Source organism: Vibrio sp. Vb0304 (genome assembly GCF_033338995.1).
In the GTDB taxonomy this organism is placed as follows: Bacteria; Pseudomonadota; Gammaproteobacteria; order Enterobacterales; family Vibrionaceae; genus Vibrio; species Vibrio alginolyticus.
The window spans coordinates 57,672-115,342 of record NZ_JAWOTT010000008.1 but is presented as its reverse complement, the minus strand read 5'-3'; the positions used below and the strand labels follow the sequence as shown (position 1 = coordinate 115,342).

55 protein-coding genes and 1 tRNA gene (2 of these 56 cut by a window edge) are annotated in these 57,671 nt (G+C 44.8%); 32 read left to right on the top strand and 24 right to left on the bottom strand.

Annotated elements, in window-relative coordinates:
* Positions 1 to 837 carry the 3' portion of a glutamine--tRNA ligase gene (gene glnS / locus R7P35_RS12545; RefSeq protein WP_005382124.1) on the top strand. The gene continues 834 nt to the left of window position 1, outside the view, so 837 of the gene's 1,671 nt are visible here — the last part of the coding sequence; its start codon lies beyond the left edge, outside the window; it ends in the stop codon at positions 835 to 837.
* Between the two features lie 222 nt (positions 838 to 1,059).
* Here glnS and fcrX read toward each other — a convergent pair whose 3' ends face one another.
* Positions 1,060 to 1,509 carry a ferric iron uptake transcriptional regulator FcrX gene (gene fcrX / locus R7P35_RS12540; RefSeq protein WP_005382141.1) on the bottom strand — a complete coding sequence of 150 codons (450 nt, stop codon included), beginning with the start codon at positions 1,507 to 1,509 and terminating at the stop codon, positions 1,060 to 1,062.
* Positions 1,510 to 1,709: 200 nt separating this feature from the next.
* On the opposite strand from fcrX, the gene R7P35_RS12535 reads away from it, so the two are divergent.
* Positions 1,710 to 2,213 (top strand): DUF4442 domain-containing protein, encoded by a 504-nt coding sequence (locus R7P35_RS12535; protein WP_005382144.1) that lies wholly within the window; start codon positions 1,710 to 1,712, stop codon positions 2,211 to 2,213.
* Positions 2,214 to 2,265: 52 nt separating this feature from the next.
* Here R7P35_RS12535 and fldA read toward each other — a convergent pair whose 3' ends face one another.
* From fldA to R7P35_RS12520, 3 genes are all read right to left on the bottom strand, one after another.
* Positions 2,266 to 2,799: a flavodoxin FldA gene (gene fldA, locus R7P35_RS12530; protein ID WP_005382146.1), complete on the bottom strand. Its 534-nt coding sequence runs from the start codon at positions 2,797 to 2,799 to the stop codon at positions 2,266 to 2,268.
* A 48-nt stretch (positions 2,800 to 2,847) separates the two neighbouring features.
* Entirely contained in the window at positions 2,848 to 3,069 is a 222-nt protein-coding gene (locus tag R7P35_RS12525; protein WP_005393038.1) for a DUF2788 domain-containing protein, read from the bottom strand.
* A 112-nt stretch (positions 3,070 to 3,181) separates the two neighbouring features.
* Entirely contained in the window at positions 3,182 to 3,949 is a 768-nt protein-coding gene (locus R7P35_RS12520) for an alpha/beta fold hydrolase (protein WP_017819953.1), read from the bottom strand.
* Positions 3,950 to 4,041: 92 nt separating this feature from the next.
* On the opposite strand from R7P35_RS12520, the gene seqA reads away from it, so the two are divergent.
* Positions 4,042 to 4,584, top strand: a complete 543-nt coding sequence (gene seqA / locus R7P35_RS12515; RefSeq protein WP_005382149.1) for a replication initiation negative regulator SeqA — start codon at positions 4,042 to 4,044, stop codon at positions 4,582 to 4,584.
* A gap of 92 nt (positions 4,585 to 4,676) precedes the next feature.
* Positions 4,677 to 6,323 (top strand): phosphoglucomutase (alpha-D-glucose-1,6-bisphosphate-dependent), encoded by a 1,647-nt coding sequence (gene pgm / locus R7P35_RS12510; RefSeq protein WP_025766986.1) that lies wholly within the window; start codon positions 4,677 to 4,679, stop codon positions 6,321 to 6,323.
* A gap of 61 nt (positions 6,324 to 6,384) precedes the next feature.
* On the opposite strand, the gene R7P35_RS12505 is transcribed toward pgm, so the two are convergent.
* A complete protein-coding gene (locus R7P35_RS12505) occupies positions 6,385 to 7,158 on the bottom strand; it encodes a DUF1853 family protein (RefSeq protein ID WP_025766985.1) in 774 nt (257 codons plus the stop codon).
* A 232-nt stretch (positions 7,159 to 7,390) separates the two neighbouring features.
* Between R7P35_RS12505 and R7P35_RS12500 the strand changes: the two genes are divergently transcribed.
* Positions 7,391 to 8,149, top strand: coding sequence for a Nif3-like dinuclear metal center hexameric protein (locus R7P35_RS12500; RefSeq protein WP_025766984.1), 759 nt, complete (start codon positions 7,391 to 7,393; stop codon positions 8,147 to 8,149).
* 92 nt (positions 8,150 to 8,241) lie between these two features.
* Here R7P35_RS12500 and R7P35_RS12495 read toward each other — a convergent pair whose 3' ends face one another.
* Positions 8,242 to 9,531 carry a citrate synthase gene (locus R7P35_RS12495; protein WP_005382163.1) on the bottom strand — a complete coding sequence of 430 codons (1,290 nt, stop codon included), beginning with the start codon at positions 9,529 to 9,531 and terminating at the stop codon, positions 8,242 to 8,244.
* 396 nt (positions 9,532 to 9,927) lie between these two features.
* Between R7P35_RS12495 and sdhC the strand changes: the two genes are divergently transcribed.
* From sdhC to sucD, 8 genes are all read left to right on the top strand, one after another.
* Positions 9,928 to 10,320, top strand: a complete 393-nt coding sequence (gene sdhC, locus R7P35_RS12490) for a succinate dehydrogenase cytochrome b556 subunit (protein WP_017634811.1) — start codon at positions 9,928 to 9,930, stop codon at positions 10,318 to 10,320.
* Entirely contained in the window at positions 10,314 to 10,658 is a 345-nt protein-coding gene (gene sdhD / locus R7P35_RS12485) for a succinate dehydrogenase, hydrophobic membrane anchor protein (protein WP_005382169.1), read from the top strand. The genes sdhC and sdhD overlap by 7 nt, the downstream gene beginning before the upstream one ends.
* Positions 10,659 to 12,425 carry a succinate dehydrogenase flavoprotein subunit gene (gene sdhA / locus R7P35_RS12480; protein WP_005382172.1) on the top strand — a complete coding sequence of 589 codons (1,767 nt, stop codon included), beginning with the start codon at positions 10,659 to 10,661 and terminating at the stop codon, positions 12,423 to 12,425.
* Positions 12,426 to 12,440: 15 nt separating this feature from the next.
* Positions 12,441 to 13,151, top strand: a complete 711-nt coding sequence (locus R7P35_RS12475) for a succinate dehydrogenase iron-sulfur subunit (RefSeq protein WP_005382174.1) — start codon at positions 12,441 to 12,443, stop codon at positions 13,149 to 13,151.
* Positions 13,152 to 13,322: 171 nt separating this feature from the next.
* Positions 13,323 to 16,148 carry a 2-oxoglutarate dehydrogenase E1 component gene (sucA, locus tag R7P35_RS12470; RefSeq protein ID WP_005382176.1) on the top strand — a complete coding sequence of 942 codons (2,826 nt, stop codon included), beginning with the start codon at positions 13,323 to 13,325 and terminating at the stop codon, positions 16,146 to 16,148.
* Positions 16,149 to 16,176: 28 nt separating this feature from the next.
* Positions 16,177 to 17,385 (top strand): 2-oxoglutarate dehydrogenase complex dihydrolipoyllysine-residue succinyltransferase, encoded by a 1,209-nt coding sequence (gene odhB / locus R7P35_RS12465; RefSeq protein ID WP_005382177.1) that lies wholly within the window; start codon positions 16,177 to 16,179, stop codon positions 17,383 to 17,385.
* Between the two features lie 213 nt (positions 17,386 to 17,598).
* A complete protein-coding gene (gene sucC / locus R7P35_RS12460) occupies positions 17,599 to 18,765 on the top strand; it encodes an ADP-forming succinate--CoA ligase subunit beta (RefSeq protein WP_005382179.1) in 1,167 nt (388 codons plus the stop codon).
* Complete coding sequence (gene sucD / locus R7P35_RS12455; protein WP_005382181.1) at positions 18,765 to 19,637, top strand: succinate--CoA ligase subunit alpha; 873 nt, start codon at positions 18,765 to 18,767, stop codon at positions 19,635 to 19,637. The genes sucC and sucD overlap by 1 nt, the downstream gene beginning before the upstream one ends.
* A gap of 119 nt (positions 19,638 to 19,756) precedes the next feature.
* Here the strand turns inward: sucD and znuB are convergent, their stop codons facing one another.
* Together znuB and znuC are read right to left on the bottom strand one after the other, a co-directional pair.
* Complete coding sequence (gene znuB, locus R7P35_RS12450) at positions 19,757 to 20,542, bottom strand: zinc ABC transporter permease subunit ZnuB (RefSeq protein WP_005382183.1); 786 nt, start codon at positions 20,540 to 20,542, stop codon at positions 19,757 to 19,759.
* Positions 20,535 to 21,323 (bottom strand): zinc ABC transporter ATP-binding protein ZnuC, encoded by a 789-nt coding sequence (gene znuC / locus R7P35_RS12445; RefSeq protein WP_005382185.1) that lies wholly within the window; start codon positions 21,321 to 21,323, stop codon positions 20,535 to 20,537. The genes znuB and znuC overlap by 8 nt, the downstream gene beginning before the upstream one ends.
* Positions 21,324 to 21,401: 78 nt before the next feature.
* Here znuC and znuA point away from each other — a divergent pair, with 78 nt between their 5' ends.
* From znuA to R7P35_RS12420, 5 genes are all read left to right on the top strand, one after another.
* Positions 21,402 to 22,289 (top strand): zinc ABC transporter substrate-binding protein ZnuA, encoded by an 888-nt coding sequence (gene znuA, locus R7P35_RS12440; RefSeq protein WP_025766983.1) that lies wholly within the window; start codon positions 21,402 to 21,404, stop codon positions 22,287 to 22,289.
* Between the two features lie 202 nt (positions 22,290 to 22,491).
* Positions 22,492 to 25,869, top strand: coding sequence for an AraC family transcriptional regulator (locus R7P35_RS12435; RefSeq protein WP_054575218.1), 3,378 nt, complete (start codon positions 22,492 to 22,494; stop codon positions 25,867 to 25,869).
* Positions 25,870 to 26,702: 833 nt separating this feature from the next.
* The gene (locus tag R7P35_RS12430; protein ID WP_005382190.1) at positions 26,703 to 26,930 is read left to right on the top strand and encodes a FeoA family protein; all 228 of its coding nucleotides are present in this window, start codon (positions 26,703 to 26,705) and stop codon (positions 26,928 to 26,930) included.
* Positions 26,930 to 29,206: a Fe(2+) transporter permease subunit FeoB gene (gene feoB, locus R7P35_RS12425; RefSeq protein WP_213871774.1), complete on the top strand. Its 2,277-nt coding sequence runs from the start codon at positions 26,930 to 26,932 to the stop codon at positions 29,204 to 29,206. Before R7P35_RS12430 ends, feoB begins: the two co-directional genes overlap by 1 nt.
* On the top strand, positions 29,203 to 29,433 hold the full coding sequence (locus R7P35_RS12420) for a FeoC-like transcriptional regulator (protein ID WP_005382192.1): 231 nt from the start codon (positions 29,203 to 29,205) through the stop codon (positions 29,431 to 29,433). The genes feoB and R7P35_RS12420 overlap by 4 nt, the downstream gene beginning before the upstream one ends.
* A gap of 108 nt (positions 29,434 to 29,541) precedes the next feature.
* On the opposite strand, the gene R7P35_RS12415 is transcribed toward R7P35_RS12420, so the two are convergent.
* The 3 genes from R7P35_RS12415 to argS form a co-directional block, all read right to left on the bottom strand.
* Positions 29,542 to 30,063: a YqhA family protein gene (locus R7P35_RS12415; protein ID WP_042523163.1), complete on the bottom strand. Its 522-nt coding sequence runs from the start codon at positions 30,061 to 30,063 to the stop codon at positions 29,542 to 29,544.
* Between the two features lie 150 nt (positions 30,064 to 30,213).
* Positions 30,214 to 30,642 carry an HIT family protein gene (locus R7P35_RS12410; protein WP_005446436.1) on the bottom strand — a complete coding sequence of 143 codons (429 nt, stop codon included), beginning with the start codon at positions 30,640 to 30,642 and terminating at the stop codon, positions 30,214 to 30,216.
* Positions 30,643 to 30,802: 160 nt separating this feature from the next.
* Entirely contained in the window at positions 30,803 to 32,536 is a 1,734-nt protein-coding gene (gene argS, locus R7P35_RS12405; RefSeq protein WP_054576704.1) for an arginine--tRNA ligase, read from the bottom strand.
* A gap of 220 nt (positions 32,537 to 32,756) precedes the next feature.
* Here argS and R7P35_RS12400 point away from each other — a divergent pair, with 220 nt between their 5' ends.
* The gene (locus tag R7P35_RS12400) at positions 32,757 to 33,353 is read left to right on the top strand and encodes a VOC family protein (RefSeq protein ID WP_065274265.1); all 597 of its coding nucleotides are present in this window, start codon (positions 32,757 to 32,759) and stop codon (positions 33,351 to 33,353) included.
* A 72-nt stretch (positions 33,354 to 33,425) separates the two neighbouring features.
* Here R7P35_RS12400 and R7P35_RS12395 read toward each other — a convergent pair whose 3' ends face one another.
* The 3 genes from R7P35_RS12395 to purU form a co-directional block, all read right to left on the bottom strand.
* A complete protein-coding gene (locus R7P35_RS12395; RefSeq protein ID WP_005382200.1) occupies positions 33,426 to 33,794 on the bottom strand; it encodes a hypothetical protein in 369 nt (122 codons plus the stop codon).
* A 4-nt stretch (positions 33,795 to 33,798) separates the two neighbouring features.
* Positions 33,799 to 35,418, bottom strand: coding sequence for a S1 family peptidase (locus R7P35_RS12390; RefSeq protein ID WP_005382202.1), 1,620 nt, complete (start codon positions 35,416 to 35,418; stop codon positions 33,799 to 33,801).
* Positions 35,419 to 35,624: 206 nt separating this feature from the next.
* Positions 35,625 to 36,458, bottom strand: coding sequence for a formyltetrahydrofolate deformylase (gene purU / locus R7P35_RS12385; RefSeq protein ID WP_042523168.1), 834 nt, complete (start codon positions 36,456 to 36,458; stop codon positions 35,625 to 35,627).
* Between the two features lie 218 nt (positions 36,459 to 36,676).
* On the opposite strand from purU, the gene R7P35_RS12380 reads away from it, so the two are divergent.
* The 7 genes from R7P35_RS12380 to rnd all read left to right on the top strand — a co-directional run bounded on the left by R7P35_RS12380 (position 36,677) and on the right by rnd (position 44,170).
* Positions 36,677 to 38,617 carry an ATP-dependent DNA helicase gene (locus tag R7P35_RS12380; protein WP_005382210.1) on the top strand — a complete coding sequence of 647 codons (1,941 nt, stop codon included), beginning with the start codon at positions 36,677 to 36,679 and terminating at the stop codon, positions 38,615 to 38,617.
* Between the two features lie 29 nt (positions 38,618 to 38,646).
* Positions 38,647 to 39,348 (top strand): tRNA (adenosine(37)-N6)-threonylcarbamoyltransferase complex dimerization subunit type 1 TsaB, encoded by a 702-nt coding sequence (gene tsaB, locus R7P35_RS12375; protein ID WP_042523171.1) that lies wholly within the window; start codon positions 38,647 to 38,649, stop codon positions 39,346 to 39,348.
* A gap of 60 nt (positions 39,349 to 39,408) precedes the next feature.
* Positions 39,409 to 39,714 carry a hypothetical protein gene (locus tag R7P35_RS12370; protein ID WP_005382213.1) on the top strand — a complete coding sequence of 102 codons (306 nt, stop codon included), beginning with the start codon at positions 39,409 to 39,411 and terminating at the stop codon, positions 39,712 to 39,714.
* 41 nt (positions 39,715 to 39,755) lie between these two features.
* Positions 39,756 to 40,313: a Slp family lipoprotein gene (locus tag R7P35_RS12365; protein WP_005382214.1), complete on the top strand. Its 558-nt coding sequence runs from the start codon at positions 39,756 to 39,758 to the stop codon at positions 40,311 to 40,313.
* Between the two features lie 6 nt (positions 40,314 to 40,319).
* A complete protein-coding gene (locus tag R7P35_RS12360) occupies positions 40,320 to 41,174 on the top strand; it encodes an alpha/beta fold hydrolase (RefSeq protein ID WP_005382215.1) in 855 nt (284 codons plus the stop codon).
* Positions 41,175 to 41,280: 106 nt separating this feature from the next.
* Positions 41,281 to 42,972: a long-chain-fatty-acid--CoA ligase FadD gene (gene fadD, locus R7P35_RS12355; protein ID WP_005382216.1), complete on the top strand. Its 1,692-nt coding sequence runs from the start codon at positions 41,281 to 41,283 to the stop codon at positions 42,970 to 42,972.
* Positions 42,973 to 43,051: 79 nt separating this feature from the next.
* Positions 43,052 to 44,170: a ribonuclease D gene (gene rnd, locus R7P35_RS12350; protein WP_031777213.1), complete on the top strand. Its 1,119-nt coding sequence runs from the start codon at positions 43,052 to 43,054 to the stop codon at positions 44,168 to 44,170.
* Between the two features lie 77 nt (positions 44,171 to 44,247).
* Here rnd and minE read toward each other — a convergent pair whose 3' ends face one another.
* Genes minE through minC form a run of 3 tightly spaced genes read right to left on the bottom strand, consistent with a single transcriptional unit; the run spans position 44,248 to position 46,006 of the window.
* Positions 44,248 to 44,511 (bottom strand): cell division topological specificity factor MinE, encoded by a 264-nt coding sequence (gene minE / locus R7P35_RS12345; protein ID WP_005388332.1) that lies wholly within the window; start codon positions 44,509 to 44,511, stop codon positions 44,248 to 44,250.
* 2 nt (positions 44,512 to 44,513) lie between these two features.
* Positions 44,514 to 45,326: a septum site-determining protein MinD gene (gene minD / locus R7P35_RS12340; protein WP_005388331.1), complete on the bottom strand. Its 813-nt coding sequence runs from the start codon at positions 45,324 to 45,326 to the stop codon at positions 44,514 to 44,516.
* Between the two features lie 17 nt (positions 45,327 to 45,343).
* Complete coding sequence (gene minC, locus R7P35_RS12335; protein WP_005382304.1) at positions 45,344 to 46,006, bottom strand: septum site-determining protein MinC; 663 nt, start codon at positions 46,004 to 46,006, stop codon at positions 45,344 to 45,346.
* Between the two features lie 197 nt (positions 46,007 to 46,203).
* On the opposite strand from minC, the gene R7P35_RS12330 reads away from it, so the two are divergent.
* From R7P35_RS12330 to R7P35_RS12315, 4 genes are all read left to right on the top strand, one after another.
* Positions 46,204 to 46,485 carry a YcgL domain-containing protein gene (locus R7P35_RS12330; RefSeq protein ID WP_005382303.1) on the top strand — a complete coding sequence of 94 codons (282 nt, stop codon included), beginning with the start codon at positions 46,204 to 46,206 and terminating at the stop codon, positions 46,483 to 46,485.
* Between the two features lie 48 nt (positions 46,486 to 46,533).
* Entirely contained in the window at positions 46,534 to 47,505 is a 972-nt protein-coding gene (locus R7P35_RS12325; protein WP_085569958.1) for a lytic transglycosylase domain-containing protein, read from the top strand.
* A gap of 88 nt (positions 47,506 to 47,593) precedes the next feature.
* On the top strand, positions 47,594 to 48,538 hold the full coding sequence (locus R7P35_RS12320; RefSeq protein WP_017634801.1) for a LysR family transcriptional regulator: 945 nt from the start codon (positions 47,594 to 47,596) through the stop codon (positions 48,536 to 48,538).
* A gap of 257 nt (positions 48,539 to 48,795) precedes the next feature.
* Positions 48,796 to 49,995: a NupC/NupG family nucleoside CNT transporter gene (locus R7P35_RS12315; protein ID WP_005382298.1), complete on the top strand. Its 1,200-nt coding sequence runs from the start codon at positions 48,796 to 48,798 to the stop codon at positions 49,993 to 49,995.
* Positions 49,996 to 50,063: 68 nt separating this feature from the next.
* Here the strand turns inward: R7P35_RS12315 and folD are convergent, their stop codons facing one another.
* Positions 50,064 to 50,924 carry a bifunctional methylenetetrahydrofolate dehydrogenase/methenyltetrahydrofolate cyclohydrolase FolD gene (gene folD, locus R7P35_RS12310; protein ID WP_005382297.1) on the bottom strand — a complete coding sequence of 287 codons (861 nt, stop codon included), beginning with the start codon at positions 50,922 to 50,924 and terminating at the stop codon, positions 50,064 to 50,066.
* A gap of 203 nt (positions 50,925 to 51,127) precedes the next feature.
* Here folD and R7P35_RS12305 point away from each other — a divergent pair.
* Positions 51,128 to 51,204: transfer RNA gene (locus tag R7P35_RS12305), tRNA-Arg, on the top strand.
* A 163-nt stretch (positions 51,205 to 51,367) separates the two neighbouring features.
* Complete coding sequence (locus R7P35_RS12300) at positions 51,368 to 53,059, top strand: class I SAM-dependent methyltransferase (RefSeq protein WP_054728953.1); 1,692 nt, start codon at positions 51,368 to 51,370, stop codon at positions 53,057 to 53,059.
* A gap of 94 nt (positions 53,060 to 53,153) precedes the next feature.
* Here the strand turns inward: R7P35_RS12300 and R7P35_RS12295 are convergent, their stop codons facing one another.
* The 6 genes in view from R7P35_RS12295 to R7P35_RS12270 are tightly spaced (at most 20 nt apart) and all read right to left on the bottom strand, a layout consistent with a single transcriptional unit that may run on beyond the window.
* Complete coding sequence (locus R7P35_RS12295) at positions 53,154 to 54,377, bottom strand: beta-ketoacyl-ACP synthase (RefSeq protein ID WP_024702821.1); 1,224 nt, start codon at positions 54,375 to 54,377, stop codon at positions 53,154 to 53,156.
* Complete coding sequence (gene fabG / locus R7P35_RS12290) at positions 54,374 to 55,099, bottom strand: 3-oxoacyl-ACP reductase FabG (RefSeq protein ID WP_005388326.1); 726 nt, start codon at positions 55,097 to 55,099, stop codon at positions 54,374 to 54,376. The genes R7P35_RS12295 and fabG overlap by 4 nt, the downstream gene beginning before the upstream one ends.
* Complete coding sequence (locus R7P35_RS12285) at positions 55,096 to 55,560, bottom strand: hotdog family protein (protein ID WP_005388322.1); 465 nt, start codon at positions 55,558 to 55,560, stop codon at positions 55,096 to 55,098. Before R7P35_RS12285 ends, fabG begins: the two co-directional genes overlap by 4 nt.
* Positions 55,553 to 56,740: a beta-ketoacyl-[acyl-carrier-protein] synthase family protein gene (locus R7P35_RS12280; protein WP_054730341.1), complete on the bottom strand. Its 1,188-nt coding sequence runs from the start codon at positions 56,738 to 56,740 to the stop codon at positions 55,553 to 55,555. The genes R7P35_RS12285 and R7P35_RS12280 overlap by 8 nt, the downstream gene beginning before the upstream one ends.
* Positions 56,741 to 56,760: 20 nt before the next feature.
* Positions 56,761 to 57,372: a DUF3261 domain-containing protein gene (locus R7P35_RS12275; protein WP_017634797.1), complete on the bottom strand. Its 612-nt coding sequence runs from the start codon at positions 57,370 to 57,372 to the stop codon at positions 56,761 to 56,763.
* A protein-coding gene (locus R7P35_RS12270; RefSeq protein ID WP_086046588.1) for an MMPL family transporter crosses the window boundary here: on the bottom strand, positions 57,369 to 57,671 show its 3' portion. Its footprint extends 2,040 nt past the window's final position; the window shows 303 of its 2,343 coding nt (coding positions 2,041-2,343); its start codon lies off the right edge, out of view — the gene reads right to left on this strand; the stop codon is at positions 57,369 to 57,371. The genes R7P35_RS12275 and R7P35_RS12270 overlap by 4 nt, the downstream gene beginning before the upstream one ends.

Below are 57,671 nucleotides of genomic sequence, written 5' to 3'. Positions count from 1 at the left end.
ACTGAAAAACTGGTTAATGGTTGGGATGATCCACGTATGCCGACTGTCTCAGGTCTGCGTCGTCGTGGCTTCACACCTGCATCTATTCGTGAGTTTTGTAAGCGTATTGGTGTAACGAAGCAAGAAAATATGATCGAGTTTAGTTCATTAGAATCTTGTATTCGTGATGACCTAAACGAGAACGCTCCGCGTGCAATGGCTGTACTGGATCCTGTTAAAGTTGTTATCGAAAACTTTGAAGCAGGCGCAGTAGAAAACTTGACAGTTGCCAACCACCCAAATAAACCTGAAATGGGCGTGCGTGAAGTGCCATTCACGCGTGAATTGTGGATTGAGCGTGAAGACTTCCGTGAAGAAGCGAACAAAAAGTACAAGCGTTTAGTGCTAGGTAAAGAAGTTCGTTTACGTGGTGCTTACGTGATCAAAGCTGAGCGCGTTGAAAAAGATGCCGAAGGCAACATCACAACGATCTTCTGTTCTTACGATGCAGATACGCTAGGTAAAAACCCAGCAGATGGTCGTAAAGTGAAAGGCGTTATTCATTGGGTGTCAGCTGATAAAGCTCTTCCAGCGGAAATTCGTCTGTACGATCGTTTATTTACGGTGCCAAACCCAGGCGCAGCGGAAGATTTTGCTTCTACTATCAACCCTGAATCATTAGTTGTGATCAATGGCTTCGTCGAGCCTAGCCTAGCTTCTGCAGAAGCAGAAAAAGGTTACCAGTTTGAACGTATGGGTTACTTCTGTGCAGACTCGAAAGACTCTTCAGCAGATAATCTAGTATTCAATCGCACGGTTGGTCTACGTGATACCTGGGCAAAAATTGAGAATCAATAATCTCAATTAATGCTGAGAACGATGAAAAAATGCCAGCAAACGCTGGCATTTTTTATACCTAATCCCACAGAGTGCTATATAGATGTGCAAAACTGTGGAGAAAAAAGATGGGTGTTTAGTAGCTTTTGTTCTGTAACCAAAGTACTGACGTCTAAGGTACTGACTTCTAGAAACAAAAAACGCCAGCATGTGCTGACGTTTACTTTTTAAATTAACAAACCCTTATTTTTTCGGTTTGTGTGCATCTGGATTGTCTTTACAACCACCATCGCTACACTTGCCGTACAAGTATAAGCTGTGGTTTGTTAGTGTGACATTGTACTTAGCTGCAATCTCTTTTTGACGTTCTTCAATAAGATCGTCAGAAAATTCAATTACCTCACCACAGTCTAGGCACACTAGGTGGTCGTGGTGATGTTGAGTCGATAATTCGAAGACTGACTTTCCACCTTCAAAGTGGTGACGAGTTACAATACCAGCATCGTCGAACTGGTTTAGAACTCGGTAAACAGTTGCTAGGCCAATTTCTTCACCTAGATCAATCAACTTTTTGTACAAATCTTCAGCACTGATGTGCTGGCAGTCTGGCTGCTGAAGTACTTCTAGAATTTTTAGCCTCGGAAGGGTTACTTTTAAACCCGCATCCTTCAGCGCCTGATTATTATCTGACATATACTTTCCCGTTGGATCATCTGCAGCGATTTAACAGAATTCAATCTTCCTACCATTATAGGATAAGCGTTCGGAACATTAAACCACGAACTTCAAAGGGTTAATAGAATCTTTTTGTAAATTAGAAACAGGTCCATTATATTACAGCTCTGACCAGTTACAATTGTGTAACATTAAGCTTGGAGAGGGCAGGGATAGCGATGAATAGGCGACTAGCGAAGATATACAAACCAGGAATTGTAAAGTTCGCACTCAATATTTGGCCTCCTTTTTGGGGGGCGGGTATTAAAATCTTACATATTTCTCAAGACTTCCGTACTGTAAAGGTACGTTTAAAGCTTCGCTGGTGGAATAAAAATGCCAATCGCACCCAATATGGCGGCAGTATTTTCTCTTTAACTGATCCTATTTACTCGTTGATGCTGATGGGGATTCTACGAGAGGAATATTATGTGTGGGATAAAGAGGCAAGCATTAACTTTATTAAGCCGGGGCAAAGTGATTTGTTTGCAGAATTTGAGGTCACTGAAGGGATGCTGGAAAACATTTATCAAATGACACGGAATGGAGAAAAGTGCTTTCCTGAGTTTATTACTCATGTAAAAGATAAACAGGGGAATGTGGTTTCAGAGGTTCAACGCAAGCTTTATGTAAGAAAGAAACCTCAGTATCGCGAAGAGGAAGTACTTACCGATGCTGTGTGACAATACATACAAAAAGACCTCCAAGTGGAGGTCTTTGCATCATTCAATTTGATTAGCCTTCTAGCTCAGCTAAACACATCTCTTCATAGATCTGTTTAACCCAGCTTTCAACACGCTCGTCAGTCAATTCTGGTTGGCGGTCTTCATCAATACATAGACCTACGAATTGGCTTTCGTCACCTTCAACAAGTGCTTTAGACGCTTCAAATTCGTAGCCTTCTGTCGAGGTATGGCCAAGAATTGTGCCGCCTTTAGATTCAACGATATCACGGACTGTGCCCATCGCGTCACAGAAGTATTCTGCGTAGTCTTCTTGGTCGCCACAGCCAAAGATAGCCACTAGCTTAGTAGAGAAGTCGATTTGCTCAAGTTCAGGGAAGAAGTCATCCCAATCACATTGTGCTTCGCCGTAGTACCAAGTTGGGATACCTAGAAGAAGAAGATCGAAGTTATCAATGTCTTCTTTGCTGCTTTTCGCGATGTCTTGAACGTGAACTAGATGTTTACCTAGTTGCTTTTGAATCATCTTTGCAACGGCTTCAGTATTACCTGTGTCGCTACCGAAGAAGATACCTACACTTGCCATAGAGTCTATACCTTTACATTGTTTGTTATTGGCGATGCTACTAAGGGTTTAACCTAACCCTGAGCCTTCCCAAGTTAGCTGAATTACACCTTTTGCAATAAAGCCAGCACAGCCTAGGAAAAGGACTAACCACACAATACGACGACCAAAAACAGGTACATTGCCTTGCTTTAGCACATCTTTTATCGCCATCCCGATGAAAAAAAAGATAGCAGCAAAAAGAAGATCGAGCCCAATAGACTCGAGCATATCCATATAGTCGTAAAGCATTTTAGCCCTTCATGCCGAAAAATCTTGGGCGCACTATACCACTGTTAAACGGTAAAGTTAATGCACTACAAGAAGGGTTATTTCAATAATCTAGTGTTGCTTTTCGAATTTGTTAACTCGAAATGTATTTTCGAATGACTCTCATTACTTCTGTCGGTTTCTCGGCGTGTAACCAGTGACCAGTGCCAGCGATAATGTGTGCTTTAGCATGGTTAAATTGTCGCTTCACTGCCGGCTGATGTTCTGGCATTAAGTAGTCAGAGTCGCCGCCTTTGATAAATAAAGTTGGGATATCTGTTGGTGTGATTTCTTGCCAGCCAATAATTTGGTCATAATTCTCAAAAAGGCTCGGTACGTTAAACCGCCAATCCATCTTATCGCCATTTTTGTACAGTGATTTAGAGAGAAATTGTCTTACACCATCGAGTTCAATATGTTGAGCTAGGATATCCATGGCTTGCTGTCGATTTGCTGGTTTTTCATTAATAACAGCATGTAAGCCGTTAAAAACATTATCGTGACGGTTCGTAGTGTAGGCTACAGGCGCCATGTCGAGAACGACTAACTGCTTGACTACATTTGGAGCAATGTCCACAAGAGCCATCGCGACTTTTCCGCCCATGGAGTGACCAATAACAATAGATGGCTCAACGTTTAAGTGCTGAAGGAGCTGAGCCACATCTTTTGCCATATCGGTATAGTTATGGACTTCGGAGTGGAAAGAGAGGCCGTGATTTCTCAGATCAATACTGATCACCGTGTGATCTTTAATAAGATCGCGGGCGAGTAGACCCAGATTACTTAAACTACCAAACAATCCGTGAATCAAAACAACTGTTTGGCCTTGGCCTTCCTGCTTATAGTTGAGTAATGCTGACATTTTATCTTATTCGTGATGGGTTTAACGTGGAGTATCCGCGTGGATCTCGTTATAATCCCCCAGAGTTTAAACATTGAGAATGTGAAAAGCGAATGAAAACAATTGAGGTTGATGAGGATCTATACCGTTATATAGCTAGTCAAACTAAGCATATCGGTGAAAGCGCCTCGGATATTTTGCGACGCCTTTTAAACCTTGATGGTCAGTTGCAGGAAGCTAAAGCCGCGCCTGTAGTAGAGAAGCCACAAGGGATTGTAGTAAGTAAAGATGCGGGTAAAACGGAATCTGTTGATGTAGTGAAAGAAATGCGTTCGCTGCTTATTTCTGATGAGTTTGCCGGTCTAAAAAAAGCGATTGATCGCTTTATGTTGGTATTATCGACCTTACATAAATTGAATCCAGAAGGTTTCGCCCAGGCTACGAATGTAAAAGGACGCAAACGCGTGTACTTTGCAGATAATGAAGAAACCTTGCTAGCAAACGGTAATACGACCAAGCCAAAAGCCATTCCTGGCACACCGTTTTGGGTTATCACGAATAACAATACAAGTCGTAAAAGACAGATGGTTGAACAAGTGATGGCACACATGGGGTTCCAACCTGACTTAATAGAAAAAGTAACAGGTTCAATCTAAGAAACCTGATAGAAGCCTCATAATGCGTCGCAGTGAGCGGATATTATGAGGCTTTTTTAATTTTATTTGTATTGAAAGAAAGGATGTCAAACATGGCTATGCACCCTCGTGCTGGGCAAAAAGCGCAGCAGGAAGATCTTCACAATATCCCAGCACTCGTTGCTAACTACTTCTTACTTCAACCAGACGCGGCAAACGCAGAACACAAAGTTCAATTTGGTACTTCTGGCCACCGCGGTACTGCAGACAAGCACACTTTTAACGAAAACCACATTTTAGCGATCGCTCAAGCGGTAGCAGAAGTTCGTGCTGAGCAAGGCACAACTGGCCCGTTGTTTGTGGGTAAAGACACGCATGCGCTATCTGAGCCTGCTTTTTCAAGTGTGATTGAAGTATTGATTGCAAATGGTGTGAAAGTGATTGTCCAGCAAGACAACGGTTACACGCCAACACCGGGTATTTCACACGCGATTCTGACTTACAACATCAAACACGATGAAAAAGCAGACGGTATCGTTATTACTCCATCACATAACCCACCACAAGACGGCGGTATCAAATACAATCCGACACATGGTGGTCCTGCAGAAGCTGAGTTGACTCAAGCTATCGAAGATCGTGCGAACGAATTGATTGCTGAAGGTTTACAAGGTGTTAAACGCCTACCACTAGCAGAAGCAAAAGCATCGGATCTGTTTGTAGAGATGGACTTGGTGAAGCCATACATTGATGATCTGGTGAACGTTATCGATATGGAAGCAATCCAAAAAGCGAACCTGAAGATTGGTGTAGATCCATTGGGTGGCAGCGGTATCGATTACTGGCGTCAAATTGGTCAGGCATACAACCTAGACCTAACGCTAGTAAGTGAATCGATCGATCCTTCTTTCCAATTCATGTCGCTAGATAAAGACGGCGTTGTGCGTATGGACTGTTCTTCTCCTTACGCAATGGCGGGTCTATTGGCACTGAAAGACGAATACGATTTAGCATTTGGTAACGATCCTGACTACGACCGTCACGGTATCGTTACGCCAAAAGGTTTGATGAACCCGAACCACTTCTTAGCCGTTTGTATTGACTACTTGTACCGTCATCGTGACGCGTGGGGTAAAGACGTCGCTGTTGGTAAAACACTAGTTTCAAGTGCGCTGATTGACCGTGTTGTTGCGGATCTAGGTCGTGAGCTATGTGAAGTGCCTGTTGGTTTCAAATGGTTTGTAGACGGTCTGTACACTGGTAAGTTTGGTTTCGGCGGCGAAGAAAGTGCTGGTGCGTCTTTCCTTCGTAAAGATGGCACGCCTTGGTCAACAGACAAAGATGGCATCTTGCTATGCCTTCTAGCAGCAGAGATCACTGCGGTAACGGGTAAGAACCCTCAAGATTACTATGAAGAGCTAGCGGCGAAGCACGGTGAGTCGAAGTACAACCGTATTCAAGCTGTAGCAAATGGCCCACAAAAAGACGTATTGAAGAAGTTGTCACCAGAAATGGTTGCGGCTGAAACTCTAGCAGGTGATGCTATCACTGCTCGTCTAACGCATGCACCAGGCAATGGTGCTGCGATTGGCGGCCTTAAAGTAACGACAGCTAACGGTTGGTTCGCTGCTCGTCCATCAGGCACAGAGGACATCTACAAGATTTACTGTGAAAGCTTCAAAGGTGAAGAACATCTGAAACAAATCGAAGCTGAAGCACAAGAGATCGTTAATCAAGTGTTTGCAGCCGCTGGTTTGTAAAACATCCAATGGTCAATGTATCTAGCAAAGGGTTGATGTGAAAACATCAACCCTTTCATGTTTAAGTGCCCCGAACCGCTTTATCTCCGGGCCATGAATCTGGTACCACAAACCAGAATTGACCGTCCTCCGTTTGTGCATGTACAAATCGGTCTGAAGGCTTTTCAATGGGTCGAGATAAATCGTCCATACCAATCGCCCAGCATGGTTTGTGTAAATGATAAAGTGGCTTACCGATTAACTCCCATTGGCTCTGGTAGCACCAGTAACCACTAATCTGACTTGGATTTAGTTCATAACCCAAGCACTCGCTAGGAGTTGGCTCTGGAGTAAACGGATTAATATAGAGTCGTCCTTGCATCAATAGATGCTCTTGTGGGGCGTCGTTTAACGGAATTATTTTTTGAAATTCCGGGCGATCGCTCATTTTCAATTGATGAGTAAGCATTCTATTCAGTTTTGTATGCAGCTGGTCGTGAGCATTCGGACCATACCAAACGCCGTTATAAAGAAGATAAAACTTAATCGCCACTTCCCAGTGTTCTATTTGATTTGATTCTGTATTCCGCAACACCAAATCTATAGCACCAATGGTCTTACCTTCGATGTCGTTTAACTGAACCTCTTCCGCGATAACCTGATATCGTTCTGAACTAGAGAGAACTGCAGTGCATAAGTGCTGATATAAAAAGCCCAATCTTGGATTACCATTGTATTGCTCAGTGTTCTTTAAAGGCGTTACCGTAAGATCCTCTAAGGTTGCAAACGGAGGGCGTAACTTGAAAAGAGGAGGTGAAGTGGCGATCCATTGGTAAAAGCGTTGCAGTTGGTTCATCCGTATCCCTAAATGTATGGTGAGGCGACAAGCTTTGTTATTGTAACTAAATTTGCTTTTGAGGGTAGGGTGGCTAGCATCGATATTAGGGTTCGAGATACACTTTAAATACCTAAATGATATCAAGGTGCCAGATGTCAAAACGTTGTTGTATCAACTAGGTTGCACACTCTCGGTCTGATTTCATCGAGAGGTTATTTAGGTTTACATGCGCTAGAAATTGGAAGTAATAATGAATAACTTAAAGCTAGAACAGATTCTTAATGACAAACTGTCACCGCAGTTAATTAAAGATTACGCACCAAACGGGTTACAGGTAGAAGGGACGCCAGCCGTAAAGCGTATTATCACTGGCGTAACCGCCTCTCAAGCCTTAATCGATAAAGCGATTGAGCTTAATGCAGACGCATTGCTTGTTCATCATGGCTATTTTTGGAAAGGTGAGCCTGAGCCAATTCGTGGCATGAAAGGTAAACGAATTCGTAGCCTGATCAAAAATGATATCAACTTATATGGTTATCACCTTCCTCTAGATATTCATCCAGAGCTAGGCAACAACGCTGAATTAGCTCGCTTACTTGAAATCGAAGTAGAAGGTGGGCTTGAAGGGCACCCTCAGTCAGTTGCTATGTTTGGGCGCTTGAAAAAGCCGATGTCTGGTGTTGAATTTGCGAGTAAGATCAACCAAGTTCTTGAAAGAGAGCCTCTGCATATCGCTCCAGAGAATACTGATAAGATGATTGAGACAGTCGGCTGGTGTACTGGTGGAGGGCAGGATTTCATTGAACTTGCTGTACAGCACGGGCTGGATGCATTTATCTCTGGAGAAATTTCAGAGCGCACCACTTATACTGCTCGTGAAATGGACATTCATTACTTTGCTGCAGGTCATCATGCTACTGAGCGTTATGGTGTTCAGGCCTTAGGCAAATGGCTAGCGGATGAATATGGCCTACATGTGGAGTTTATCGATATTGATAATCCGGTTTAGCGTTCTCCATTAATAACGTTAAACGCAAAAAAGAAAAAAGGGTTGAGACGAAAATCTCAACCCTTTTGTTTGTCTATCTTCGTACTAAAAGATCATTCACGTTCGTGAAGTGGAGAAAACTCACGTTGTGTTTCGCCAGTGTATAGCTGACGAGGACGACCGATGCGGTTCAGTGGATCGCTGTGCATTTCGTTCCAGTGAGCAATCCAGCCGATGGTACGAGAAATCGCGAAGATAACCGTAAACATAGAAACTGGAATACCAATCGCTTTAAGAATGATACCTGAGTAGAAGTCTACGTTCGGGTACAGCTTCTTAGACACGAAGTACTCATCAGAAAGTGCAATGCGCTCAAGTTCCATTGCAACGTCTAGCAGAGGGTCTTGAATGTTTAGCTCTTTGAGAACTTCATGACACGTTTCGCGCATTACTGTCGCACGTGGGTCGTAGTTCTTGTAAACGCGGTGACCAAAGCCCATTAAGCGGAATGGGTCATCTTTGTCTTTCGCGCGGTCTACATATTCAGGGATGTTATCGACGCTGCCAATCTCTTCTAGCATTCTCAAGCAGGCTTCGTTTGCGCCACCGTGAGCAGGCCCCCAAAGGGATGCAATACCAGCGGCAATACATGCAAATGGGTTCGCACCAGAAGAGCCAGCTAGGCGAACAGTTGATGTCGACGCATTCTGTTCGTGATCCGCGTGTAGAGTGAAAATCTTATCCATCGCACGGGCAACCACAGGATTTACTTCATACTCTTCGCAAGGGTTTGCGAACATCATATGCAAGAAGTTCTCTGCGTAGCTAAGGTCGTTACGAGGGTAAATAAATGGCTGACCGATAGAGTATTTGTAACACATCGCCGCCAGTGTTGGCATTTTTGACAGCAGACGGTACGCTGCAATTTCGCGGTGTTCGTCGTTGTTAATGTCAAGAGAGTCGTGATAGAAGGCTGCAAGTGCTCCAACTACACCACACATTACCGCCATTGGATGAGCATCGCGTCGGAAGCCATGGAAAAAGCTTGCGATTTGCTCGTGTACCATTGTGTGACGAGTAACGGTCGTTTTGAATTGCTCGTATTGTTCTCGGGTAGGGGCTTCACCATAAAGAAGGATGTAACATACTTCTAAGTAATCTGCGTTATTGGCTAATTGATCAATCGGGAAACCGCGGTGCAAAAGAATACCTTTGCCGCCATCGATGTACGTGATTGATGATTCACAAGATGCAGTGGCAAGAAAACCTGGGTCAAAAGTAAAGTAACCATTGGCTCCCAGCTTACGAACGTCAATTACAGGTGTACCTAGCGTACCGTCCATAATTGGCAGTTCGATTGGCGCTTGACCTTCAACATGAAGGGTCGCTTTCTTATCCGCCATAACAATCTCCTTTGTTTATTATTTAATCCGTCCAGGATGTTTATGTGCCATTTTTGTACTGTTGTTAAAGCTTAAAGTCAATTTTTCTCCATCTTTGTGTGCACTTGTTATGATTTTTCTCATGAAAATCGTTAAAAATCTGTTCTATGTAGCATAATTTGTTACACCAATTGTATTAGAATGTTGCTCGCCGTATATTGGCAAAGAAAATTTTAGTTAAATCCTTATAAATTCGGGGCTAGAAACAAAGAGTGAGGTTTGTTGCTGGATTCCGTTTGTTAACAACTTGTTTACAATTATCTGAGTGGTTACTCGCGATATTTGTTAAATAGATGTTAACTTTTGTACGTTTGGAAGCTGAAATTGGTTATAACAATAAATGCTCAATGGAGCTGAGTGAGCAAGCCCGTGAAAGAAAGAAAGTCAAGACCTGTTAATTTAGATTTACAGACCATCCACTTTCCTATCACAGCAATCGCATCCATCCTACACCGTGTGTCTGGGGTAATTACGTTTGTTGCGGTGGGTATATTACTGTGGTTACTATCCATTTCTCTGTCATCCCCAATGGGTTTTATGGAAGCCGCTGACATCGTCGATAGCTTCTTCGTAAAATTCATCCTGTGGGGAATTCTTACTGCACTTGCCTACCACATCGCAGGTGGTATCCGTCACTTATTGATGGATCTAGGTCACTTTGAAGAACTAGATTCAGGCACGATGAGCGCTAAAGTCGCGTTTGGTGCAACAGCAGTATTATCATTATTGGCGGGGATCTTGGTATGGTAAAACACGTATCTTCATTTGGTCGTAATGGTGTACACGATTTCCTACTAATTCGTGCAACTGCAATCATTATGACGCTATACACGATTTATCTGATTAGCTTCTGTGCATTTTCAGATATCTCTTACGCATCTTGGACCCAATTCTTTGGTGGTACCTTCACTAAAGTATTCACCATGTTGGCACTTGTCTCGATCCTGATTCACGCTTGGGTTGGTTTGTGGCAAGTATTAACTGATTACATTAAGTGCGCGAAACTACGTGGCGCACTACAACTTGGTGTTATTGCCGTGCTATTCGGCTATGTCTTCTCTGGTCTATTTATTCTGTGGGGTGCGTAAGTGTCTATTCCAGTTCGTGAGTTTGATGCCGTAGTAATCGGCGCTGGTGGTGCAGGTATGCGCGCTGCACTACAAATTTCAGAGCAAGGCCTATCATGTGCTTTGTTGTCAAAAGTATTTCCAACACGTTCTCATACTGTGTCTGCACAGGGCGGCATTACCGTTGCTCTGGGTAACTCGCACAAAGACGATTGGCAATGGCACATGTACGATACCGTTAAAGGTTCCGACTACATCGGTGACCAGAACGCGATTGAATACATGTGTAAAAATGGTCCTGAGTCAGTTATCGAGCTTGAAAAAATGGGTCTTCCATTCTCTCGTTTTGATAACGGTACCATATACCAACGTCCATTCGGTGGCCAATCTAAAGAGTTTGGTGGTGAGCAGGCTGCTCGTACAGCCGCTGCTGCAGACCGTACTGGTCACGCACTTCTTCACACGCTTTACCAGCAAAACGTAAAACACAAAACAACCATCTTCTCGGAGTGGTACGCTTTGGATCTTGTGAAAAACCAAGACGGCGCAATCATGGGTTGTACTGCGATTTGTATGGAAACGGGTGAAATCTGTTACTTCAAATCGAAAGCAACCATTCTAGCTACAGGTGGTGCAGGTCGTATTTACGCATCGACCACTAACGCGCACATCAACACGGGTGATGGCGTTGGTATGGCACTTCGCGCAGGCGTTCCAATGCAAGACATGGAAATGTGGCAGTTCCACCCAACAGGTATTGCTGGCGCGGGTGTTCTAGTGACGGAAGGTTGTCGTGGTGAAGGTGGTTACCTTCTAAATAAAGATGGTGAACGCTTCATGGAGCGCTACGCACCAAACGCGAAAGACCTTGCTGGTCGTGACGTGGTTGCTCGTTCAATGATGATTGAAATTCGTGAAGGCCGCGGCTGTGATGGTCCTTGGGGTCCACATATCAAGTTGAAACTTGATCACCTTGGTAAAGAAGTACTTGAATCACGTCTACCAGGTATCTGTGAACTGTCTCGTACATTTGCACACGTTGACCCAGTGAAAGAGCCAATTCCAGTAATTCCAACTTGTCACTACATGATGGGTGGTGTACCTACTCAAGTCTCTGGCCAAGCAATTAAGCAGAAGGCCGACGGTAGCGAGATGGAAGTACAAGGCCTTTACGCATGTGGTGAGATTGCTTCTGTATCGGTACACGGTGCTAACCGTCTGGGCGGCAACTCATTACTAGACTTGGTCGTATTTGGTCGTGCTACTGGCTTGCACCTTGGCGAAACGCTAGCAGCGCAAGCAGAAGCTCGTCCTGCAACAGAATCTGATATTGAAGCGTCTCTAGCGCGTACTATGCGTTGGGAAAACAGCACTGGTGGTGAAGATCCAGTTCAGATTCGTAAAGACCTACAAGCATGCATGCAAAACAGCTTCTCGGTATTCCGTGAAGGCGATGCGATGGCAACCGGTCTAGAAGAGTTGAAAGTGATTCGCGAACGTTTGAAAGATGCGCATCTAGCGGACAAGTCTTCAGAGTTCAACACGCAGCGTATTGAGTGTCTAGAACTTGATAACCTGATGGAAACCGCGTTTTCAACTGCCGTTGCAGCAAACTACCGTACAGAGAGTCGTGGCGCACATGCTCGTTTCGATTTCCCTGAGCGTGATGATGAGAACTGGCTATGCCACTCTATCTACAATCCGGAAACAGAAGCGATGACTAAGCGTGATGTGAACATGACGCCAACGCATCGTGAAGCTTTCCCGCCGAAAGTACGTACATACTAAAGGGAGGATACGACTATGAAATTAAACTTCTCTTTATACCGTTACAATCCGGATGTGGATACCAAGCCTTACATGAAAGAGTATACCCTTGAGGTAGACGAAGGCTCAGACATGATGGTGCTTGATGCATTGATTCTGCTAAAAGAGCAAGATCCAAGCATCGCGTTCCGTCGCTCATGCCGTGAAGGGGTATGTGGTTCTGATGGTTTGAATATGAATGGTAAAAACGGCCTAGCGTGTATCACACCGTTATCTGCTCTACAAGGCGATAAGATAGTTATTCGTCCACTACCAGGGTTACCTGTCGTGCGCGATCTTATCGTTGACATGACGCAGTTCTATGATAACTATGCGAAAGTTAAACCATTCTTGATTGATGATGGTGCATTACCACCATCACGTGAGAACCTACAATCGCCTGATGATCGTGCGCATTTAGATGGATTGTACGAATGTATCATGTGTGCATGTTGTACAACGTCTTGCCCATCATTCTGGTGGAACCCTGATAAATTCATCGGCCCAGCTGGTCTTCTCGCAGCGTACCGTTGGCTAATTGATAGCCGCGATACGGCAACAGATGAACGTTTGTCTGATCTTGATGATGCATTTAGTGTTTTTCGTTGCCATGGCATCATGAATTGTGTAAGTGTTTGTCCTAAGGGATTAAATCCGACGAAAGCCATCGGTCACATTAAGTCGATGTTGGTTAATCGTTCGGTTTAATTTACTCGCTCTTAGGAATGTCGCAGTGTTGCGGATCACCCGATATGACCGCTTCACTGCTTCAGTAATATTCGAGTAAAGAATACAAAAATTGCCGACCGTATTTTTAGTCGGCTCTTATAGCTCGGCAAAGACCGAAGCAAACGTGAAAACTACTGGTTAAGGGAAAATATGCACAACGGCGTGATGAAGGCATGGCTCGAGTCTTCACACTTGGCTGGCGCCAATGCAACGTATGTAGAGGACCTCTACGAACTGTATCTAAGTGATCCCGATCTGGTAAGTGAGGAGTGGAAACGTGTTTTTGAAGGCTTGCCTAAGCCATCAGAAGAAGTGGCAGAACAACCACATTCACGTGTCCGTGACTACTTCCGACGACTCGCTAGAGAAACAAAGCATTACAATGTCCAAGTTAGTGACCCAGATGTCGATGCAAAACAAGTAAAAGTTCTACAGCTAATCAACGCATACCGTTTCCGCGGGCATGAAGCTGCAGAATTAGACCCACTAGGTCTATGGCAACGCCCAACAGTGGCGGAGTTAGACCCTGCTTTTCATAATCTTACCGAAGATGACTTCGAAGAAACTTTCAACGTAGGTTCTTTTGCTGTTGGGCAAGAAACCATGAAGTTGAAAGATATCTATGAAGCCCTCAACAAAACTTATTGCGGTTCCATCGGTGCTGAATACATGCACATGACTGACACAGAGCAAAAGCGTTGGATTCAGCAACGCCTTGAGTCTGTCGTAGGCCAGCCATCATTCAACAAAGATGAGAAGCGCACATTCCTAGAAGAGCTAACAGCCGCTGAAGGTTTGGAGCGTTACCTCGGGGCGAAATTCCCAGGTGCAAAACGTTTCTCTTTAGAAGGTGGTGATGCGCTGATTCCGATGACGAAAGAGTTGATCCGTCATGCGGGTACAAGTGGAATGCGTGAAGTGGTTATCGGTATGGCTCACCGCGGTCGTTTGAACATGCTGGTGAACGTACTTGGTAAGAAACCTCAAGACCTGTTTGATGAGTTCGCCGGTAAACACGACGAAACTTGGGGTACGGGTGATGTGAAATATCACCAAGGTTTCTCTGCTGATTTTGCGACTCCTGGCGGTGATGTTCACTTAGCACTTGCATTTAACCCGTCGCACCTAGAAATCGTAAACCCAGTAGTCATGGGCTCAGTTCGAGCACGTCAAGATCGCTTGGGTGATAATCAAGGTAGCAAAGTGCTTCCTATCACCATCCACGGTGATTCTGCAATCGCTGGTCAGGGTGTGGTTGCCGAAACGTTCAACATGTCTCTTGCTCGTGGGTTCCAAGTTGGTGGTACGGTACGTATCGTCATCAACAACCAAGTAGGCTTTACGACGTCTAATCCTCGTGACACGCGTTCTACGATGTACTGTACCGATATCGCGAAGATGGTGCAGGCGCCAATTTTCCATGTAAATGCAGATGACCCAGAAGCAGTTGCTTTTGTTACTCGCATTGCATTGGATTACCGTAACGAGTTCAAGCGCGATGTCGTGATCGATCTTGTATGTTACCGTCGCCACGGCCACAATGAGGCGGATGAGCCAAATGCGACTCAGCCTTTGATGTACCAGAAAATCAAAAAGCATCCTACACCACGCAAATTGTATGCAGATGTTCTGATCGATAAAAATGAATCAGATATCGAGACAGCGACTCAGTTAGTCAATGAGTATCGCGATGCATTAGATCGCGGTGAAGTGGTTGTTAAAGAATGGCGTCCAATGGCGTTGCACTCTGTAGACTGGTCCCCTTACTTAGGGCACGAATGGGATATGGAGTGGGATTCAAAATACGACAAGACACGCCTTATTGAGCTAGGCAATCGTCTGTGTCAGTACCCAGAAAGCCATAAACTGCAAAGCCGTGTTAATAAGCTATACAACGATCGTCTAGCAATGATGACCGGTGAAAAAGCCATTGACTGGGGTATGGCTGAAACATTGGCGTATGCTACATTGGTTGACGATGGCAAGCGTATTCGTCTTTCTGGTCAGGACTCGGGTCGTGGTACTTTCTTCCACCGTCACTCGGTTCTTCATAACCAAACCGATGCAAGCACTTACATTCCATTAGCGAATATTCATGACAACCAAGGGCCATTCCAAGTCTTTGACTCAGTATTGTCAGAAGAAGCTGTGTTGGCGTTTGAATACGGTTACGCAACAGCCGAACCAGGTGGTTTAACTATCTGGGAAGCACAGTTTGGTGATTTTGCCAACGGTGCACAAGTTGTTATCGACCAGTTTATCTCGTCAGGCGAGCAAAAGTGGGCGCGTTTGTGCGGTCTTACTATGCTTCTACCTCATGGTTATGAAGGTCAAGGCCCTGAGCACTCATCTGCACGTTTAGAGCGTTACCTTCAGCTTTGTGCTGAGCAAAATATGCAGGTTGTGGTTCCTTCAACACCGGCTCAGGTGTACCACATGATTCGTCGTCAGGTTGTACGCCCAATGCGTCGACCTCTCATTGTTATGTCGCCGAAATCTTTGCTGCGCCACCCTCTATGTACTTCAACGATTGAAGACTTGGCGGATGGTACATTCCAATCTGCAATTCCAGAAGTAGATGATTTAGAACCAAGCAAAGTGAAACGTGTCGTGTTCTGTGCTGGTAAGGTTTACTTTGACCTACTAGAGCAGCGCCGTAACAACGAGCAAGACGATGTTGCTATCGTGCGTATTGAACAGCTTTACCCATTCCCAATGGAAGAAGTACAAGCAGCAATTGCTCAATACACTAACGTTGAAGACTTCGTGTGGTGTCAGGAAGAACCTCAGAACCAAGGTGCTTGGTACTGTAGCCAACATAACTTCCGTGCCGCTATTCCTGCAGGTGCAAATCTTAAATACGCAGGTCGCCCAGCTTCTGCTTCGCCAGCAGTTGGCTACATGTCGGTGCACTTGAAACAACAAAAAGCGTTGGTTGAAGACGCTCTGAACGTGAACTCAAAAACTTCGAATTAAGAATTAGAAGTTAAAGGAAGAAACAGATATGACAATTGAAATTCTGGTTCCAGATTTACCTGAATCAGTTGCTGATGCAACCGTAGCGACATGGCACAAACAACCAGGCGACGCAGTAGAGCGTGACGAGGTTTTGGTTGACATCGAAACAGACAAAGTTGTGCTAGAAGTTCCAGCTCCGGAAGCTGGCGTTTTAGAAGCTATTGTTGAAGCAGAAGGTGCGACAGTACTTTCTAAACAAATCATTGCTAAATTGAAGCCAGGCGCAGTTGCAGGTGAACCAACTGCAGACAAAACAGAAGGTACTGAAGCATCTCCTGATAAGCGTCACAAAGCTGCGCTTAGCGAAGAAAGTAATGACGCATTAAGCCCAGCAGTGCGCCGTTTGTTGGCTGAACATGGCTTAGAAGCAAGCCAAGTGAAAGGCACTGGTGTTGGTGGTCGTATTACGCGTGAAGATATTGAAGCGCATCTTGCGAACGCTAAATCTGCGTCAAAAGAAGACTCGCCAGCAGTGGTTGACGTGCCGGCAGCGGCTCGCAGTCAGAAGCGTGTTCCAATGACTCGCCTTCGTAAGACAGTCGCTAACCGTCTGCTAGAAGCGAAGAACAACACGGCAATGCTAACGACGTTTAACGAAGTGAACATGAAACCAATCATGGACCTTCGTAAGCAGTACAAAGATCAGTTCGAAGAGCGTCACGGTATTCGTTTGGGCTTCATGTCTTTCTACGTGAAAGCAGTAACAGAAGCGCTTAAGCGTTACCCAGAAGTAAATGCTTCGATTGATGGCGATGACATTGTTTACCACAACTACTTCGACATTAGCATGGCGGTATCAACTCCACGTGGTCTAGTTACACCTGTCCTAAAAGACTGTGACAAGCTTGGTTTCGCTGATGTTGAAAAAGGCATCAAAGAGCTGGCTATTAAAGGTCGTGATGGCAAGCTAACGGTAGACGAGCTAATGGGCGGTAACTTCACTATCACAAACGGTGGTGTGTTCGGTTCACTAATGTCTACACCAATCATCAACCCACCTCAATCAGCGATTCTTGGTATGCATAAGATCCAAGAGCGTCCGATGGCAGTGGATGGCAAAGTTGAAATCTTGCCGATGATGTACCTAGCGTTATCTTACGATCACCGCCTAATTGACGGTCGTGAATCAGTTGGTTTCCTAGTAACGATTAAAGAGTTACTAGAGGACCCAGCACGTCTCCTATTAGACGTTTAATATCGCTAAAACGTCTAGTTATCGTAGGTAGCTAGACGTTAAAAATTTCAATGGCTAGACTAGCTCAACGTTTGGCCTTCATTTGAATCCTTCAGTATGAGAACTCATGATGAAGGATTGATTTGAGAAGACCCTACAGACGTACAAGCAGCCAAGACTGCAGCGTTATGGAAATAATAAATCCCTTAAGGGAAAAACAAACGGAATATCGAAATGAATTTGCATGAATACCAAGCCAAACAGCTGTTTGCAGAATTCGGTTTGCCTGTGCCAGAAGGCTACGCGTGTGATACACCACAAGAAGCTTTTGAAGCCGCAGGCCGTATTAGTACAGCCAAGAAAGTAGTTAAATGTCAGGTTCACGCTGGTGGCCGTGGTAAAGCGGGTGGCGTAGAGCTACACGATACAAAAGAAGGCGTTAAAGAGTTTGCACAGAAGTGGTTAGGTAAAAACCTAGTGACTTACCAAACTGACGCTAACGGTCAGCCAGTAACAAAAATCCTTGTTGAAGAAGCTTCAAATATTGCGAACGAACTATACCTAGGTGCGGTAGTTGACCGTGCTAGCCGTAAGATTGTTTTCATGGCTTCTACCGAAGGTGGTGTGGAAATTGAAAAAGTTGCGGAAGAAACGCCGGAACTCATCCACAAAGCAGCAATTGACCCACTAGTAGGTCCACAAGCTTACCAAGGTCGTGAGCTAGCGTTCAAACTTGGTCTTGAAGGCGACCAAATCAAACAATTCGTTAAGATCTTTATGGGTCTTGGCACTATGTTCTCTCAGTACGATCTTGCTCTGCTAGAGATCAACCCACTTGTGATTACTGGCGAAGGCAACTTGCTATGTCTTGACGGTAAGATCAACATCGACTCAAACGCACTGTATCGTCAGCCTAAGCTTCGTGAAATGCACGATCCTTCACAAGAAGATGAGCGTGAAGCACACGCAGCTCAGTGGGAGCTGAACTACGTAGCACTAGACGGTAACGTTGGCTGTATGGTTAACGGTGCAGGCCTAGCAATGGGTACGATGGATATCGTAAACCTACACGGCGGCAAACCAGCTAACTTCTTAGATGTAGGTGGCGGCGCGACGAAAGAGCGTGTTGCTGAAGCATTCAAGATCATCCTATCTGACGACAATGTGAAAGCGGTACTTGTTAACATCTTCGGTGGTATTGTACGTTGTGACATGATCGCAGAAGGTATTATCGGTGCGGTTAAAGAGGTAGGTGTAAGCGTACCTGTTGTTGTTCGTCTTGAAGGTACTAACGCTGACCTAGGTCGCGAAGTTCTTGCTAATTCTGATGTTGATATCATTGCTGCTGAGTCGCTAACTGACGCTGCTCAGAAAGTTGTTGCTGCTGCGGAGGCTAAATAATGTCTGTATTAATTAACAAAGACACTAAAGTAATCTGTCAGGGTTTCACTGGTGGTCAAGGTACTTTCCACTCAGAGCAAGCTATCGCATACGGTACGCAAATGGTTGGTGGTGTGTCTCCAGGTAAAGGCGGCCAAACTCACCTAGGTCTACCTGTATTCAACACAGTACGCGAAGCAGTAGAAGCGACTGGCGCAACAGCGACAGTCATCTACGTACCAGCACCTTTCTGTAAAGATGCAATCCTAGAAGCGATTGACGCGGGTATCGAGCTAATCGTAACGATTACTGAAGGTATCCCTACTACAGATATGATCGACGTAAAAGTGAAGCTAGAAGAAACTGGCGTTCGCATGATCGGTCCTAACTGTCCGGGTGTTATCACTCCTGATGAGTGTAAGATCGGTATCATGCCTGGTCACATTCACAAGAAAGGTAAAGTAGGTATCGTATCTCGTAGCGGTACTCTAACTTACGAAGCAGTCAAACAAACCACTGACGAAGGTTTCGGCCAGTCTACTTGTGTTGGTATCGGTGGTGACCCAATCCCGGGTTCAAACTTCATTGATATCCTAAAACTGTTCCAAGAAGACCCTGAGACAGAAGCGATCGTTATGATCGGTGAGATCGGTGGTACTGCAGAAGAAGAAGCAGCAGCATACATTAAAGAAAATGTAACGAAGCCAGTGGTTTCTTACATTGCTGGTGTAACTGCACCTCCTGGTAAGCGTATGGGCCATGCTGGTGCGATTATCTCTGGTGGTAAAGGTACTGCTGAAGACAAATTTGCTGCACTAGAAGCGGCTGGCGTTAAAACTGTGAAATCTCTAGCAGAGATTGGCCAAGGTCTACGTGAAGTGACGGGTTGGTAATCGACCACACTACTTAATAAGTATTAAAAAGCCTGCGATTTCGCAGGCTTTTCTTTTTCCGTTTCCGTGGATTTATGTTTGTTGTTAGCAAGGTTTTTCGCGTTTAATACTCAATGCGATTATGCTTTGCTTTTAATTAGCTGGCTCAGCATAAATAAGGATGTTGCGCTGATCACTACGGAAGGGCCGGCCGGTGTATCGAAGTGCCATGATAGGCTAAGCCCCATCAGTACTGCCACAGAGCCAATAATGGATGCGAACAATGCCATTTGCTCTGGTGATGAAGAGACTTTACGTGCTGTTGCGGCTGGGATAATTAGGAGCGAAGTCATGATTAACGCGCCAACGAACTTCATACCTACTGCTATTACTACACCCACCATTAGCATTAACACCAATCTAACTAAGTCTGTATTCACGCCCTCAACAGCGGCAAGTTCTTCACTGACAGTGCTAGAAAGCAGTGGGCGCCAGAAGACGTACAAACACGCGCTTACCGCAACAACACCTGCGTAAATAAACATCAGATCTTGTGGAGAGACGGCAAGTAAGTCCCCAAATAGGTAGCTCATTAAATCGACGCGCACGTTTTCCAAAAAGCTAACCGATACTAAACCGATAGAGAGTGCACTGTGTGCCAAGATACCTAACAACGTGTCTGTAGCCACAAGTTGTTGCTTTTGCAGAGTGACAAGCAAAACGGCCAGAGCTAAACAGCAGACGAGTAGCGCAAGGTAGAGATTTACGTTGAGCAAGAAGCCCAGCGCTAGGCCCATTAACGATGCATGAGCTAGGGTATCTCCGAAGTAAGCCATTTTACGCCAAACGACAAATGACCCAAGTGGACCGGCAATGATCGCGATACCAATACCAGCAAGAATAGAAGGTAGGAGAAACTCAATCATGATGGTGATGTCCGTGTTTATGGTGGGAGCATGATGTCGCATCACCGCTTACTGGCGTTCCGGATAAATCGTGATGATGGTGCTCATGGTCGTGATGATAAAACGCGAGAGATTCTCTCGCTGCATTGCCAAATAGCGCGATGTAAGAAGGGTGCTGAGTAATAGTGGCAGGTGAACCTGAGCAGCAAACATGGTGATGCAGACAAATAACATCGTCCGTTTTCGCCATCACTAAATGTAAGTCATGCGATACCATAAATACGCCACAATCAAAGCGGTGACGAATGCTCTCAATTAAGTCATAGAGATCGATTTGACCTTGGATATCCACCCCCTGAGCTGGTTCGTCTAATACTAATAGCTGAGGACGCTGAAGCAGAGCGCGCGCCAGTAACACTCGTTGGTTTTCACCACCGGATAAGCGATGCATATTACTATTAAGTAAATGTTCAGCGCCAACAAGCCTTAATGCATCAATGCACTCCTGCTTACTGTATTTTCCTGCTAAATTTAGGAAGCGGGTTACATTCAATGGAAGGGAGTCATTGAGCTTCAACTTTTGAGGAACGTAACCAATTTTCAGTTTTCTTTGTCGGTTCAACTTGCCGCTAGTCGGCTTTTGAAGACCTAAGATAACTTTGACTAACGTTGATTTTCCCGCTCCATTGGGACCAATTAGGGTAGTTATTTTGCCCTTTTCTAATTCCATACTAATGTTATCGAGAACTCTGCGGCCATCGAACTCGACGCATAACTGCTCAAGATGGACTAAGGAAGACATGAATGAAACTCATTTGCAAATCAATAATGTTATAATGTAACATTATCTCACTTTCCACGCCATATCCCAAGTAAAACTATGAAAAGAGCATTAATTCTTGCTGCCTCAGCAATGTTAACACTGCCAGCACAGGCGGTAACGGTACTGACGAGTATCAAACCTATTCAGCTGTTAGTAACAGAGCTTACTCAAGGAGTAACTTCACCAGACGTGCTATTGCAGTCTAACACATCACCCCATGACTATGCTTTGCGTCCATCGGATGTTAAAAAGGTCGCTTCGGCTGATTTGGTTATCTGGTACGGACATGATCTTGAACCGTTTCTAGAGAAAGTTGTTTCGGATAGATCGAATACTTTGACTATTAGTCAAATTCCAAATCTAGAATTGCGTGAATTTGATAGTGAGCACAACCATGACCATGATGGGCACGATCATGGCTCACATGATCCGCACTTTTGGCTAGGTGTAAGCCAAGCACAACAAGTGGCCAAGGCTGTTGTGAATCAACTTGTATCACTTGATCCGGAAAATGCAGCTCAATATCAAGCGAACCTCAAAAAGTTTGAACTCGAGCTAAAAGACACTGACCAACAGATAAAGCAGAAGCTGGCACCAGTAAAAAACAAAGGTTACTTTGTATTCCATGATGCTTACGGTTATTTCGAAGATCGTTATGAACTAAATCAAATGGGGCATTTTACTGTGAGCCCAGAACGCAAGCCAGGAGCGAAGACCTTAATTCAAATTCGTCAAAAGCTAAGTGGTGGAGATGTGGCTTGTGTATTTTCTGAACCTCAGTTTACCCCGGCTGTCGTTCAGAGCGTAATGAGAGGCAATGATGTCGCTAAAGGCGAGCTTGACCCGTTAGGGAGTACAATTGAAGCAAAACCTGGCAGTTACTTTACTTTTCTCAACAATATGGCGAATAGTTTTGAGCAATGCTTGAACAAAAAGTCAGATTAAGTGCTGTCGTAATGTAGGAGTAGTCTTTTTAACGTGATCCAGTAGTAAGAATTACAACCTTTGGTAAGGCGAGCCTTTTCTCAGAAAGTAATTGAGATATCATTACCAATAATTATCAGCTCAAAATAACCGTATCAATCCATGTTTTACAAACGATGAACGGTCACTTTCAGAGCACAAATTGATACAAAAGGTTTTCGTCTTGCTACGCCAATTAGCCCTTGCTCTGTTGGGCTTTGTCTTATCCTACCAAGCATTTGCGCTTCATAATGCAAATGCAATCTTTTACCCTTTGCCAACTCAGGCAAAGGGTACTTTTATCGCGGCTAAAAAGTTGTTCTTGGGTGAAAAGGGCGGTTTGTGGATTCATGACGTACACGGGAGAGTCCTGTTTTACGATGGTCAAACTATATTGCCTAAATCAGGTAGCTTCCTACAAACGTCGGCCAAGCAGTTGGCCTATCATAAAGGTGCTTTTTGGACCTTTATTGAAAATGAGGTCTATCGAACTTATCCAAATCAGGAGCGACGTTTAGTCTTTAGTTTAAATCCAGGCTCACAAATAAGAAAAATAGGGTCTTCAAAGAACTATATTTGGGTGAGTGATGGCGCGCATTTCTATACCTACAATATCGACACTAGCGAGTTAAACTCTTTCTCTCTATTGCAGCTCTATCAACATAGTAATAATAGCTACGTTTACATTAATGATGCGGTGCTAGTTGAAACGAAGTGGGCACTAGCAACGACTTCCGGCTTCTATCTTTCTGAAGGTGATAAGTTTGACCATGTCGCTGCCTCAGGTCAAAACTACATTGAGAAAGTCTATTATTCACACACGCGAAGAGAAATTTTGATAGGTACATTGCGTGGCGCTTTAATTTTCAACATTTACCAGCCTGATAAAGAAGTGATTAGAATTGGCGGCTCACATGTTTTGACATTCGCAGAGACAAATCAAGAGTATTGGGTGGGGACAGAGCATGGCCTTTATTTGTACTCATTTTTTTCAGGTGAGGTCACCGAAGTCGCGCCTGCAAGTTTTCTTGAGTTAGAGTTAGATAACACGAAGATTTATTCGTTGTTGAGCGACAATATGGGAGGGATGTGGATTGCGACTAACCAAGGTATTCGTTATTACTCGCTATTTAGTAAAAAATTTGAACGAGTGACCTTTAGTAGTTATGACTCACACACCCTGTCAGGACGAATTCGGCAAACTATTGAAGGTCCTGATGGTGCGCTTTGGTTTGCTGATGACCGAAAGATTTATCGTTCAGGAAAGAGTGGGATTAACCAAGTCTTAGAGTTGGAGTCGCAGATCAATGAATTTGCGTTTCAAAACGGTATGCTTTGGCTTGCGACCTCAAAAGGGCTGGAAATATTTGAGCTAAATGGTCTCAACAAGATTACATATCCTTATTTACAGGTTATGGCCGGACATGCCGTAGAGCATGTGACCGTTGATGGTGATGACCGTCTTTGGGTATCAAGCGGATACCATCTTTACAATGTTGATACTGCTGCACGAAGCGTACGAAACTTTGGAAGTGAGTGGCTAGTAAGTCAGTATTTGCCTGCTAAGGTTACGCGCCTATATGATACTGAAGATGCCCTATTAATAGGCACCGATCATGGCGTATACCAATACAGTAATGACAACATCCAGTTTATCCGTTTTTCAGAAAAGTTTGGTGAATCATTAGACATGACCACGGCGGTTGATGGCAGCCAGTGGTTTGCTTCATCTTATGGTGTGTTTAAAACTGATACACGAAGCGATGAAAAACGTGTTGTTGAAATGAGTGAGCCCAACGCCAGACCTGCTTGCTTGATCAGAGACAGGCAAGGTGTATGGTTAGCTTCCTCTGTCGGTTTAAGCTATTACCACCTTTCGGGTGAGTTAGTGAAACATTACTCATCGTCATCAGGCTTAATGAACAATGAGTTCCTCCCTGGTATTTGTAGCGTTATACAGCAGACAGAAGTTGGTGAGCGAGAGCTTGTTCTGGGGTCGAAGTACGGACTCGTAAAAGCAGAAGCATCCAAGCTGCTTGTATCTAATCCCCCAGAGTCTAAGTTTATTGTTAGCCAAGTTGTGCTTGAAAATGAAGTTCTGCAAGTTGGTAGTGCCGATCTGAATGGGCTCACACTGCCATATGGATCTTCGCTGAGTTTTTTATTCGGTGTGATGCCAAAACCAGACAGTCAAAACTTGTACTATCGATTGAACAACGATGACCCATGGCAAACGTTAGAGGGGGGCCAACTGACACTCGAGCACCTTAGTTCCGGTGAATATCACTTGCAGGTCAGTAATGAGTCTCAAGTTGCCGCTGGAGTCGTTGGTTTAGAATCTCACTTTATCGTCCTTCATCCTTGGTATCTATCGCGATTTGCTATTTTAGGCTTTGTCGTAGCTAGTATTGCGGTCGTTGCAGTACTCGTATTCTGGCGCTCGCGCTACGTTGTACAGGCTAACCGTGATCTAGCAGCTCAAGTGACTCTCAAAACGAATCAGTTAAGACATCAAAGTAGAGTGTTGCTTACGAGCAACCAGCAATTACGTAAACAGATTCAAGTTAGAAACCTACTCGTAGACCATGTAGCTCTATCCATAAAATCAAGCGTCGACTTTATTGTGGCGAAACTACCTATGCCTCTCGATACTGCGACGGAGGATCATTTGGCTAAAACGAATTGGCAGTTAAATGAACTCAAAAGCGTTCCAAGTGATGTAAGTGGTGGGAGTCAGAACTACAACTTGAGTCAGATAACTCAGTCAGTGGTTGATGTATGGCAAGATGACTTTGCAAAAGCGGGTATTTTGGTAGAGCTAGAAGATGAGAGTAAGCAGAGCCGGGTTGCTCTGGAAAGCTTTAATCTTGATGTTATTTTCAATAGCATTTTTGCCAATATCATCAAGCGCTCTTTCCGAGGTCAAACGGTTAGAATTATGCTAGAAGAGGGGCATGATATTGTGTCATTGAGCTTTCTTGATTACGGGACGCAATTACCTAATAAAGTCGCGACTGGGCTTCCATCTAACTTAAATCACTCTGAGTTGAGTATTGACCACCTTGCCCAACTAGTGACAACGAGTGGTGGTTATTTGGCTGTCTTCTCTTCTGATGCTCAAAACAAAGTCGAGATTACATGGCCATCTGCGAAGGAAAGGAGTTATCTGGATGAACCGCAGCAAGAACTCAATCCTGTAACTATTGCAGAAGATCAAGTCACACCAGAGAAAGAGTGGTTGCAAAAAGTCTATCAATTAGTGGCAGAGCATTACCATGATCCTGAATTTGGCACTGCGTCAGCCGCTAAAATGCTGTATATGTCTGAACGCTCTTTGCAGAGACGTTTTAAATCTGCCTCGTCAAGAACGTTAAAAGACTATGTCACAGAGGTTCGTTTGGAAACGGCGTGTGAAAAGTTATTGGCGGGTGAGAAAATCAGTGAAGTCGCCTTTAACTGTGGCTTTAATGATCCATCTTACTTTAGCCAAAAGTTTAAGCTACATTTTGGTTTGCCCCCTTCCAAGTTTGCTTTGACTCAAGAAAGCCAAGAAATTAACTAGAAAACCTTCATTATAAGCTCCCTAGTTAATAGTTAAGATGCTGGGGAGCTGCATACAGTGCTCTATTATTGCTGCAGTTGCTAACGCAGTGAGTTTCATTGTTTCTTCATCACATCTAGCCTACAAATCCATTCTCAACACGTAAGCACGATCACGTTCTATCTGTTAGTCGCGATGTTCATAGCAATAAGCATAAATGGCTTCAAGAGAATGATTTACTAATAGTTGCAACAAATAAATGACAGTTGTATTGCTGTATCAAAAGAGCGTTGTTCATTTGGGTGAATGATGGTGTGCGACATTCGTGAAAACGAAAACTGTGTTGAAAAGATGAATAAGGTAAAGAAGTTTTGAAAGAGGTGAAAAAAAATATCGTGGTATAGCCGGGGGGACTATACCACGGGTGTCAAGGACACCTTCGCTTGCTGCCGGAGTGACATGTTGCCATGCCACCTCTGGAATTTATTAGAGAGGTTGCCCTCTCGATGGAGTAACTATACGAGAGGTTACTTATTTTTCTTATAAAAATAACGCCATGTTTATATGAGAAAAGCGACAACGTTTTGTTTTTTAATTAACCCACTGTTTTAATTTGCATTTTTTGTTTTCTATCTTGGTTTGTGACATTTTTGTTTCGTTAGGTGTCATTTTTAATTGTTAATTTTGACGTAAATAACGAGAGGAAATTTACGAAGTTGACGTTTGAAAGCGTGAAAACATTTACGGAATCTTTGATTTCACACAAGGATTGAAGGGGTATAGGGGAGTAATATTGGCAACCTAAACTTATTAAATAATAATATTTCTCATTAGCAATACTCTTAAGGGCCACTATGAAGTTATCAGAGATTAATCCTGGCGATACGGTGACGATTCGGTTGTTAGATGGTCTTTCATCAGATATCAGAAAGAAACTCATGGTAATGGGGCTGCTTCCCAATACAGAAGTCAAAGTGATTCGACGTGCGCCAATGGGCGATCCTTTACAAGTCGAAGTCCGTGGTGTGTCTGTCGCATTGCGAGAAACAATTGCTCAGAAAATTGAAGTGGAGCGAGTGTAATGCAATATCAAGTGCTAACCGTAGGTAACCCTAATAGTGGTAAAACGACGCTATTTAATGGTTTAACTGGCGCAAAACAGCAAGTTGGTAACTGGGCAGGCGTCACGGTTGAAAAGAAAACAGGACAATTCAAGCATGCTGGGGATGAGTTTTTGCTCACTGACCTTCCGGGTATTTACTCATTAGACAGTGGTAATGATAGTAATAGTATTGATGAATCCATCGCATCGCGTGCGGTTCTAACTCATCCTGCTGATCTCATTATTAACGTGGTGGATGCTACAAGTTTAGAGCGCAGCTTATATATGACGCTGCAACTTCGCGAACTTGGTCGCCCTATGATTGTTGTCCTCAACAAGATGGATGCGCTAAAGCGTGAACGTCAGATGATTAACGTTGCAGAGCTTGAGAAAACGTTAGGTTGTCCGGTTGTCAGTTTATCTGCAACCAATAAAACTCAAGTGGCAGAGTTTAAAGAAAAGCTTCATAAATCCATCGTTCAAGGAGTGCCACTTAAGGAATTGTCTTTGCATTACGGTGAGAAGATGGAGTCGGCAATTCAAACGGTTTCCGCACTTTTTAACGACCAAACCGTCGCTCATCGTGCACTAGCGATTCGTGCGCTTGAAAAAGACACAATGGTGCTCAATAGTCTTTCTGATATTGATAGAAGCAAAGTATTGGAAGTCATTACGACGTTAGATTTGGATATCGATTTGCATGTCGCGGATACTAAGTACACGCATCTGCATGAACAGTGTAAAAAAGTTCGCCGAAGCGAAGGCAAGTTAAGTCGTAGTGTGACTGAAGGACTCGACCAGTTTATTTTGAACAAGTGGATTGGAATTCCTTTCTTCTTTGTTGTTATGTACCTGATGTTTATGTTCTCGATTAACATCGGTAGTGCATTTATCGACTTTTTTGACATTGGTGTGGGCGCATTGTTGGTTGATGGTGGGCATCACTTGTTAGACGGTCATTTGCCTGTGTGGTTAGTGACGGTTCTTGCTGATGGTATCGGTGGTGGTATCCAGACGGTTGCAACCTTCATTCCGGTTATCGCGTGTTTGTACCTCTTCCTAGCGGTACTTGAGAGCTCAGGTTACATGGCTCGTGCAGCATTCGTACTAGATAAAGTGATGCAGAAGATCGGCCTACCGGGCAAAGCATTTGTACCGTTGGTTCTTGGTTTTGGCTGTAACGTACCGTCAATCATGGCAACTCGTACTCTAGACCAAGAACGTGAGCGTAAACTGGCTGCATCTATGGCGCCATTTATGTCATGTGGTGCTCGTCTGCCTGTATACGCGCTATTCGCTGCGGCATTCTTCCCAGGTTCTGGCCAGAACATTGTATTCGCACTTTACCTACTTGGTATTGTGGCAGCGATCTTCACAGGTCTTTTCCTTAAGCATACGCTTTACCCAGGTAGCAGTGATAGCCTAGTAATGGAAATGCCAGACTATGAGCTTCCGACGCTACAAAACGTGGTGATCAAAACTTGGCAAAAGCTAAAGCGCTTCGTACTTGGTGCAGGTAAAACCATCGTTATCGTTGTTGCTATTCTGAGTTTCTTCAACTCATTGGGTACTGATGGCAGTTTTGGTAATGAAGACAGCGAAAACTCGGTGCTTTCTAAAGCTGCGCAAGTTGTAACTCCAGTATTCGCGCCAATCGGTGTTCAAGAAGATAACTGGCCAGCGACGGTTGGTATCATTACCGGTATCTTCGCAAAAGAGGCGGTAGTTGGTACGCTTAACAGCCTGTACACCACGCCAAGCGACGGTGAAGACGCAGAATTTGATCTAATGGGCAGCCTAGAAGAGGCAGTAATGAGTATCCCTGAAAACTTAGCCGGTTTGAGCTACTCAGATCCACTAGGCATTGAAGTGGGTGACTTAACTGACTCAAATGCCGTTGCCGAAGAACAAGAAGTCGATGCTTCTATCTTCGGTAACATTAAATCTCAGTTTGCTTCTGGCAATGCCGCATTTGCTTACCTAATCTTTATCCTACTGTACACACCTTGTGTGGCGGCGATGGGGGCTTACGTACGTGAGTTTGGTCATAAGTTCGCACGCTTTATTGCGGTTTGGACAATGGGCTTGGCTTACCTATGTGCGACGTTCTACAACCAATTGACGCATTTCGCAGATAGCCCAGTGACAAGTGGCATTTGGATGGCTGTGATCGTTGCTATCTTCTTTGGTACCTACCGTGTGTTCAAACAAGTTGGTAAGAAACAAAACGGTGCATTAGAGGCGCAAGTAGCATGATTTTAAAAGAGCTTTATCAATACATTGCAGACAAAGGAACCGTCTCCCAGTCAGATCTGGCTAAACAGTTTGGGATGAGTGAAGATGGCGCCGACGCGATGTTAAACGTGTGGATTAAGAAGGGCAAAATTAGCCGCCTAGTCGACACTAATAAAGCTCATGACGTGACTCGTGTTCGCTACTCAGTGACTAAACAAGATGGTTTGTCTCTGACAGTCACCATGTAGCGACTATCAAAATTAGTCACCTAAAAATTATCACGTAAAAACGACAAAGCCGCATCAGCAATGATGCGGCTTTTATTTTGCTGGTTATTGTTTGTGAATACAGCGAAATTAATGTTCTTCAGAGTGTTTAGTCGCGCCTAACCCTAGGAACTTCAAACCAAGACTTAAAACTAAAATCGAAATAGGTAATGTTAAGATCGTCCAATCTAAGCTGTCGAAGTTAATCAGCACGAGCTCTAAGAACTTCACAAACAAGATCACGATGATGACTTCAGCCAAAATGTTTTTTAGATGGCCGATGTTCGGGGTTCTGATCCAATGCAAAACCGACTGCTCTTGTGTTTTCGCTTTAGCTTTGTTGGAAATAAATAGTGTGTAGATGCCGTGAGCAAAGATGAACAAAACTAGTGCGACAAGAAACGTATCCAGTGACTTGATCAAATAAGCGATCGCGATGTCTGCTTTATCTAAATGTGCGAGTGCTTCTGGAGGTGTTTGATTGAGAATGAAGACCGCAAATGCCGAATAGGTTTTTGCTGCACCCATAAGAAAAAGCAAGAATGAAGCAGCCATGGAACAGATGATGGCGATCCAGCTGACGTATCGGAATGTGTTGAAGACTTGTTTCATGATGACCCTCTCTAACTGAGCTGGTAGTCTAAACAAGTTTTATTTTAGTGATAATCCCAGAAAAATGAGAAAGATTGTTACAAATACGTATTAATCTTTCTCTGTCTATTTCAGCCGTATTCAAAGGCGAATTATTTTCGCTTGCAGTTCCTATGCTTTTTGGAAAATAGAGCTCAGTGACAACACGTTTTTAATGCGACCAAGTAATTCGTTTTGCTCTTCTTCTGTACGGAATTCACCTTTGGTGTTACCCCAAACCGGTCCCGGCCATGCGACGTCATCTTTGAAGCGAGCAATATGGTGAATGTGCAGCTGTGGCACCATGTTACCTAGTGCGCCAAGGTTTAACTTGTCTGGACGGAATGTTGCTTCCAGTGCTTGGCTTACTGCCTGAGATTCTAGCAAAAACTGTTGCTGTTCTTTCATTGGCAAGTGGTGAAGCTCTTTTAGGTTTGCACGTTTAGGTACCAAAATAACCCATGGCACGGCATTGTCTTTATGCAGAAGTGCCACACACAGTGGGAAGTGACCGATAACGGTAGTGTCTTTTGCCAATTGAGGGTGCAGTTCAAAACTCATTATATTATCCGATTTGAATTGAATGACATCAGTATACGCCAGATAAAACAAAAGGTTGACGCTTTCACGCCAACCTTTTGAAATCATATCGATTCTCGATTCTCGATTCTCGATTCTCGATTCTCGATTCTCGATTCTCGATTCTCGATTCTCGAATCGCTTACATGCGCTCTAGAGTATCAATACCTAGTAGAGACAGACCTTGCTTGATGGTCTTCGCTGTTAGCGCTGCTAGTTTCAGACGGCTTTGTTTCACTGCTTCGTCTTCAGCAACTAGGATAGGGCACGCTTCGTAGAAGCTAGAGAACTGACCTGCTAGTTCGAATAGGTAGCTACACATGATGTGTGGTTGACCTTCGCGAGCGACAGATTGAACCGCTTCTTCGAACTGCATAAGCTTAGCAATAAGTGCTTTCTCTTTCTCATCAGTGATTTTGATGTCACCTTGGAGAGCGTCCATAGCAACACCAGCTTTAGCGAAAATAGAAGCTACGCGAGTGTATGCATATTGCATGTATGGTGCTGTGTTACCTTCAAACGCTAACATGTTGTCCCAATCGAACACGTAGTCAGTCGTACGGTGTTTAGATAAGTCAGAGTATTTAACCGCTGCCATTGCAACTGTTTTAGAGATCTTCTCTTTTTCTTCCGCATCTAGCTCAGGGTTTTTAGATTCGATCAGTTGTGCTGCACGAACTTCTGCTTCATCTAGAAGGTCGGCAAGGCGAACGGTACCACCCGCACGAGTCTTGAATGGCTTACCATCTTTACCAAGCATCATGCCGAACGCGTGGTGCTCAAGAGATACTGACTCTGGCACGTAGCCTGCTTTACGAACAATTGTCCAAGCTTGCATTAGGTGCTGGTGTTGACGTGAGTCGATGAAGTAAAGCACACGGTCTGCGCTTAGCTCTTCATAACGATATTTTGCACATGCGATGTCTGTTGTTGTGTATAGGAAACCGCCATCGCGTTTTTGAACGATAACGCCCATTGGTTCGCCATCTTTGTTCTTGTATTCATCTAGGAATACAACTTGCGCGCCATCATCTTCAACGGCAAGACCTTGTTCTTTTAGGTCTGCAACGATCTTAGGAAGCATGTCGTTGTACATGCTCTCGCCCATCACGTCGTCACGAGTCAGTGACACGTTTAGACGGTCGTAGTTGCGCTGGTTTTGGATCATGGTTACATCAACGAGTTTTTTCCACATTTCTGCACAGTACTCGTCACCGCTTTGCAGTTTCACAACGTAGTTTCGCGCCTTTACTGCGAAGTCTTCATCTTCGTCGTACAGCTTTTTCGATTCGCGGTAGAAGCCTTCAAGGTCCGCAAGTTCCATAGAAACTTCGCCAGACTCTTGTTGTACACGCTCAAGGTTTGCGATAAGCATACCGAACTGAGTACCCCAGTCGCCGATGTGGTTCGCACGGATCACTTTGTGACCTAGGAACTCAAGAGTACGTACTACCGCATCACCGATGATGGTTGAACGTAGGTGACCAACGTGCATTTCTTTAGCAACGTTTGGTGCAGAGTAGTCAGCAACGATAGTTTGAGCTTCGTCTTCTGCAACGCCAAGACGTGAGTCAGCCAGTGCTGCTTCCGCTTGTTTTGCTAGGAACTCTTCGCTTAGGAAAATGTTGATGAAACCAGGGCCAGCGATTTCTGTCTTGCTCGCAATACCATCTAGGTCTAGAACATCCAGTACTTTCTGTGCAAATTCTCGTGGGTTAGTACCCAGTTTTTTAGCAACGCCCATTACGCCGTTTGCTTGGTAGTCACCAAATTGTGGCTTTGCTGATTGGCGTACTGCCGCAGGACTGCCTGCAGGTGCGCCAGCGGCTTCTAGAGCCTGAGATACTTTGTCATTAATAAGTGCTTGGATATTCACACGCGTTTCCTTCAATTCAAGGACGAAGAACTCGGCGAAGTAAGTGCCGAGTTCTGTTGGAGTTCACAAAAATGGGGCTAATGATAACAACTTTATTGCTTTTCATACAGAGAGGAATTGGGGAAATTTATACTTTTTCGATTGAATGGAAATGTGGTTTGGTTTGCGTTTACTATTGCGCTCAGAGTAATGAGATAAATCGCCCCAAAAGAGAACCACAATGACGACTCAACTAGTTGAAAAACGCCTAGCGCCTAAATTGATGATCCAAGATCTGGATGCATTTATGGCGAAGATTGAAGAGCTTGCATCCCTGTTAAAACTGGATCTGAGCTTTGCTCAAGCTGACCATATTGCGCTGCGAATTAATGATACTGAAACAGCAAAAGCCGCGCATGAAGCATGGAATCAATACGGTAAGGTGATTTCACAAGCGAAAATCAACGGTCGCCCGATTATTGTTATTGAATTCGACAAAGCGTTAGAAAGCCGTGGCTGGAAGATAGAGTGTCTGGAACTGCCATACCCTGCGGAAGGCAAAATCTACCCAACTGAAAGCTGGGAACATGTGGAGTTTGTGATTCCGTCTCATGCCGAAACCGCAGATGAGTTTCTTGCTGATTTGAGACACACTTATCCAGCGTTTGGCGCACGCTTTAATGAGTTAGAAGAGCTGGGTGTGAAGATCAAACTGTCGAGCCCGAAAGGGGATGGCGAACGCTTGAATAACCCAACAGTGGCGTTTAAGTACCAAGGCATTTGTATCAAACTGCACCCGCATTCACTTAAGCGTATTGTGGAGTCTGAGCAGGCGTAAAACGCTAGGGTGAGAATTGCTGAGTTGCGATAGGCAAAAAGGGAGCCGAGGCTCCCTTTCGTAAGCGAATCACTATTTAGCCAGTGACTTGCTTTTTGGGTTGGTAATGGAAAGTTTTTTGCCTTTCAACTCTTCATCTAAAGGCAGTGTAAAAGTTTTGGCAAACGGCATTCGTTTACAATGATCCGCCTTGTCTCTAACGATAGTAATAAGAGCTTCTGTCTGTGAGCTTTGCTCTATTTTTAGGCTAAAATCATCGTTCTTACTGCAGCCGTTAGACTCTGTGATAAATGAAATTTGACTCTCACTTGTCCTATAAGTCTCTACCATCATTGCTTGGTGCTCAGACGTCTGGTTTGTTTGCAGTCCTGCGTTTGCTGAACATGCAGTTAAACTGATAGTGCCCAAACCAAGTAGGAATATCTTGAGTCTATGTTTCATCTCGTTACCTTTTTTTGCGTCGTACGAATGAACCTGCAGCCATTAACACCAGTAGGCCAATAGATAAACTGCCGCCTGAACTAGACTTTTTATTAACGTCGTTACCAGCATCGCCCGTATTATCTGTGCTGACTGACATATTTATGTTGCGAACAAATGCTTGCGCGCTGTAAATGCCACTTGAAAACGGGTGTTGGACGTATTCAAACGTTATCGTATTAGATGCTTTGTAAAGATCGATCTGGATCTCTTTATAATCGAGGAGTTGGTTGGTGCTATCGTAAATTTCACCATTAACTAAGATGAACAAGTAATCAAAACCATCGGACATTACTTTGAGATCCATGGTAAGTTTGCCCTTCGGAAGATCGGTCAAAACCAGCTCAGATACACCAGGATAAGCTCCCATATCCGCTGATTGCAGTTCACCATTTTCAGCCGTCCAAGCGTTTTGACCGGTATAAACATTTGCGTCTGCTAGCGGAATGGCATTACGCACTGATCTGCTTGCTTTATCTACACCTGAATACTCGAAAGTTGTTGTGAGTCTGGACAGTTTCGGATGATCGGTAAAGAGCTCTATCGTTGTTTCTGATCCCGAATAGCTAGGTTGGTAGCCGACGGTAATTTGACAGCTTTGCGAAGGCTTTAAGGTACCAGTACAAGTGCTTTTCTCGATGGTACTTCCGTATGATATTGTGCTTTGGTAGATGTTGAATGGGATAGTATCGTCATTACGAATAGTAAAGGTCTCTTGCTGCGCTTTTCGCTCAACGAAACGAAGATCTCGGTACTTAGTGAAGCTGATAGTATTGCGATGGCTATCTATCCATCCATTGTGTTGAAAATGAGCGACGTTGGCGTAAACACCATAAGCGTTTGGTTGAGCACATCCATCCCCCCAGCTGACCACGCCTAGCAATTTGTTGATACCGTTATCATCAACGATGAGTGGACCGCCGCTATCTCCTTGGCAGCTATCTTTACCTCCCCAATAGTATCCGGCGCAAATACCGTCATCTGATACATTAGAGTAGTTTCCTGGTAGGTTTTGGCAGGTAGCTCGATCTACGTATTCCAAATCTACTTGTTGTAAAACGGTTGGGTATATTCGGTCTGTCGTGGACGTATTTCCCCATCCAGCCACGTGCAACTTGTCTCCTACGCGTACGCTATCTAAAAGTTCTGGCGTTGCCAGGTCAATAGTTGCGCTATCGATATTGCGTTCTAATTCAATAAGAGCGATGTCATTGTTCGTTGTTATGTTGTTATATTCATCATGTGAATAGATATTTTTAATGGCGATGCGCTGTGCTTGAGACTCTCTGTTTTTGTCATAAAGACCAAGAACGATATCCAGATCGTCCGCATTAAGACCTTCCACACAGTGCGCAGCAGTTAATACGTATTTTCCACCTAGGAAACTGCCACCACAAAAGTGACCAATAGATGTAGGTTGTCCTTTACGTACCAGTGAAGCAATAAATTTCCAGTCGGAAGTGTTGGCAGGTTCGCCGCCGATAATGCGAGTGGATACATCATTCTGAACAGGCTCAAGAGTATCTGCGATTGTGGTTGCTGGTAAAGTCAGCCCAATCAGAAAAGCCACTAACGTTTTTTTCATTTTAATTCCGTAATATTAACGTGGTTTATTATAAGGAGGGCAAATGATAAACGGAATCATTCTCTCAGTAAATAGTTGTGGAGAAATGAAAAATTATAACGTATCGGTTTAACTTTGATGGTTAGAATTGGAGGGGGGATCTTCTGAAAAGATGAAACCCGCCAAGTTGGACGGGTTTCACTATCGTTGTAACTAGTACGGAGGGATTACAGGATCACTGTCTTATTCCCATAAACAAAGACGTGGTCATTGATCACTTTATTCAAAGCCTTACTCAATACGTTCTTCTCTACATCGCGTCCCGCTTGCGCCATATCTTGGGCATTGAATGTATGGTCGACAGGAATTACGTCTTGCTTGATGATCGGCCCTTCATCTAAATCATTAGTCACGAAGTGTGCTGTTGCACCGATGATTTTCACACCGCGATCGTAAGCTTGTTGATATGGCTTCGCGCCAATAAAAGCAGGTAAGAAGCTGTGATGAATATTAATGATTTTGTGGTGATATTTCTCAACAAACGTCGGCGTTAATACGCGCATGTATTTAGCTAGCACCAAAAAGTCAGCATCGTATTGATCGATCACTTCTAGCATCTTCTGCTCGTGTTCTTCACGGCTAAGGTTTTCATGGGTCACATGGTGGTAAGGAATGTCGAAGCGTTCAGTGAGAGTTTGCAGTTTGTCGTAATTCCCCACCACAGCGGCGATCTCAACATCTAGGCTTCCATCGTAGGTTTTCATCAGAATATCGCCTAAACAATGCGCTTCTTTTGTGACGAGAATGACGATGCGCTTACGGCGAGAGCCAACCAATTTACGCTTAGCACCTTTCGGGAGAGCTTGGTCCAAGTCGGCAAGAAACGTTTGATCGTTGAAGTACCCCTCCAACTCCGTTCTCATGAAAAAGTGGCCACTGGTATTATCAACAAATTCGTTATTGTGAACGATGTTGAGTTGGTGCTTGTAACAGATATTAGTAATTTTCGAGATGAGACCCGGGGCGTCAGAACAGTGGGTCAACAGTGTTTTCTTTTCCATAAATCAGGTACTTCCATGCATTAATATTTTAGCGTACGAATTTGTTATTATTCCCTGGCGGGTGTAACTGTACTGCCATGTTTCACCATAAATAATCTATTCTTACGTTGGTTTCAACAAAATATCCGCGTGTCGCCGCAAGCTGGTCAGATTGTGGGCTGATGTCACTCCTATTCCTCTGATATACTCTCGATAATTTTTCAAACTCAATACCAAGCATGATCGCAAAAACTTTTTCCTCTGATGGCGCGTTAGGTAAGGCCATTCCTGGCTTTCAAGCTCGTCAGCCACAAATCGATATGGCGGAAGCCGTCAGCAGTGCGATCAAAGATCAAACCCAGTTGGTGGTGGAGGCAGGAACCGGAACCGGTAAGACCTTCGCCTACTTAGTCCCTGCGCTGTTAAGCGGTAAAAAAGTGATCATCAGTACAGGCTCGAAAAACTTGCAAGAGCAGTTGTACCATCGTGACTTACCGCTCATGGTCAATGCGCTTGGTTTTTATGGCCAAGTGGCGTTATTAAAAGGGCGTTCTAATTATCTGTGTTTGGATCGTTTGAGCCGCCAAATGGTCGAAAGCCACACTAATGAATCTGACCCGACGTTATTAACTCAACTGGTTAAAGTGCGTGCTTGGTCATCAGAAACCAAAACAGGTGACCTTGGTGATTGTGATGATCTGCCAGAAGACAGCATGATCATTCCGACTATCACCTCAACCAATGATAACTGTTTAGGTAAAGAATGTCCGAGCTACACTGATTGCTTTGTATTGAAAGCGCGTAAGCGAGCCATGGATTCCGACATTGTTGTAGTGAACCATCACTTGTTTCTTGCTGATTTAGCGATCAAAGAAACAGGATTCGGTGAACTGATTCCAGAAGCCGATGTGTTTATTTTTGATGAAGCTCATCAGTTGCCAGATATTGCGAGCGAATATTTCGGCCAGTCAGTTTCAAGCCGCCAAATTCACGATCTTGCCAAAGACATTGAAATAGCCTATCGCACCGAAGCCAAAGATATGCGTCAATTGCAAAAAGTGGGCGACAAACTCATGCAAAGCGCAATGGACATGCGGATTGTATTGGGTGAGCCAGGCTTTCGTGGCAACTGGCGTGAGGCGTTGCAATCAGGTTCTATTAAGCGAGAATTATTGCGCTTAACTGACAGCCTCGAATTGGCGATTGATGTACTCAAAATAGCCTTAGGGCGCAGTCAATTACTGGATACCGCCTTTGAACGGGCAAATTTGATCAAAGGCCGTATCGACCGGGTATGTGATGTCGATATTACCGGTTACTCATACTGGTACGATACCTCGCCTCGTCATTTCGCTCTGCACATTACGCCTCTTTCTGTCGCGGACAAGTTCCATGAGCAAATAGAGATTAAACAAGGCGCTTGGATTTTCACGTCAGCAACCCTAGCCGTATCGGGCGATTTCAAGCACTTTACTGAGCGCCTTGGCCTCAAGCCTACAAAGCAATTTTCTCTGCCGTCCCCCTTTGATTATCAAAAGCAAGCGCGCCTTTGTGTGCCAAGGTATTTGCCAGAGCCAAACAGTAACGGCTTAGCGGATAAGTTAGTCCGAATGCTTGCTCCGGTGATTGAAGAAAATGATGGTCGCTGCTTCTTTTTATGTACCTCGCACAGCATGATGCGTGAACTAGGTGAGAAGTTCCGAGAAGTACTTGAGCTGCCTGTGTTAATGCAAGGGGAGATGAGTAAGCAGAAAACCTTGGCGGAGTTTATGGAACTGGGTAACGCTTTACTCGTGGCGACGGGCGCTTTCTGGGAAGGGATTGATGTTAGAGGTGATGCGCTGAGCTGTGTTATTATCGACAAATTACCGTTTACCGCCCCTGACGATCCGTTACTCAAAGCCCGTATCGAGGATTGTCGATTACGTGGCGGTGAACCATTTGCTGAAGTACAAATCCCGGATGCAGTGATTACGTTAAAGCAGGGAGTCGGGCGATTAATTCGAGATCAGAAGGATCACGGTGCGTTGATCATTTGTGATAATCGCCTCGTCACGCGAGACTATGGTGGTATTTTCCTCGGAAGCCTACCACCTATCCCAAGGACGCGAGACTTAGATGGAATCAAAGCATTCCTGAAAGCAGAACAATCTGTCACAGACGCAAGTGCTGAGGCATAACCCAATAAATGAAAGTTGTAGAGAGTTAAATGAGCGCAAAAATTCTTGCTATCGATACAGCGACTGAAAACTGTTCAGTTGCGTTGTTGGCTAATGATCAAGTGATTTCACGTAGCGCGGTTGCACCACGCGATCACACCAAAAAAGTACTGCCAATGGTTGATGAAGTACTCAAAGAAGCTGGCCTGACTCTACAAGAGCTGGATGCGTTAGCGTTTGGACGTGGTCCAGGTAGCTTTACTGGCGTTCGTATCGGTATTGGTATCGCACAAGGTTTGGCGTTCGGTGCTGACTTACCTATGATCGGCGTTTCAACGCTGGCTGCAATGGCTCAAGGTAGCTATCGCTTACATGGTGTGACCGATGTCGCTGTGGCTATTGACGCACGTATGGGTGAAGTTTACTGGGCACGTTACACTCGCCAAGCAAACGGTGAGTGGGCAGAGATGGATGCAGAGTGCGTAATTCCACCAGCACGTCTCGTTGAAGAAGCACAAGCAGACGACAAAACGTGGACGACAGCAGGTACTGGTTGGGATGCTTACCAAGAAGTATTAGCAGGCCTACCGTTTAATTTGACGCATGGTGACGTTCTGTACCCTGATTCACAAGACATCGTGATTCTTGCTGAACAAGAATTTAAAAAGGGTAATATCGTGCCGGTCGAAGATTCGAGCCCTGTTTATTTACGTGATAATGTGACATGGAAAAAACTTCCTGGTCGCGAATAGTCCGTTTTTCATTAACCTGACAAAAAGCAGGGCGTTTGCCCTGTATTTTTATGGAGTGCTATGGCGTCGATTAATGGCTTGCCTCCTTCTTTGATTCCCGGTGCAAATCGCACTAATAAAGCCAGTCAAAAGAAGCCGGTAAATAAATCACAAACAAAGCAGCCTGTAGGTCAGCCTTCAAAGGTTGCTAACGCCGTGGCGCACTCCATAAAACACGTGGATGAGTCCCAAATTCACCGAGCTCAAGTGCAATATGACCTTCCTGAAGGGGGCGCACGTAAAGCAATGGAGCAGTACATGGATGTCATGAATCGAGCTAAAAAAGAGGAACTGGCTCAATTACTTGGTGTCGATATTTACGTGTGAGATCTCCCCAGCTTGGGGTTACTAATATTGAAAGGTGGTTTATGAAGGTTTTTGGACGGTTTTTTCTCGCATTATTTGCTACGGTTGGTTTGTCTGCGTGTAGCTCGTTGCCTGAGGAGCTAAATGCAAGCACAGAATTGGTCGTTACAGACTATAAAGCTTTTGCTGAGTCTCAGGGGCAAGTGAGTGAAGATGTTCGCCTTGGTGGAATCATCGCTAAAGTGGATAACTTTAAAGATAAAACGCGTCTAGAGATTGTAAACCTTCCTATCAGTAAGTCTGGTAAACCTGATATCGATGAAGAGCCTACGGGGCGTTTTGTCGCCTATTTTGATGGCTATTTAGAGCCTGTCGCCTTTAGTGAAGGCCGTTTGGTGACGGTTGTAGGCAAAGGAGCAGGGGAAGAAGAAGGAAAGATCGGTGAGCACGGTTACATCTTCCCGGTAATAAAGGGGGAAGGGTACCGTTTATGGAAAATTGAAGAACGTGTACGCATGTATGACTCGCCAACCTACTTTTACCCATGTTACTCGATTAACTGCCGCATGTGGCGTAATGATTTCCCACAAGACGGTAAAGTGATAAAACAGGTCAAATAATCTGCGATGCATGAGCGTCAATTCGAGCTTCCTGCCGGCAAAATGGCAGCCCTTGAGATAGGGAACGAGAAAACGGCTGACTTGTCAGTCGTTTTTCTTCATGGGTGGTTAGATAATGCGGGCAGCTTTAAAGCGCTCATGGAGCAGTTGAATCAACTTAATCCTCACTTACACCTCCTAGCCATCGATCATTTTGGTCACGGTTTATCGAGTCATAAATCTCACGATAATTATTACCCCTTTCACGACTATATTGCCGATTTGTATCAGTTTTTGGACGAATTATCACCAAACAGACTGATATTAGTAGGGCATTCACTTGGTGCTTTAATCGCAAGTTGCTATAGTGCAGCGTTTCCAGAGCAGGTCGAAGCTCTTGTGCAAATTGAGGGAGCAGGACCTCTTCATGAGGATCCTACTAACAGTTTGCCTCGTCTTCGCGATGGCGTTTTAAGTCGAATAAGACAGCAAAACAAGCCAGAGCGAGCCATTGCCTCCTTCGATCTGGCGTTAAAATTACGCATGCAAGCCAACCAATTAACCGCTGAGCAGCTTCTACCGATAGTAGAGCGTGGAACAGAGCAGCGAGGAGATAAATGGTATTGGCGGCATGACGCCAAGTTAAAATGTGCGTCGCTTTACCGAATGGCGCAAGCGCATGCTAACTCGATTACCAGCCAAATACGTTGTCCTCATTTGATTGTATTAGGCGATCAAGGATTTCAGAATTTACCATCTAACCAAGCTGATTGGGGAGAGAACCCACCGCAAGTGGTTTCTGTCAAGGGTGGTCATCACTGTCATTTAGAGCAAATACTCGAGGTCGCAACGCGAATTCTTGGTGTAGTTAACAAAATTTAAACAAGTGTTTGAGAGTTGCGTGCTCAAGCACGTTCGCTGTGCTGTAATAGCTTTCAAAATAAAAAGGACGCTATTTTTTAGCCAGTTATAAACGAGGAGTAACATCGTGGATAAACCATGGCTTTCACGTTATCCAAGTGACGTACCTGAAACCATTAATCCAGAGCAATATGAGTCTTTGGTAGAAATGTTTGAACAGTCTGTACAAAAATATGCAGACCAACCAGCATTCATGAACATGGGCTCGGTTATGACCTTCCGTAAATTGGAAGAGCGTAGTCGCGCATTCGCAGCGTATCTGCAAAACGAGTTAAAACTGCAAAAGGGTGACCGTGTTGCTCTGATGATGCCAAACCTACTGCAATACCCAGTGGCGTTGTTTGGTATTTTGCGTGCAGGTTGTATCGCCGTAAACGTTAACCCACTTTACACTCCTCGTGAACTTGAACACCAATTGAATGACTCAGGTGCGACGACGATTGTGATTGTGTCTAACTTTGCGAATACGCTAGAACAAATCGTCGATAAAACACCAGTCAAACACGTAGTGTTAACCAGTCTTGGTCAAATGCTGCCACGAGCGAAAGGTACGATTGTCGATTTTGTCGTGAAGTACGTTAAGGGCATGGTGCCTAAGTACGATTTACCTGGTGCAATCTCAATGCGTCAGGCTCTACGTAAAGGTCGTCGTCTACAATACGTTAAACCGTTTATGTCTGGGGATGACATTGCATTCCTGCAATATACGGGGGGGACGACAGGTGTCGCGAAAGGCGCGATTCTGACTCACCGCAACATGATTGCGAACGTTCTACAGGCAAAAGGCGCGTACGGACCGGTTTTATCTCCGGGGCGTGAATTAGTCGTGACAGCATTACCGCTGTATCACGTATTTGCTCTTACCGTAAACTGTCTGCTGTTTGTTGAAATGGGTGGTCGTAACTTACTTATTACCAACCCTAGAGATATTCCAGGGTTCGTGAAAGAGCTACAAAAGCATCCGTTTACTGCGATTACGGGCGTGAATACCTTATTTAATGCATTGGTCAATAATGAAGATTTCCACGAGTTGGATTTCAGTAATCTACGTTTAGCCGTTGGCGGCGGCATGGCAGTGCAGCGCTCAGTGGCAGAAAGATGGCAAAAGACCACGGGTTGCTATTTGCTCGAAGGTTACGGTCTAACAGAGTGTTCTCCGTTGGTGGCGGCATATCCGCATGATCTTGTTGAATACAATGGCTCTATTGGTCTGCCGGTACCATCAACAGAAGTTCGTATCGTGGACGAAGAAGGTAACGCTCTTGCGAATACTGAAACTGGCGAACTTCAAGTTCGTGGTCCTCAGGTTATGCAAGGTTACTGGCAACGACCTGAAGCAACGAAAGATACGATTAACGAAGACGGCTGGCTATCAACTGGCGACATCGTTAAGTTCGATGACGAAGGCTTCCTGCATATCGTTGACCGTAAGAAAGACATGATCTTAGTATCAGGCTTTAATGTTTACCCGAACGAAATCGAAGACGTTGTAGCACTTCACGGCAAAGTACTTGAAGTTGCTGCTATTGGTCAGCCGCATGAAGTGTCTGGTGAATTAGTGAAGATTTATGTCGTGAAACGCGATCCGAGCTTGACCAAAGACGAAGTGATCGCGCATTGTCGAGAACACTTAACTGGCTACAAAGTTCCGAAGTTGGTTGAGTTCCGCGAAGACTTACCTAAAACCAATGTCGGTAAGATCTTGCGTCGTGTTTTACGCGAAGAGAATGACGCTGAACTTGCGAAGAAAAGCGCATAAGCCGATTTCGTCGAGTCGAGAGATTTAAAAAATGATAGAATGCCAGCGTTTTGCTGGCATTTTTTATAGCGAGAAGTATGTGAACTATCAAATTATTACTAAAAACAAAGACCTAGAAGAGGTTTGCACTCATGCCCGAGAGGCAGACGTAGTGATGTTGGATACCGAATTCGTTCGTATTCGCACTTTCTACCCGCAGTTAGGTCTGATTCAGCTTTTCGATGGTAATCGCCTCTCGCTGATTGATCCGACTGAATTAACGGATATGACGCCGTTTGTAGCGCTATTAAAAGATACTTCTGTGCTAAAAGTGCTGCACGCATGTGGTGAAGATTTAGAAGTTTTCCAAAACGCTTTTGGTTGTACACCATTCCCTATGGTGGATACGCAGCTGATGGCCGCTTTTCTCGGTCACGGCCTATCGACAGGCTTCGCATCGCTGGTGGAAGAATATTTAGGCGTAGAGCTCGACAAAAGTGAATCACGTACCGACTGGATGGCTCGTCCACTGACACAAAAGCAATTAGATTATGCTGCCGCAGATGTTCATTACTTGTTACCGTTATACGAAAAGCTGTTCGATAAGGTGACGCAAGCAGGTTGGTGGGAAGCTGTACAGCAAGAAAGTGATTTACTCGTTTCGAAACGTATTCGCGTAACCAATGAAGAGAATGCCTACCTTGATATTAAGGGCGCTTGGCAATTAAAACCTTCTGAGCTGGCGATTTTAAAGCCATTGGCGACGTGGCGTTATCGTGAAGCAATCAAACGAGATTTAGCGCTGAACTTTATCTTCAAAGAAGGTGATCTATTAACGGTCGCTCGTCTTGGTTTAACGAACTTTAAGAAGATGGAAGCAGAAGATATTGATATCCGAGCGATTAACCGCCATGGCGCGAAGATTGCCGCGATTGTTAAACAAGCGAAGCAAACACCTTCTGAAGAGTATCCTGCGAAAATTGAGCGTTTAATGGACTATCCGGGTTACAAGCAGGTCTTCAAAAATATGAAAGACTTGGTGAAATCGGCTTCGCAGAAGTCTGGTTTAGCCACGGAGTTCCTTGCCTCTAAAAAGCAGATCAATCAGTTGATCAGTTGGGTTTGGAAAAAAGATCGTGACCCAGAAGTGTTGCCTGATTTGATGCAAGGGTGGCGTTTGGATTTACTCGGCGACAAGATGAACAAAGCATTAAAGTAATGAAAGATGAAAAAGGTTGGCCTCGATGCCAACCTTTTTCGTTCTAATTAGAGCATTCGTCTGGCGAGAGAAACTGATTACTTTTCTTCGTCTGGTAGCTTCACATTTAGCTCAAGAACTGAGATATCGTCGTCTTTGTGCTCAAATGTTAAGTCAACCATATTTGGATCAATTGCCACGTACTTGCTGATCACCTTCAAGATGTCTTCTTTTAATTGAGGCAAGTAAGACGGCGCAGGATCATTTTGGCTGCGGCGCTCTGCGACAATGATTTGCAAACGCTCTTTAGCTAGATTCGCAGAAGTTTTCTTCTGTGGACGGAAAAATTCTAATAATGACATGTCTAGCCTCCAAAGAGTCGTTTAAAGAGTCCTTTCTTCTCCTCAGTAAGGAAACGAAATTCAACCTGATTGCCTAATAAGCGATCAACGGTGTCAGAATAAGCCATACCCGCATCGGTGTTATCGTCAAAAGTGACTGGCACACCTTTGTTTGACGCGTTAAGCACGGCTTGGCTTTCTGGAATCACGCCCAGTAGTGGAATATGTAAGATCTCCTCTACGTCTTCAACGCTTAGCATTTCGCCTTGAGTGACGCGAGATGGGTTGTAGCGAGTCAGTAGCAGGTGCTGTTTTACTGGCTCTAGCCCTTGTTCTGCACGCAGTGACTTAGAATCTAAAATACCGAGAATGCGGTCAGAGTCACGCACAGAAGAGACTTCTGGGTTCGTTGTGACAATGGCTTCATCGGCATAGTACAAGGCCATTAACGCGCCTTGCTCGATACCTGCTGGTGAATCACAAATAATGAAATCAAAGCCCATTTCATCAAGTTCGCCGAATACGCGCTGAACACCATCTTTTGTCAGTGCGTCTTTATCACGAGTTTGAGAAGCAGGAAGAATAAATAGGTTGTCCGTGCGCTTATCTTTGATCAGCGCTTGGTTTAATGTCGCTTCGCCGTTAATGACGTTTACAAAGTCATACACGACGCGGCGCTCACAGCCCATGATTAGATCGAGGTTACGCAAACCGATGTCAAAATCGATCACCGCGGTCTTTTTTCCCTTAAGAGCTAGACCAGAGGCGATGGCTGCGCTTGAAGTGGTTTTACCAACGCCACCTTTACCAGACGTTACTACAATAATGCGTGCCATTTTTTTTCCTTTTTAGATTAAATCGCGAGAACTTCTAAATGTAATGATTCATCGGCTTTACTGATCATTACTTTCTTTTGCCAGTACTCGCTTTCAATTTGATCGCTTAACCAGTAGTCACCCGCAATGGATACCAGTTCTGCTTGTAAATCGTGGCAAATAATACGCGCTTCCTGCTGACCACTTGCTCCTGCAATCGCACGACCTCGAAGTGTGCCATGGATATGAATAGAGCCGTCAGCAATGACTTCAGCACCTGCACTTACGTGCGCTAGCACCACCAAATCACCATCTTTTGCGTAGATCTGTTGTCCTGAGCGGACAGGCGTACGAACTACTTTCGTTGGTGCCATTTTGGCAGGTGCTTGGCTTGGCGATTTGCTCGCCGACATAATGGCGAAGCCAGCTTCGGAAGCAAGGTTTTGTACACGCTTGTCTTTACAGCCCGTTACACCGACCGGAATAAAACCGGCATCTGAGATGCCTTGTTTAAGCTTAGGGAAATCAATGTCGCCTTGTACTTTTGCTATATTGATTACCAAAGGCGCGGATGCAAAAAAAGAAGGTGCTTGAGAAACTTTTTCTTGCAAAAATTCGACAGTCTTTGCGATCTCATTGTCAGAAAGGTGTAAAACTGACAATGTAAAACTGCTACCTTTAAGGTCTGGTGAATGGGTCATCGTGGACTTCTTGCCTTTATTGAAAGAGCGTTGCCTTAAACTAGGTATGTCATGTTATATTTCATCCTTTGACGCAGCAAGTTCTCTCGTGGGCAAATAGGTGAATTAATCTCAAATTTGCTATTAAGTTTGCGAGAATTTGACGTTTTCAACCTAATCCGCACTCAACGCGGCTAAATCAGCATAAAAGGCGTGTCATGCTTTGTTCTATTTATAAAAGCTCGAAAAAAGAAGGTACTTATCTCTATATTCCGAAAAAGGATGATTTTTCACAGGTTCCTGACACCTTAATGCAGATGTTCGGTAAGCCTATCGCTGTCATGACGATTAAACTTGATGGCCGTAAATTGGCACAAGTTGATATCGAAAAAGTGAAGGCTTCATTACAAAATGATGGCTTCTTTCTTCAGGTTCCACCGCCGCCGGAGAACCTATTAGAAAAGTACAAAGAACAAAAAGCCCAGCAGAAAGGCGAATAACGTCATCGTTTTTCATCTGGGATTTCTGCCTTGCTCAAGGAGGGCAATATGAAAAAGATACTGGCTACCATGCTTAGCGTTGGTATGTGTACCTCGGCTTTTGCAAGTAGCGAGGGTTTTGATGAATACTTGAATAAGCTGCGTGCTGAAGCTCGTGATAAAGGTATCTCAGAGCAGGTCATTAGTGCTGCTTTTGCTAATGTTGAGTACAAGCCCCGAGCAGTAAAAGCGGACCGAAACCAACCAGAAAAGAAACTGACATTGGATGAGTACATTCCTCGCGCGGTGCCTGAATGGAAGGTGAAGCAAGCCAGACAACTCTACAAAGAGCATTACACCGAGCTAAAGCGTATAGGCGAAGAGTACGGTGTCCACCCGCGCTTTATTGTGGCACTTTGGGGAGTTGAAAGTAACTTTGGTAAGTTTACCGGCAACTTTAAAGTGATTGATGCACTATCCACAATGGCATTTGAAGGCCGTCGTGAAGAGTTTTTCCGTAAAGAGACTATGTCGGCACTGCAGATCCTCGATCAAGGCCATATTGAGCTAGAGAACTTTAAAGGCTCATGGGCTGGTGCTATGGGTCAATGCCAGTTTATGCCAAGCTCTTTCCTTCGTTTTGCTGCTGACGGCAACGGGGATGGTAAAAAAGACATATGGCAATCTGAAGCGGACGTGTTTGCATCAACCGCTAACTATTTGAGCAAGTCTGGTTGGGATGATAAATATACCTGGGGTCGCCAAGTTAAGGTTCCTAAAAATATTGATCGCAGCCTAGAAGGGCGCACGGCTGAAAAAGGCAAATACCTTCAAGAGTGGAGCCAATTAGGTATCACAAAATATGACGGTAGCCCGTTGCCAAAACTGGATGAAGACATCAAAGCATGGTTGATCATGCCGGACGACGAGAATGGTCGTACGTATCTGGTTTACAATAACTATAACGTATTGATGAAGTGGAACCGCTCTTACTACTTCGCACTTGCTGTGAGTCACTTGGCTGACCGCATTAAATACTGATCTGCCATCAAACAATTTGGCATCCAGTCTTCAATACAAGGGCTCTTCGGAGCCCTTTGTTTTTTCTATAACCAAATCGAGGTAAAGCGTGTTATCTGAACGTGCCGCACAAATGGTGATTTTCTCCGCTCTTCTTAAACACAAAAGCTTCACAGCTGCTGCAAAGAGCTTAGGCGTGTCGGTGTCTCATGTGAGTAAACAGTTAAGTCAGTTAGAAGCGTCTCTTGGTATCAAGCTTGTTCAACGCACTACGCGAAGCTTTACGCCGACTGAGGCAGGGAAAACCTTTTTTCATCACTGTGAGCAAGTGGTACAAGCGGTGAGCAGCGCCACATTAGAGATGGAAACCCAGCGGGATGAAGTAGCAGGTTTGGTACGTCTTGGGTTGTCGCAATCATTTGGTACCTTACACATTATTCCAGCGATTCAAGAGTTACGCGAACTGTATCCTCAACTTCAAGTGGAAGTACATCTGTTTGACTATAAGGTCGATATGTTAGCCGAAGGGCTCGATTTATGGGTAACCAACAACGAGCATTTGCCTGAAGGTTACATTGCGCAGCGTTTGACGGATTGCCAGTTTGTTGTTGCGGCATCGCCAGATTACTTATTGAAACATGACACGCCAACAGAACCGGATGACCTATCTGCTCACAACTGCCTCATATACAGAAGCTGGGAGCGTGACTATACGGGGTGGGCGTTTACCAAAGATCAGCAAGAATTGAACGTAAAAGTCTCGGGTAACTATTCAGTAGATCTGGCAGAAGCCGTCCGGGATGCTGCTATTGCAGGTTGGGGTATTGCCTACCTTGCCACTTACTTGCTGGGTGATGAGTTCAGAACGGGTAAGTTAATACAGCTGTTACCTGACTGGAAAGCCAGCCAGTCGATGCCGTTTTATGCGGTATACCCAAGCCGCCAACATATGCCAAAAAAAATATCCGCAGTGATTAACTTTATCAAACAGAAGATCGGCAACCCTTGTCATTGGGACCAACGTTTGGCGCCTTACATCTCTATTCCTAAATAACAGGATCAATGACGTTGTAGAACGACACATAAGGTGATTCACTTCACAAAAATTTTTCCTGAATCAGAAACATATTTTCCATATGGAAATAATTAAAATAAGCAAACGTTTATCTTTAATAAATTCAATTGGTTATTTTGTTGGTCAGTTATTGGTCGCTTAAACTTTTCACACTGTTAACATCCTCAACTTGCAGCATTTTGAGTCCGCTATACAATCCGGTGCCTTCCATATCCCCCTTCTGTCGGATTCATTTTATGAACTCAATTATTGGTATCGTAGCCATACTATTCCTAGCATGGCTACTTTCTACAAATAGAAAAAATATAAAGCTGAGAACGGTGTCGTTTGCGTTTGCTTTGCAGGTACTGTTTGCGTTGTTGGTTTTATATGTACCAGCAGGACGAGATGCGCTGAATTCAGTGAGCAGTGTTGTGTCGAATTTGATCAACTATGGTCAAGAGGGCATTGCGTTTTTATTCGGTAATTTGGCTACAGGGGGCTTCACCTTTGCGATCAATGTTCTGGGTATCATCGTTTTCTTCTCCTCTCTTATCTCAGGTCTTTATCACATTGGTGTGATGCCAAAAATCATTAACTTTATCGGTGGTGGTATTCAAAAGCTGCTGGGTATCGGTCGTGCTGAGTCTTTGTCTGCTACGGCGAATATCTTTGTTGGCACCATTGAAGCACCATTAATGGTAAAGCCTTACCTAAAACACATGACTGACTCGCAGTTCTTTGCAGTTATGACCGGTGGTTTAGCGTCAGTTGCTGGCGGAACGTTGGTTGGTTACGCATCACTGGGTGTCGACCTCAACTATCTTATTGCTGCTGCATTTATGTCAGCACCTGCCGGCTTGTTGATGGCAAAAATTTTAATGCCAGAAGATACGGATAAAGCAGCAGATATCGACATTAGCCAAGTTGAAATTCCACGTGCAACCAACGTAGTAGAAGCATTAGCCGATGGTGCCATGGCGGGTGTACGCATTGCTGTATCGGTCGGTGGTACGTTACTGGCGTTTATTAGTGTCATTGCAATGCTAAACGGCATGTTAGGCTGGATAGGTGATCTTATTGGGACCCCCTTAAGTTTTGAGCTCATCCTAGGTTTTGTGTTTGCGCCAGTCGCTTGGTTGTTGGGTATACCATGGCAAGAGGCAACCACAGCAGGCTCGCTGATTGGTAACAAGATTGTGGTGAATGAGTTCGTCGCTTTCATCCAGCTTGCAGAAGTGAAGTCTCAACTTAGTGAACACTCACAAGCAATCGTGACGTTTGCTTTGTGTGGCTTTGCAAACATCTCAAGCATGGCGATGCTGATTGGTGGGTTGGGCTCATTGGTACCAGAAAAGCGTGCATTTGTTTCTAAGCATGGTTTCCGTGCGATTATCGCTGGTGTCATGGCGAACTTAATGAGCGCTTCGATTGCGGGCGTGATTTTAAGTCTGTAATTGAAATAGATATCAACAATTAGCAAAAAGGCTCCTTGCGGAGCCTTTTTCGTATCTGAAGTTTTACGTTATTTGTCTGTGTGGAACTGTTCGCAAGCGAGCATCGTGTTCTCAATTAAACTTGCGACGGTCATTGGGCCAACGCCACCAGGAACAGGAGTAATAAAGCTCGCACTTTCACGTGCTTTGTCGTATTCCACGTCGCCAACTAGTTTGCCTGAATCAAGACGGTTAATACCGACATCGACCACCACTGCGCCTTTTTTAATCCACTCACCAGGGATGAAGTTAGGCTTACCAACCGCCACCACGACAACGTCAGCTTGACGCACATGACTCTCTAGGTCTTTGGTAAAACGGTGACATGTTGTTGTTGTGCAGCCCGCAAGCAGCAGCTCAAGTGTCATTGGACGACCAACAATGTTTGATGCACCAACCACAACCGCATGTTTACCACGTAGCTCAATGTTGTAACGGTCGAGTAGGGTAATTATGCCCTTTGGCGTGCAAGAGCGAAGCTTTGGAATACGCTGCGCAAGACGACCAACGTTGTAAGGATGGAAGCCATCCACGTCCTTCTCTGGGTGAATGCGCTCTAAAACATGTGTTGTGTCTATGCCCGCAGGAAGGGGTAATTGCACTAGAATGCCGTCAATTTCATCATCGTTGTTTAATTCATCAATCAGAGCTAGTAACTCTTCTTCTGAGCTAGACGCAGGAAGGTCAAAAGACTTAGAAACAAACCCAACTTCTTCACATGCGCGGCGTTTGCTACCGACATAAACCTGAGAAGCAGGATCTTCACCAACTAGAACCACTGCTAAACCAGGAGCACGTAGCCCAGCTTCAACACGTGCTTTAACACGTGCAGCCACTTCGGATCGAACAGTTTGGGAAATGAGAGTTCCGTCTATATTTTGAGCAGTCATGACTTTCCTTATAAATTAAGAAGGCAGATTATCTGCGGCGCATTGTCGCAGAATTTCTTATTAACATCCATACGCAAACGTTTGCTTTGTGGTGTTTTTGAACATTAAGCGTTTTAATGGACTTTTTTTAGGCATTCAGATCAGAATGTTATGAAAACCCGTTGATTTACCCGTTTGAACTCGTATAATCCTGTCCCTGTAGCGCGCCCTTAGCTCAGCTGGATAGAGCACGTCCCTTCTAAGGATGTGGTCATTGGTTCGAATCCAATAGGGCGTGCCATTTATTCAAAAGCCTCGATAACTCTTTGAGTTGTCGGGGCTTTGTCGTTTTTAGGTTTTTGGCTGTAATTGCCACTCTATCTACAACTTTTGAATGGCATTCTAGCCATTGCAATTTCTAGCAATTAATATGGACGCATATTAATTACCTTTCGTTAACCTTTATGCCTGCCACTTCTAACTTTTATGACCGACACGCCGACTCTTTCGCGAAGCAATACACATCGATCCAGTTTGAGGATGTCCACGCGAGTTGGAGAGTCTTCTGGCCCCAGGCTGGAGATCGTGTGTTAGATGTTGGCGCGGGCTCTGGTCGAGACGCGAAATGGATGGCTGAGCATGGGTGTGAAGTTGTTGCGATTGAGCCTGCTCAAGCACTTCTAAGGCTTGGTAAGTCTTACTGTGGCGATTCCGTTACTTGGCTTGAAGATGCATTACCTAAGCTTGAGAAAACCATTAATCTTGGCTTTCGCTTCGATTTAATTCTTGTCAGTGCGGTATGGATGCATCTTGCGCCTACGCACCGTGAACGTGCATTTCGCAAACTTGCAAATTTGTTAGCGCCTAATGGTCGATTGGTGATTAGCCTTCGTCACGGTGACTTTTCTGACGGTCGTAAAGCTTATCCCGTATCGGTTGAAGAGCTCGAAAAGTTTGCAAAGAATAGCGCTTTAATGGTGAGAAACGTATCTCTCGATGACGATCAGTTAAAGCGAACGGGTGTATCTTGGCAAACTGTAGTGATGTCTTTGCCTGATGATGGTTCCGGTGAGCTGAATAAGGTTCGCCACATTATCGTCAATGATTCCAAATCGGCTACCTATAAGCTCGCACTACTACGTACTTTACTACGTATTGCAGACGCTCATTCTGGTGCAGTGGTTGATCGCAGCGAAGGTAAAGTTGCAATCCCATTAGGATTAGTTGGCTTATATTGGATTCGTCAATTTAAGCGTTTAATCGATAAAGAGAACATCCAGCAAAGCTCGAACTCGTCTAAAGGGCTAGGTTTTATAAAGCCCGATGGCTGGGGCAGACTTTCCCATTTAAGTCCTGATGATCTTGCTATAGGCACGACATTTTTTGGTGAAGATGCAGTGGCGCTTGATAAAGCGATAAAAGACAGCTTAAAAACCATAAAAGATGGTCCCGTCACTTTTACCTATCAAGGTGATAAATCAAACCCTTACTTTGAAATGATTCGTTCAGCTAAGAAGCCAAAACGTTCAATTGTTGTGGATAGCGAGTTCCTCGAAGGTTATGGGCTGTTTGTGTTGGATGAAAGCCTTTGGGATTGTTTTCGATTGTATAACTCTTGGATTGAGCCGCTGGTGGTCAACCAATGGATTATGGAAATGCAACGATTTCGGTCTAATCAAGAGCGGGGTATTCCACTGCAAACGTATCATGATTGTTTGGTCTGGATTGATAAAGACCATGATACGCGAGTCGTGCGAAAGAGAATTGAACAGTTGAAGCTCAGCCATTGCGACATTGTCAGTGTATGGAGTGGAAGCAAATTACGAAATGAGTATCACGTTGATCACTGTTTGCCATTTGCTTATTGGCCCAACAATGATAAGTGGAACTTACTACCAACATCTAAGGTTGAAAACCTAAACAAGCGTGATCGTATTCCTGCTAGCTATCGATTAAACGCATCCAAGCCGCGAATTTTGGATTGGTGGCAGTTAGCTTGGGGAGAGACGGATAATTTGAGTCGGACGTTTTTTACCGAGGCTTCATTGTCGCTACCTAATGTGCCTGCATCTTGTCAAGATTTTGAGCATGTCTTTGAAGCGATGGGATTACAAATTCGTGGTGTTAAAAGTCGCCTTTGTATCGCGGAATGGTAATGTCTTGTTTGCCGTTACAGCGTGATATATGAACCTGATAGGCAACCAACAAAAAAGCGCTGGTTAACCAGCGCTTTTGCATTTACTAAGGGCATTACATCTTTTTAAAGATGATGGAGGTGTTGATGCCGCCAAAGGCGAAGTTATTACTCATCAAATATTTCACGTCCAGCTCTCGGCCTTGTCCAGCGATGTAGTCTAAATCGCCACATTGCTCGTCGAGGTTTTCTAGGTTGAGTGTTGGGTTGAACCAACCTGTGTGCATCATTTCTAAACCTAGCCACGCTTCAATTGCGCCACACGCGCCGAGTGTGTGGCCAAAGTAGCTCTTGAGTGAACTGATTGGCACTTTGCCCAGAGCATTCGCTGTTGCGTTGCTTTCTGCAATATCACCGCGGTCGGTGGCAGTGCCGTGAGCAGATACATAGTCGATCTTCTCAGCAGTAATCCCCGCGTTTTGCAAAGCCATTTCCATACAGATTTGCATGGTTTCCATCTGTGGTTGAGTGACGTGTGCGGCATCACAGTTGCTGGCAAAACCGATGATTTCTGCATAGATTTTCGCGCCACGAGCGACGGCGTGTTCGTACTCTTCCAGAACCAGCGTTCCCGCACCTTCACCAATCACCAAACCATCGCGATCGGAGTCATAAGGTCTTGGTGTGCTTTTCGGGTCTTCATTCTTCAGACTGGTGGCAAAAAGGGTATCGAAGACAGCGGATTCCGTTGGGCACAGTTCTTCAGCGCCACCAGCAACCATTACCGTTTGGTAGCCATGTTTGATCGCTTCGTAGGCGTAGCCGATTGCTTGGCTGCCGGAGGTACATGCACTGCTGGTTGGGATCACTCGGCCTTTCAAACCGAAAAATAGACCAACGTTCACTGCCGTGGTATGCGGCATCATCTGCACGTAAGTCGTTGCGGTGATCGCTTTCGTGGTTTTCTCATTCAGCATGACACCAAATGCGCCGATTGCGTCAGTACTGCCTGTTGATGAGCCGTATGCGATACCCGTTTGACCATTGGTGAGTACGTCGTTACCAATCAAACCTGCTTGGCTCAGTGCGTTTTCTGTTGCGACAGTCGCCAATTTAGAAACGCGCCCCATGCCGCGTACTTGCTTGCGCTTGTAGTGCTTTGGCAGTTCAAAATCTAAAATTGGTGCCGCGAGCTTGGTGTTCAAACCATCATACTGTTCGTAAGAAGGCATGTATTGCGTCGCGTTCTGGCAGTCACGCAGTTTCGGCTCGACAGATTGCCAATCGTTACCAAACGCAGTCACGCCCGACATTCCGGTTACAACGACTCGACAGTTCATACTAGGCCTCCGTTTACCGAAATGACTTGGCGAGTTACATAGCCTGCGATGTCAGACATAAGGTAACTGACTAAACCAGCGACTTCTTCTGGTTCTCCCATGCGGCGCAAAGGAATTTGCGGCATCGCGTGTTCTTTTACGTGTTCGTCTACCATGCCTGTGTCGATAAGCCCTGGAGCAACGCAGTTAACGGTGATTTTGCGTTTTGCCAGTTCAAGTGCGAGTGATTTTGTTGCACCAATTACGCCCGCTTTTGCTGCGCTGTAGTTGGTTTGGCCACGATTACCCATTAGGCCAGAGACTGATGCAAGGGTAACAATTCGGCCGCCTTTGCGCTTTTGCACCATTGGCATAACACAAGGGTGAAGAACGTTGTAGAAGCTATCTAGGTTGGTATGAATCACACCATCCCATTCTTCTTCGGTCATCGCAGGGAAAGCGGTATCTTTTGTGATGCCAGCGTTGTTTACGACGCCATAGTAAGCGCCGTGTTCGGCGATATCGGCTTCTAGCTTCTCACGACAATCTGCACGGTCACTGATGTCGAATTGGATAAGACGACCGCTACCACCATGCTGTTCGATGGTGTTTAGGGTGTCTTGCGCGCCTTGTTGATCGCCCATGTAATGGACAATGACTTGGAAACCATCTTTGGCTAATTGAACGGCAATGGCTTTGCCGATGCCTTTGCTGGCACCTGTAACGAGGACTTGTCGGGTCATTGTTGACTCCTGATTTTCATTTCTTGTAATTTTTCTTCTGATGGAACGTAAACGTTCAATTGGCAAGTCGCTACAACAGTTCCTTGTAGCTCAATACGGGCTGAAAAAACCGCCATACCGTTATCTTCCATAACTTTTTCAGCATACACATCGAGCACCTGTCCGCGAGAAAACGTATCGCATTCAGACGTGTATCGACGGCTACCAAGCAAAAAGCCAATCGGTGGCGCTTGTTCTTTCATTAATGCGTGGTAACCAGACCACGCCGCGACAGATTGCGCCATAAACTCAATGCCAACGTAAGCTGGCACGGTTTGAGAGGTCGAGTCGAAGAACGGGTTGTGTTCTGCGATATCAACCTGGCAGTGAATCGTATCTTGTTGAACATCCAAAGCACGATCAACCAAGATCATTGGTTTGTCGTGTGGCAAAAGTTGTTCGATGGGAGGAAGTTTAGTCATGAGCGTAACCAAAAATAAGACTAATGTTATTGCCACCAAAAGCAAAAGAGTTGCTGAGAATCGCTTTGTTACCCAGTTTGGTTGGCGTCTCAACTAACGATATATGGATATCGTCTGCTTTGGTTTCGCAGTGTTGTATTGGCAAATCAAGGTTGTACTTGAGAATATGCCAAGCAATCGCGGCTTCCGTAGCACTTGCTGCGCCTAATGTGTGTCCGGTAAGTGGCTTTGTCGAGCTTACGGGAACGGAGTCTCCAAAGCAGCGATGAATGGCTTTGCTTTCCATCGCATCGTTTAACGGCGTTGCTGTGCCATGTGCGTTGATGTAACCAATGTCTTGCGCTGTAAGTCCTGCATTGGCCAACGCTTTTTTCATCGCTTCTTCTGCGCCTAACCCTTCTGGATGTGGTGCGGAAATATGGTGTGCGTCTGAGCTGTCGCCAGCTCCGAGAAGAGCAACGGGCGCAGGTGTTTTGCTTAGCAACATTAATGCTGCTGCTTCACCGATATTGATGCCGTTGCGATGTTGGTCAAACGGCTTACAAAGGGTATCGGATAGAGCTTCTAAACCGTTAAAGCCGTTTAGTGTTAGGCGACAAATGGTATCCACACCACCCACAATGACCGCATCAACAATGCCAGAGCGAATCAGGCGTTGCGCGGTTAAAAAAACACGACCACTAGAAGAGCAGGCGGTTGAAACTGAGTAATGTGGGCCGCTCAAATCAAAGTAGGCGGCAATAAAATCGCTGCAGTTGCCAAGCTCTTGTTTGGTGTAATGGTAGTCGGCAGGAAAATTACCGTTTGCCAGCTTTTCGCCAAATGCGATTTCGCCATCTGAAATGCCAGATGTGCTGGTGCCGATCACGACTGCGATACGGTCACGACCATATTTAGCAATGGCGTCACGCACGTCGCCTTCGATTTGCAGCAAAGCCGAAAGTGCGAGGCGGTTGTTTCTCGTATCAAACTGGCTGAGTGCGGTCGGTAATTGCGGTAACGTCTGTGCAATTCGACCGATTACTGTTTGGCGGCCTGAATTTAAAATATCTTGGTCAACCACCATGTTGGATGGCTTCGCTCCTGATAAACACTGGTGGATGAGCGCATCATCTTGTCCCATGGCAGAGTGAAAGCCACAGGCCTGAATATACAAAGGTTGAGAAGAGCGAATAGGCATATTGTTATTCTAAATTGTTCTTAATTAATCTGATGTTGCAGTGTTTGAATAGAAATTGAAAACTGATGTTTGAGGTGATGAAAATCAATCTTACCCTCTAACTTGTTAGAAGAGCTGTATTGAATCTTAATGATCTTTTCACCGTCGCTATCAAAGATGGCGCGAGAATTATTTTTATCAATAATTCGCCACCTTACCTCATTTAACGACCCTTCCCAAGCGGAACTCGGCCAGAGCGTGATCATCAGGTTAAATAATACCTGTTCTGGCTGCGGTAGCGAACCTTGTAAACCGTTGAGCACTTCGGTTTGAATTTGTTCTCCATCGTAAGACAGTGAGAGTACTCTCGTCCCCCAGGATGAGAAGCCTGCCAGCACCACTTCGTTGTTGATCACTTGCAGTTGTACCGGAAGTTGCTCAGATTTGGTTTTACCATCTATTGCCCAAGAAGCCGTAATTAACTGACTGGCAGACAACTGATAGCCCAAGCTTGCGGGAGTGGGCAAGCTAACTTGGGTGTGCTCGGCAATGTCGACCTGAGGCGTCGATTGGTGAGGGACCAAGCTGCATGCACTTAAAAACAGGCTCAGTGCGAATAACGTCGCGCAGCGAAAGGCGTGATTGAAAATCATGACGTCGTTTCCTCTGTTTTAATTGCAATCGGAGAGAGCAGCCAAGCGACAAAAATACCACTTAACACCGTAATGCCAAAACTGTGAATCGCGTGAGTTTGGCTGAGTGACAGCAATCCAAATGACAACACAGTGGTCATTGCCGAAAGGGTGATCGCCAATAGTGTGCTCACACTGCGGGCTTTCTCGGCAAAGAACAGAGTGTAATCGATCCCTATACCAAGAATGAGCACCAAGCCAAGCAAGTTGAACAGGTTTAATGTTGTTCCCATCGCGACAGCAGTTGCAAGACCGCAGGC

Excerpts from the sequence above, each read along its gene's own strand:
- R7P35_RS12525 (WP_005393038.1), bottom strand. The coding sequence starts at position 3,069 with ATGCTTTACGACTATATGGATATGCTCGAGTCTATTGGGCTCGATCTT.
- minC (WP_005382304.1), bottom strand. The coding sequence starts at position 46,006 with ATGACCCATTCACCAGACCTTAAAGGTAGCAGTTTTACATTGTCAGTT.
- pgm (WP_025766986.1), top strand. The coding sequence starts at position 4,677 with ATGGCTATGCACCCTCGTGCTGGGCAAAAAGCGCAGCAGGAAGATCTT.
- odhB (WP_005382177.1), top strand. The coding sequence starts at position 16,177 with ATGACAATTGAAATTCTGGTTCCAGATTTACCTGAATCAGTTGCTGAT.
- R7P35_RS12475 (WP_005382174.1), top strand. The coding sequence starts at position 12,441 with ATGAAATTAAACTTCTCTTTATACCGTTACAATCCGGATGTGGATACC.
- R7P35_RS12315 (WP_005382298.1), top strand. The coding sequence starts at position 48,796 with ATGAACTCAATTATTGGTATCGTAGCCATACTATTCCTAGCATGGCTA.
- minD (WP_005388331.1), bottom strand. The coding sequence starts at position 45,326 with ATGGCACGCATTATTGTAGTAACGTCTGGTAAAGGTGGCGTTGGTAAA.
- R7P35_RS12520 (WP_017819953.1), bottom strand. The coding sequence starts at position 3,949 with ATGTCAGCATTACTCAACTATAAGCAGGAAGGCCAAGGCCAAACAGTT.
- fabG (WP_005388326.1), bottom strand. The coding sequence starts at position 55,099 with ATGACCCGACAAGTCCTCGTTACAGGTGCCAGCAAAGGCATCGGCAAA.
- R7P35_RS12285 (WP_005388322.1), bottom strand. The coding sequence starts at position 55,560 with ATGACTAAACTTCCTCCCATCGAACAACTTTTGCCACACGACAAACCA.
- R7P35_RS12325 (WP_085569958.1), top strand. The coding sequence starts at position 46,534 with ATGAAAAAGATACTGGCTACCATGCTTAGCGTTGGTATGTGTACCTCG.
- R7P35_RS12370 (WP_005382213.1), top strand. The coding sequence starts at position 39,409 with ATGGCGTCGATTAATGGCTTGCCTCCTTCTTTGATTCCCGGTGCAAAT.
- R7P35_RS12395 (WP_005382200.1), bottom strand. The coding sequence starts at position 33,794 with ATGAAACATAGACTCAAGATATTCCTACTTGGTTTGGGCACTATCAGT.
- R7P35_RS12330 (WP_005382303.1), top strand. The coding sequence starts at position 46,204 with ATGCTTTGTTCTATTTATAAAAGCTCGAAAAAAGAAGGTACTTATCTC.
- R7P35_RS12365 (WP_005382214.1), top strand. The coding sequence starts at position 39,756 with ATGAAGGTTTTTGGACGGTTTTTTCTCGCATTATTTGCTACGGTTGGT.
- feoB (WP_213871774.1), top strand. The coding sequence starts at position 26,930 with ATGCAATATCAAGTGCTAACCGTAGGTAACCCTAATAGTGGTAAAACG.
- sdhD (WP_005382169.1), top strand. The coding sequence starts at position 10,314 with ATGGTAAAACACGTATCTTCATTTGGTCGTAATGGTGTACACGATTTC.
- R7P35_RS12430 (WP_005382190.1), top strand. The coding sequence starts at position 26,703 with ATGAAGTTATCAGAGATTAATCCTGGCGATACGGTGACGATTCGGTTG.
- fldA (WP_005382146.1), bottom strand. The coding sequence starts at position 2,799 with ATGGCAAGTGTAGGTATCTTCTTCGGTAGCGACACAGGTAATACTGAA.
- R7P35_RS12495 (WP_005382163.1), bottom strand. The coding sequence starts at position 9,531 with ATGGCGGATAAGAAAGCGACCCTTCATGTTGAAGGTCAAGCGCCAATC.
- znuB (WP_005382183.1), bottom strand. The coding sequence starts at position 20,542 with ATGATTGAGTTTCTCCTACCTTCTATTCTTGCTGGTATTGGTATCGCG.
- sucC (WP_005382179.1), top strand. The coding sequence starts at position 17,599 with ATGAATTTGCATGAATACCAAGCCAAACAGCTGTTTGCAGAATTCGGT.
- R7P35_RS12390 (WP_005382202.1), bottom strand. The coding sequence starts at position 35,418 with ATGAAAAAAACGTTAGTGGCTTTTCTGATTGGGCTGACTTTACCAGCA.
- znuC (WP_005382185.1), bottom strand. The coding sequence starts at position 21,323 with ATGTCTTCCTTAGTCCATCTTGAGCAGTTATGCGTCGAGTTCGATGGC.
- R7P35_RS12275 (WP_017634797.1), bottom strand. The coding sequence starts at position 57,372 with ATGATTTTCAATCACGCCTTTCGCTGCGCGACGTTATTCGCACTGAGC.
- R7P35_RS12295 (WP_024702821.1), bottom strand. The coding sequence starts at position 54,377 with ATGAACTGTCGAGTCGTTGTAACCGGAATGTCGGGCGTGACTGCGTTT.
- minE (WP_005388332.1), bottom strand. The coding sequence starts at position 44,511 with ATGTCATTATTAGAATTTTTCCGTCCACAGAAGAAAACTTCTGCGAAT.
- purU (WP_042523168.1), bottom strand. The coding sequence starts at position 36,458 with ATGGAAAAGAAAACACTGTTGACCCACTGTTCTGACGCCCCGGGTCTC.
- R7P35_RS12500 (WP_025766984.1), top strand. The coding sequence starts at position 7,391 with ATGAATAACTTAAAGCTAGAACAGATTCTTAATGACAAACTGTCACCG.
- sucD (WP_005382181.1), top strand. The coding sequence starts at position 18,765 with ATGTCTGTATTAATTAACAAAGACACTAAAGTAATCTGTCAGGGTTTC.
- R7P35_RS12415 (WP_042523163.1), bottom strand. The coding sequence starts at position 30,063 with ATGAAACAAGTCTTCAACACATTCCGATACGTCAGCTGGATCGCCATC.
- R7P35_RS12505 (WP_025766985.1), bottom strand. The coding sequence starts at position 7,158 with ATGAACCAACTGCAACGCTTTTACCAATGGATCGCCACTTCACCTCCT.
- R7P35_RS12300 (WP_054728953.1), top strand. The coding sequence starts at position 51,368 with ATGCCTGCCACTTCTAACTTTTATGACCGACACGCCGACTCTTTCGCG.
- R7P35_RS12420 (WP_005382192.1), top strand. The coding sequence starts at position 29,203 with ATGATTTTAAAAGAGCTTTATCAATACATTGCAGACAAAGGAACCGTC.
- R7P35_RS12360 (WP_005382215.1), top strand. The coding sequence starts at position 40,320 with ATGCATGAGCGTCAATTCGAGCTTCCTGCCGGCAAAATGGCAGCCCTT.
- seqA (WP_005382149.1), top strand. The coding sequence starts at position 4,042 with ATGAAAACAATTGAGGTTGATGAGGATCTATACCGTTATATAGCTAGT.
- tsaB (WP_042523171.1), top strand. The coding sequence starts at position 38,647 with ATGAGCGCAAAAATTCTTGCTATCGATACAGCGACTGAAAACTGTTCA.
- R7P35_RS12410 (WP_005446436.1), bottom strand. The coding sequence starts at position 30,642 with ATGAGTTTTGAACTGCACCCTCAATTGGCAAAAGACACTACCGTTATC.
- R7P35_RS12400 (WP_065274265.1), top strand. The coding sequence starts at position 32,757 with ATGACGACTCAACTAGTTGAAAAACGCCTAGCGCCTAAATTGATGATC.
- znuA (WP_025766983.1), top strand. The coding sequence starts at position 21,402 with ATGAAAAGAGCATTAATTCTTGCTGCCTCAGCAATGTTAACACTGCCA.
- R7P35_RS12280 (WP_054730341.1), bottom strand. The coding sequence starts at position 56,740 with ATGCCTATTCGCTCTTCTCAACCTTTGTATATTCAGGCCTGTGGCTTT.
- R7P35_RS12380 (WP_005382210.1), top strand. The coding sequence starts at position 36,677 with ATGATCGCAAAAACTTTTTCCTCTGATGGCGCGTTAGGTAAGGCCATT.
- R7P35_RS12535 (WP_005382144.1), top strand. The coding sequence starts at position 1,710 with ATGAATAGGCGACTAGCGAAGATATACAAACCAGGAATTGTAAAGTTC.
- folD (WP_005382297.1), bottom strand. The coding sequence starts at position 50,924 with ATGACTGCTCAAAATATAGACGGAACTCTCATTTCCCAAACTGTTCGA.
- fcrX (WP_005382141.1), bottom strand. The coding sequence starts at position 1,509 with ATGTCAGATAATAATCAGGCGCTGAAGGATGCGGGTTTAAAAGTAACC.
- sucA (WP_005382176.1), top strand. The coding sequence starts at position 13,323 with ATGCACAACGGCGTGATGAAGGCATGGCTCGAGTCTTCACACTTGGCT.